At 73.7% G+C, this 56,986-nt stretch carries 47 protein-coding genes and 4 pseudogenes (2 of these 51 only partly in view); 33 read left to right on the top strand and 18 right to left on the bottom strand.

All coding sequences use genetic code 11. The features are described from left to right. Both AMK16_RS31335 and AMK16_RS31330 read left to right on the top strand, forming a co-directional pair. Window positions 1-995, top strand: partial view of a CTP synthase gene (locus tag AMK16_RS31335; RefSeq protein WP_073920712.1) — the 3' portion only. Its footprint begins 643 nt before the window's first position; only the last 995 of its 1,638 coding nucleotides appear in the window; the start codon falls outside the window, past its left edge; its stop codon occupies window positions 993-995. Window positions 996-1,078: 83 nt separating this feature from the next. Next, entirely contained in the window at window positions 1,079-1,711 is a 633-nt protein-coding gene (locus AMK16_RS31330) for an NUDIX domain-containing protein (protein WP_073920733.1), read from the top strand. A gap of 127 nt (window positions 1,712-1,838) precedes the next feature. On the opposite strand, the gene AMK16_RS35530 is transcribed toward AMK16_RS31330, so the two are convergent. Continuing rightward, window positions 1,839-2,309: a DUF1772 domain-containing protein gene (locus tag AMK16_RS35530; protein WP_073920711.1), complete on the bottom strand. Its 471-nt coding sequence runs from the start codon at window positions 2,307-2,309 to the stop codon at window positions 1,839-1,841. Between the two features lie 243 nt (window positions 2,310-2,552). Here AMK16_RS35530 and AMK16_RS31320 point away from each other — a divergent pair, with 243 nt between their 5' ends. The 11 genes from AMK16_RS31320 (at window position 2,553) to AMK16_RS31270 (ending at window position 15,884) form a co-directional block, all read left to right on the top strand. Next, entirely contained in the window at window positions 2,553-4,526 is a 1,974-nt protein-coding gene (locus AMK16_RS31320) for an NB-ARC domain-containing protein (protein WP_073920710.1), read from the top strand. Window positions 4,527-4,677: 151 nt separating this feature from the next. Beyond that, window positions 4,678-5,793: an alanine dehydrogenase gene (gene ald, locus AMK16_RS31315; protein ID WP_073920709.1), complete on the top strand. Its 1,116-nt coding sequence runs from the start codon at window positions 4,678-4,680 to the stop codon at window positions 5,791-5,793. 325 nt (window positions 5,794-6,118) lie between these two features. Next, complete coding sequence (locus AMK16_RS38220; protein WP_073920708.1) at window positions 6,119-7,279, top strand: ParA family protein; 1,161 nt, start codon at window positions 6,119-6,121, stop codon at window positions 7,277-7,279. Then, window positions 7,264-7,824: a hypothetical protein gene (locus AMK16_RS31305; protein ID WP_073920707.1), complete on the top strand. Its 561-nt coding sequence runs from the start codon at window positions 7,264-7,266 to the stop codon at window positions 7,822-7,824. Before AMK16_RS38220 ends, AMK16_RS31305 begins: the two co-directional genes overlap by 16 nt. A 1,046-nt stretch (window positions 7,825-8,870) precedes the next feature. Continuing rightward, window positions 8,871-9,974, top strand: coding sequence for a segregation/condensation protein A (locus AMK16_RS37850; RefSeq protein WP_107417295.1), 1,104 nt, complete (start codon window positions 8,871-8,873; stop codon window positions 9,972-9,974). Further along, entirely contained in the window at window positions 9,971-10,612 is a 642-nt protein-coding gene (gene scpB, locus AMK16_RS31295; RefSeq protein WP_073920705.1) for an SMC-Scp complex subunit ScpB, read from the top strand. Before AMK16_RS37850 ends, scpB begins: the two co-directional genes overlap by 4 nt. Continuing rightward, window positions 10,612-12,168: a pseudouridine synthase gene (locus AMK16_RS31290; RefSeq protein ID WP_079191856.1), complete on the top strand. Its 1,557-nt coding sequence runs from the start codon at window positions 10,612-10,614 to the stop codon at window positions 12,166-12,168. The genes scpB and AMK16_RS31290 overlap by 1 nt, the downstream gene beginning before the upstream one ends. 167 nt (window positions 12,169-12,335) lie before the next feature. Then, on the top strand, window positions 12,336-12,944 hold the full coding sequence (pnuC, locus tag AMK16_RS31285; protein ID WP_073920703.1) for a nicotinamide riboside transporter PnuC: 609 nt from the start codon (window positions 12,336-12,338) through the stop codon (window positions 12,942-12,944). Further along, the gene (locus AMK16_RS31280; protein ID WP_073920702.1) at window positions 12,941-14,020 is read left to right on the top strand and encodes an AAA family ATPase; all 1,080 of its coding nucleotides are present in this window, start codon (window positions 12,941-12,943) and stop codon (window positions 14,018-14,020) included. Before pnuC ends, AMK16_RS31280 begins: the two co-directional genes overlap by 4 nt. After that, window positions 14,017-14,760, top strand: coding sequence for an NUDIX hydrolase (locus AMK16_RS31275; protein ID WP_073920701.1), 744 nt, complete (start codon window positions 14,017-14,019; stop codon window positions 14,758-14,760). Before AMK16_RS31280 ends, AMK16_RS31275 begins: the two co-directional genes overlap by 4 nt. A gap of 140 nt (window positions 14,761-14,900) precedes the next feature. After that, window positions 14,901-15,884, top strand: coding sequence for an ADP-ribosylglycohydrolase family protein (locus tag AMK16_RS31270; RefSeq protein ID WP_073920700.1), 984 nt, complete (start codon window positions 14,901-14,903; stop codon window positions 15,882-15,884). A gap of 45 nt (window positions 15,885-15,929) precedes the next feature. Here the strand turns inward: AMK16_RS31270 and AMK16_RS31265 are convergent, their stop codons facing one another. The 3 genes from AMK16_RS31265 to AMK16_RS31255 all read right to left on the bottom strand — a co-directional run bounded on the left by AMK16_RS31265 (window position 15,930) and on the right by AMK16_RS31255 (window position 17,567). Then, window positions 15,930-16,607, bottom strand: a complete 678-nt coding sequence (locus AMK16_RS31265) for a nucleotidyltransferase domain-containing protein (protein ID WP_073920699.1) — start codon at window positions 16,605-16,607, stop codon at window positions 15,930-15,932. 41 nt (window positions 16,608-16,648) lie between these two features. Beyond that, window positions 16,649-17,143: a Rieske (2Fe-2S) protein gene (locus AMK16_RS31260; protein ID WP_073920698.1), complete on the bottom strand. Its 495-nt coding sequence runs from the start codon at window positions 17,141-17,143 to the stop codon at window positions 16,649-16,651. A gap of 82 nt (window positions 17,144-17,225) precedes the next feature. Continuing rightward, complete coding sequence (locus AMK16_RS31255) at window positions 17,226-17,567, bottom strand: DUF952 domain-containing protein (protein ID WP_073920697.1); 342 nt, start codon at window positions 17,565-17,567, stop codon at window positions 17,226-17,228. 304 nt (window positions 17,568-17,871) lie between these two features. On the opposite strand from AMK16_RS31255, the gene AMK16_RS31250 reads away from it, so the two are divergent. The 4 genes from AMK16_RS31250 (at window position 17,872) to der (ending at window position 22,292) form a co-directional block, all read left to right on the top strand. Then, window positions 17,872-18,960, top strand: coding sequence for a prephenate dehydrogenase (locus AMK16_RS31250; RefSeq protein ID WP_073920696.1), 1,089 nt, complete (start codon window positions 17,872-17,874; stop codon window positions 18,958-18,960). A 431-nt stretch (window positions 18,961-19,391) separates the two neighbouring features. Beyond that, window positions 19,392-20,108 carry a (d)CMP kinase gene (gene cmk / locus AMK16_RS31245; protein WP_073920695.1) on the top strand — a complete coding sequence of 239 codons (717 nt, stop codon included), beginning with the start codon at window positions 19,392-19,394 and terminating at the stop codon, window positions 20,106-20,108. A gap of 56 nt (window positions 20,109-20,164) precedes the next feature. Next, window positions 20,165-20,752: a lysophospholipid acyltransferase family protein gene (locus AMK16_RS31240; RefSeq protein ID WP_443333626.1), complete on the top strand. Its 588-nt coding sequence runs from the start codon at window positions 20,165-20,167 to the stop codon at window positions 20,750-20,752. Between the two features lie 76 nt (window positions 20,753-20,828). Then, the gene (der, locus tag AMK16_RS31235) at window positions 20,829-22,292 is read left to right on the top strand and encodes a ribosome biogenesis GTPase Der (RefSeq protein ID WP_073920693.1); all 1,464 of its coding nucleotides are present in this window, start codon (window positions 20,829-20,831) and stop codon (window positions 22,290-22,292) included. 21 nt (window positions 22,293-22,313) lie between these two features. Here der and AMK16_RS31230 read toward each other — a convergent pair whose 3' ends face one another. Then, window positions 22,314-22,703: a hypothetical protein gene (locus AMK16_RS31230; protein WP_073920692.1), complete on the bottom strand. Its 390-nt coding sequence runs from the start codon at window positions 22,701-22,703 to the stop codon at window positions 22,314-22,316. 155 nt (window positions 22,704-22,858) lie between these two features. Next, window positions 22,859-23,671: a hypothetical protein gene (locus AMK16_RS31225; protein ID WP_073920691.1), complete on the bottom strand. Its 813-nt coding sequence runs from the start codon at window positions 23,669-23,671 to the stop codon at window positions 22,859-22,861. Window positions 23,672-23,965: 294 nt separating this feature from the next. Between AMK16_RS31225 and AMK16_RS31220 the strand changes: the two genes are divergently transcribed. Beyond that, the gene (locus AMK16_RS31220; protein ID WP_073920690.1) at window positions 23,966-24,691 is read left to right on the top strand and encodes a LysM peptidoglycan-binding domain-containing protein; all 726 of its coding nucleotides are present in this window, start codon (window positions 23,966-23,968) and stop codon (window positions 24,689-24,691) included. Window positions 24,692-24,968: 277 nt separating this feature from the next. Further along, a pseudogene (locus AMK16_RS31215) lies at window positions 24,969-25,922 on the top strand (helix-turn-helix transcriptional regulator); the annotation flags it as partial. 330 nt (window positions 25,923-26,252) lie between these two features. Here the strand turns inward: AMK16_RS31215 and AMK16_RS31210 are convergent. Both AMK16_RS31210 and AMK16_RS31205 read right to left on the bottom strand, forming a co-directional pair. Further along, entirely contained in the window at window positions 26,253-27,332 is a 1,080-nt protein-coding gene (locus AMK16_RS31210) for a phosphatase PAP2 family protein (RefSeq protein ID WP_073920688.1), read from the bottom strand. A 283-nt stretch (window positions 27,333-27,615) separates the two neighbouring features. After that, on the bottom strand, window positions 27,616-28,731 hold the full coding sequence (locus tag AMK16_RS31205; protein WP_073920687.1) for a hypothetical protein: 1,116 nt from the start codon (window positions 28,729-28,731) through the stop codon (window positions 27,616-27,618). Between the two features lie 284 nt (window positions 28,732-29,015). On the opposite strand from AMK16_RS31205, the gene AMK16_RS31200 reads away from it, so the two are divergent. Then, on the top strand, window positions 29,016-30,758 hold the full coding sequence (locus AMK16_RS31200; protein WP_073920686.1) for an MFS transporter: 1,743 nt from the start codon (window positions 29,016-29,018) through the stop codon (window positions 30,756-30,758). Between the two features lie 404 nt (window positions 30,759-31,162). Beyond that, window positions 31,163-32,335 carry an acyl-CoA dehydrogenase family protein gene (locus AMK16_RS31195; RefSeq protein WP_073920685.1) on the top strand — a complete coding sequence of 391 codons (1,173 nt, stop codon included), beginning with the start codon at window positions 31,163-31,165 and terminating at the stop codon, window positions 32,333-32,335. A 36-nt stretch (window positions 32,336-32,371) separates the two neighbouring features. On the opposite strand, the gene AMK16_RS31190 is transcribed toward AMK16_RS31195, so the two are convergent. After that, window positions 32,372-32,821, bottom strand: a complete 450-nt coding sequence (locus AMK16_RS31190) for a cell division protein SepF (RefSeq protein WP_073920684.1) — start codon at window positions 32,819-32,821, stop codon at window positions 32,372-32,374. 282 nt (window positions 32,822-33,103) lie between these two features. Here AMK16_RS31190 and AMK16_RS31185 point away from each other — a divergent pair, with 282 nt between their 5' ends. The 4 genes and pseudogenes from AMK16_RS31185 (at window position 33,104) to AMK16_RS31170 (ending at window position 37,001) form a co-directional block, all read left to right on the top strand. Further along, window positions 33,104-34,420, top strand: a complete 1,317-nt coding sequence (locus AMK16_RS31185) for a DUF5685 family protein (protein WP_073920732.1) — start codon at window positions 33,104-33,106, stop codon at window positions 34,418-34,420. A gap of 77 nt (window positions 34,421-34,497) precedes the next feature. Then, a pseudogene (locus AMK16_RS31180) lies at window positions 34,498-35,074 on the top strand (DUF1684 domain-containing protein). Window positions 35,075-35,206: 132 nt separating this feature from the next. Beyond that, window positions 35,207-36,091 carry a S1 family peptidase gene (locus AMK16_RS31175; RefSeq protein ID WP_073920683.1) on the top strand — a complete coding sequence of 295 codons (885 nt, stop codon included), beginning with the start codon at window positions 35,207-35,209 and terminating at the stop codon, window positions 36,089-36,091. A 103-nt stretch (window positions 36,092-36,194) separates the two neighbouring features. Continuing rightward, window positions 36,195-37,001 (top strand): hypothetical protein, encoded by an 807-nt coding sequence (locus AMK16_RS31170; protein WP_073920682.1) that lies wholly within the window; start codon window positions 36,195-36,197, stop codon window positions 36,999-37,001. Window positions 37,002-37,014: 13 nt separating this feature from the next. Here the strand turns inward: AMK16_RS31170 and AMK16_RS31165 are convergent, their stop codons facing one another. Beyond that, window positions 37,015-38,211 carry a DUF3533 domain-containing protein gene (locus tag AMK16_RS31165; RefSeq protein ID WP_242439012.1) on the bottom strand — a complete coding sequence of 399 codons (1,197 nt, stop codon included), beginning with the start codon at window positions 38,209-38,211 and terminating at the stop codon, window positions 37,015-37,017. Window positions 38,212-38,379: 168 nt separating this feature from the next. Here AMK16_RS31165 and AMK16_RS31160 point away from each other — a divergent pair, with 168 nt between their 5' ends. The 3 genes from AMK16_RS31160 (at window position 38,380) to AMK16_RS31150 (ending at window position 44,172) form a co-directional block, all read left to right on the top strand. Beyond that, a complete protein-coding gene (locus AMK16_RS31160; RefSeq protein WP_073920681.1) occupies window positions 38,380-42,144 on the top strand; it encodes a DNA polymerase III subunit alpha in 3,765 nt (1,254 codons plus the stop codon). Next, a complete protein-coding gene (locus AMK16_RS31155) occupies window positions 42,141-43,154 on the top strand; it encodes a DNA polymerase Y family protein (RefSeq protein ID WP_073920680.1) in 1,014 nt (337 codons plus the stop codon). Before AMK16_RS31160 ends, AMK16_RS31155 begins: the two co-directional genes overlap by 4 nt. A gap of 157 nt (window positions 43,155-43,311) precedes the next feature. After that, the gene (locus AMK16_RS31150) at window positions 43,312-44,172 is read left to right on the top strand and encodes an esterase/lipase family protein (RefSeq protein ID WP_073920679.1); all 861 of its coding nucleotides are present in this window, start codon (window positions 43,312-43,314) and stop codon (window positions 44,170-44,172) included. 92 nt (window positions 44,173-44,264) lie between these two features. On the opposite strand, the gene AMK16_RS31145 is transcribed toward AMK16_RS31150, so the two are convergent. The 3 genes from AMK16_RS31145 to AMK16_RS31135 form a co-directional block, all read right to left on the bottom strand. After that, a complete protein-coding gene (locus AMK16_RS31145) occupies window positions 44,265-45,368 on the bottom strand; it encodes a lytic polysaccharide monooxygenase auxiliary activity family 9 protein (protein WP_073920678.1) in 1,104 nt (367 codons plus the stop codon). A gap of 355 nt (window positions 45,369-45,723) precedes the next feature. Next, on the bottom strand, window positions 45,724-46,206 hold the full coding sequence (locus tag AMK16_RS31140; RefSeq protein WP_073920677.1) for a DUF402 domain-containing protein: 483 nt from the start codon (window positions 46,204-46,206) through the stop codon (window positions 45,724-45,726). After that, on the bottom strand, window positions 46,203-47,144 hold the full coding sequence (locus AMK16_RS31135) for a GNAT family N-acetyltransferase (protein WP_073920676.1): 942 nt from the start codon (window positions 47,142-47,144) through the stop codon (window positions 46,203-46,205). The genes AMK16_RS31140 and AMK16_RS31135 overlap by 4 nt, the downstream gene beginning before the upstream one ends. Before the next feature lie 71 nt (window positions 47,145-47,215). On the opposite strand from AMK16_RS31135, the gene AMK16_RS31130 reads away from it, so the two are divergent. Beyond that, entirely contained in the window at window positions 47,216-47,602 is a 387-nt protein-coding gene (locus tag AMK16_RS31130) for a GntR family transcriptional regulator (protein WP_242439011.1), read from the top strand. Between the two features lie 558 nt (window positions 47,603-48,160). On the opposite strand, the gene AMK16_RS31125 is transcribed toward AMK16_RS31130, so the two are convergent. After that, window positions 48,161-49,258: a DUF5925 domain-containing protein gene (locus AMK16_RS31125; RefSeq protein ID WP_073920675.1), complete on the bottom strand. Its 1,098-nt coding sequence runs from the start codon at window positions 49,256-49,258 to the stop codon at window positions 48,161-48,163. A gap of 205 nt (window positions 49,259-49,463) precedes the next feature. On the opposite strand from AMK16_RS31125, the gene AMK16_RS31120 reads away from it, so the two are divergent. Together AMK16_RS31120 and AMK16_RS31115 are read left to right on the top strand one after the other, a co-directional pair. Continuing rightward, on the top strand, window positions 49,464-50,270 hold the full coding sequence (locus AMK16_RS31120; RefSeq protein ID WP_073920730.1) for an SGNH/GDSL hydrolase family protein: 807 nt from the start codon (window positions 49,464-49,466) through the stop codon (window positions 50,268-50,270). Window positions 50,271-50,715: 445 nt separating this feature from the next. Beyond that, complete coding sequence (locus AMK16_RS31115) at window positions 50,716-50,985, top strand: hypothetical protein (RefSeq protein ID WP_073920674.1); 270 nt, start codon at window positions 50,716-50,718, stop codon at window positions 50,983-50,985. Window positions 50,986-51,024: 39 nt separating this feature from the next. Here AMK16_RS31115 and AMK16_RS31110 read toward each other — a convergent pair whose 3' ends face one another. Further along, window positions 51,025-52,236 carry a CaiB/BaiF CoA transferase family protein gene (locus AMK16_RS31110; protein ID WP_073920673.1) on the bottom strand — a complete coding sequence of 404 codons (1,212 nt, stop codon included), beginning with the start codon at window positions 52,234-52,236 and terminating at the stop codon, window positions 51,025-51,027. A 170-nt stretch (window positions 52,237-52,406) separates the two neighbouring features. Next, a pseudogene (locus AMK16_RS31105) lies at window positions 52,407-53,527 on the bottom strand (type ISP restriction/modification enzyme). 148 nt (window positions 53,528-53,675) lie between these two features. On the opposite strand from AMK16_RS31105, the gene AMK16_RS36810 reads away from it, so the two are divergent. Next, entirely contained in the window at window positions 53,676-53,837 is a 162-nt protein-coding gene (locus AMK16_RS36810) for a hypothetical protein (protein WP_199885650.1), read from the top strand. Between the two features lie 214 nt (window positions 53,838-54,051). On the opposite strand, the gene AMK16_RS31100 is transcribed toward AMK16_RS36810, so the two are convergent. Then, the gene (locus tag AMK16_RS31100) at window positions 54,052-54,801 is read right to left on the bottom strand and encodes a GntR family transcriptional regulator (RefSeq protein ID WP_073920672.1); all 750 of its coding nucleotides are present in this window, start codon (window positions 54,799-54,801) and stop codon (window positions 54,052-54,054) included. Window positions 54,802-54,929: 128 nt separating this feature from the next. Further along, window positions 54,930-56,264, bottom strand: a complete 1,335-nt coding sequence (gene hmgA / locus AMK16_RS31095) for a homogentisate 1,2-dioxygenase (protein ID WP_073920671.1) — start codon at window positions 56,262-56,264, stop codon at window positions 54,930-54,932. 170 nt (window positions 56,265-56,434) lie between these two features. Here hmgA and AMK16_RS31090 point away from each other — a divergent pair. Continuing rightward, window positions 56,435-56,986 (top strand): annotated as a pseudogene (locus AMK16_RS31090) (right-handed parallel beta-helix repeat-containing protein) (its annotated part continues 1,488 nt past the right edge of the window); the annotation flags it as partial.

Below are 56,986 nucleotides of genomic sequence, written 5' to 3'. Positions count from 1 at the left end.
GCGAGGTCCCCACCTCCATCAAGCGCAAGATCTCGCTGATGTGCGACGTCGACGAGGCGGCCGTGGTCGCCGCGATCGACGCCAAGTCGATCTACGACATCCCCAAGGTGCTGCACACCGAGGGCCTGGACGCGTACGTCGTGCGCAAGCTCGACCTGCCCTTCCGGGACGTCAACTGGACCGTCTGGGAGGACCTGCTGGACCGGGTCCACAACCCCGACCACGAGGTCAAGGTCGCGCTGGTCGGCAAGTACATCGACCTGCCCGACGCCTACCTGTCGGTGACCGAGGCGCTGCGCGCCGGCGGTTTCGCGAACCGGGCCCGTGTGCAGATCAAGTGGGTCGCCTCCGACGACTGCAAGACCCCGGCCGGCGCGGCGGCGCAGCTCGGTGACGTGGACGCGATCTGCGTGCCCGGCGGCTTCGGCGACCGCGGCGTCAACGGCAAGGTCGGCGCGATCACCTACGCCCGCGAGAACAGGATCCCGCTGCTGGGCCTGTGCCTGGGCCTGCAGTGCGTGGTCATCGAGGCCGCCCGCAACCTGGCCGGCATCGAGGACGCCAACTCCACCGAGTTCGACGCCTCTACCCCGCACCCGGTCATCTCCACCATGGAGGAGCAGCTGGCCTTCGTCGAGGGCGCGGGCGACCTGGGCGGCACCATGCGCCTGGGCATGTACCCGGCGAAGCTCGCCGAGGGCTCCATCGTGCGCGAGGTCTACGGCGACCAGGCGTACGTGGACGAGCGCCACCGCCACCGCTACGAGGTCAACAACGCCTACCGCGGTGAGCTGGAGCAGAAGGCCGGCCTGGTCTTCTCCGGCACCTCGCCCGACAACAAGCTCGTCGAGTACGTCGAGTACCCGCGCGAGGTCCACCCCTACCTGGTGGCCACCCAGGCCCACCCGGAACTGCGCTCGCGCCCGACGCGCCCGCACCCGCTGTTCGCCGGGCTGGTCAAGGCCGCCGTGGAGCGGCAGCAGTCCGCGAAGTGAGGGTCTGACGCATAACGTAGGCAGCCGGGGCACGGATCGTGCCCCGGCTGCCTACGTTCTCGGGAAGGTACAAGGCCATGGCCATGGACAACGGCATCGTCGACACACCGGAGTCGTGGGAGGTCATCGCCTCCCGGACCCCGTTCCAGGGCGCGAAGACCGCGGTCCGCTCGGATCAGGTGCGCATGCCGGACCGGGCGGTGGTGCGCCGCGACTACCAGGCGCACCCCGGATCGGTGTGCGTGCTGGCGCTGGACGAGGAGCAGCGGGTGCTGGTGCTGCGGCAGTTCCGGCACCCGGTCCGGCACCGGCTGTGGGAGCTGCCTGCGGGGCTGCTGGACGTGGCGGGGGAGAACCCGCTGCACGCGGCCCAGCGCGAGCTGTACGAGGAGGCGCACGTCAAGGCCGAGGACTGGCGGGTCCTCGTCGACTTCTTCTCGTCGCCCGGGGGCTCCGACGAGGCGGTCCGGGTCTTCCTGGCGCGGGATCTCGCGGAGGCGGAGGGAGATCGCTACGAGGTCTCCGAGGAGGAGGCCGACATGGAGATCGCCAGGGTGCCGCTGGCGGAGCTGGTGGCGGGGGTGCTGGCGGGGCGGCTCGGCAACCCCGGCCTGGTCTCGGGCGTCCTGGCCCTGTCCGCGGCCCTTGCCTCGGGCGGGGTCGAAACCCTCCGCCCGGCCCTGTCCCCCTGGCCGGCCCGCCCGTACGAGGCGTGATCCCGTACGCGGTTTGATCCCGTCTGGGGCCTGATCCCGTACGAGGCCTGATCCCGTACGAGGCCGGAGCCCGGACGGGGTAGGCCCCTCCGCCGCACGCACAGCGCCGGCCGCGAGATCAGGTCGCTTACAGCGGATTCTCCGTCAGTGAGCGCGGAGGGGTCTCTCGCAGGGCCAGGAAGGCCAGGAGGGCGAACGCCACCACAGCGGTGACGGTACGGGCGTCGTTGAACAGTTCCCAGCGGCGCAGGATGCCCGCGTGATCGGCCGGCGGTGCCGTGGCAGCCCACTGCTTGATGCGGCCGTTGATCGGGACGTTCCCGAACCGGGTGATCAGGAAGGACGCGGCGGTCAGGATCCCCGCCGCGGCGGAGACGACTCGGGTCCGACCGCGTGTGAGGACGGCCAGGGCGAGGAGCTGAGGGCTGAGATCGCCATGGTTCCCTGCATGGTGATCCCGTTCATCTTCATCAGCTCCGCATGGAAGTCGCGCCTTATGTCGAGCGGCACGGCGTTGAAGGCCGGGACGAGATTCGCGCCGGAGGGCGCGCCTCGGATGCCGGTGGCGCCCGGAAGGCAGGTGCGGCCCCGCCCGCATCCGGGGCGCCGATCCGGGCAGCTGCGGGGAAGGGCCGACGGTGCGGCTTCGGGCAGGAGCCGCCGGGCCCGGTTCGAGCCGGGCGGCGGGGAGGGGCCGGCCGGGAGGCCGGAGGCGGACGGATCGCGGGGTCGTGTGAATGTCGGCTGATCCGATTGGGGGATTTGTCCGCCGCGCTCCACCCGGATCGTCGCTCTGCGTGAACTACGCTCGCCATCCGAAGGCAGCGAGAGGAGCGGATCCGTGACGGATTTCGTCGGGCGGCGGCGTGAGCTCAAGGAGCTGCGCGAGGACATCGCACGGACCGGGCTCGACACCCTCTCGGGCCGCAAGGCCAAAGCCCCCCGTGCGCGCGTCCTGCTGGTCGCGGGGCGGCCCGGCTCCGGCCGGACCGCCCTCGCCGAGGCGCTCGTGCGCGAGGTCGCCGACCAGTACCCCGACGGCGTGCTCCGCACCCGGCTCACCTCCCCCGGCGGGCAGGGCGTGGCCACCGAACGGGCCGTCAGGGGCCTGCTGGAGGGGCTCGGCCGCACCACCCCGCCCGGCGCCGGCGAGGACGAGCTCAGCTCCGCCCTGCGCGACGCGCTCCACGACCGGCGGATGATCATCCTGGTGGACGACGCCGTGGATCCGCACCAGGTCGACGCCCTGCTGCCGGACACCCCCGAATGCCTCGTCGTGGTCACCGCCGAGGGGCCCCTCACCGGCATCCCCGACGTACGGCCCTGCACCATCGGGGGACTGGACACGCCCTCCGCCGTGGAGATGCTCGTCCAGCGCATCGGCGACATCCGCGTCACCACCGACCCCCGCGCCGCGGAAGCCCTCGCCGAGGAGTGCGGCGGCCAGCCCGCCGCGCTCGCACTGATCGGCGGCTGGCTCGCCGCCCACCCCAAGGCCTCCGTCGTCGACGTGGCCAAGCAGCTCCACGACATGCCCGCCGTCACCGGCGGCCCCCTGGCCCGCGGCTTCCGCCTCGTCTACGAGTCCCTTCCGCAGCCCGCCCAGCGGACCCTGCGGCTGCTGCCGCTGGCCCCGGCCGGCTTCGTCGACTCGCACACCGCGTCCGCCCTCGCCGGCTGCTCGGTCGCCGCGGCCCAGTCCACGCTCGACGACTTCGCCGGCCTGGGCCTGCTGCGCCACGCCCACAACGGCCTGTTCCTGCTGCCCGGAAGCCTCGCGCCCCTCCTCCAGGCCCTGCTGGAGACCAAGGAGCGTCCCGCCGAGGTCCAGCTGGCCCGGGCCCGCATGCTGGAGCGCACCGTACGCCTGCTGCACTCCTGCCGGGCCATGGCCGAGCCGGAGGAGGACCCTCGCGCCGGCGGGCCGGAGAAGCTGGACGGCCTGCCGCGCGCCCTGCGCTTCCCCGACCGGCGGGCGGCCGCCACCTGGCTGGACACCCGGCTGCCCGCGCTGTCCGCGGCCGCTTCCCTGGCCGTGGCCGACGGCGAGCTGGACACCCTGGCCCGCCGGCTGGTCTCCGCCCTCGTACGGGCCCTCGCGGAGCACCGCGGGACCGCGGAGGCCGCCCCCGAGCTCTACGGTCTGCACCGGCTGGTCCTCGACGTGGCCGAGCGCCGCGAGCTGCACCGGGAGCAGGCCGCCGCGCTGCTGAACCTGGCCGACCTGGACGCCGAGACGGGCCGCACCCACGAGGCCCTGGAGCGCTACCGGGCCGCGCTGGTGGCGGGAAAGGCGGCCAACGACCCGTACGCGACGGGCCGCGCGATGGAATCCGTAGGCGGTGCCTACCAGGAACTGGCGGACTGGCACCGGGCCTCCGACTGGTTCGGCCGGGCCCTGGCCCAGGCCCTGGCGCGGGGAGAGCGCGCGGACGAGGCCCGGCTGTACGGGCGGCTCGGCAATGTCCACACCTACGCGGGCCGCTACGGGGACGCGCTGCGCAGCTGGCGGGCGGCCGCCGCGGGCTACCGGCGACTGGCCGATGTCCAGGGCCACGCAAAGGCGTTGAGCGAGATGGCGCGGGTCCAGGAATACGCGGGCCGGCCCGAGGAGTCGCTGCACACCTGCCGGGAGGCGGTGGAGCTGGCGCGCAGGGCCGGGGACCAGCGGCTCCAGGCCGCGCTCCAGGTGCGGCTGGCCGACACGCTGGACAGGCTGGGCGACCCCGCGGCCGCCAGGCTGCACCGCTCCGCAGCCGACAGATTGCTGGGAGACGACCCCGCAGCCTGCGAAATCCGCAGTACTTCCGACTGAGATTATTCGTTTGCAAGGCTAGACAGCACCTCATCCTTCATTAGACTGGCTTCACCACGTCATCCTGTGGTGCATCCCGTTGCGCGTTCTTGTGGGCGGGTATGTATGTCATTGCCCCGAAAATCCCCTGAGCCAAGGACCGTGATCGACGATGAAGGTCGGCATCCCCCGCGAGGTCAAGAACAACGAGTTCCGGGTCGCCATCACGCCCGCCGGCGTGCATGAGCTGGTCCGCAACGGCCACCAGGTCGTCGTCGAGCGGAACGCCGGTGTCGGCTCCTCGATCACGGACGCGGAGTACGTCGCGGCCGGCGCCGAGATCCTCGACACCGCCGACGAGGTCTGGGCGAGCGCGGACCTGCTGCTGAAGGTCAAGGAGCCGATCGCGGAGGAGTACCACCGCCTGCGCAAGGACCAGACCCTCTTCACGTACCTGCACCTCGCGGCCTCCCGCGAGTGCACGGACGCCCTGCTGCAGTCCGGCACCACCGCCATCGCCTACGAGACGGTCGAGCTCGCGGGCCGCGCGCTGCCGCTGCTCGCCCCGATGTCCGAGGTCGCGGGCCGACTGGCCCCGCAGGTCGGCGCCTACCACCTGATGCGCTCGGCCGGCGGACGCGGCGTGCTCCCGGGCGGCGTCCCCGGCACCCACGCCGGCGAGTGCGTGGTCATCGGCGGCGGCGTCTCCGGCTGGAACGCCGCGCAGATCGCCATCGGCATGGGCTTCCACGTGACTCTGCTCGACAAGGACATCAACAAGCTCCGCGAGGCCGACAAGGTCTTCGGTACGAAGATCAAGACGATCGTCTCGAACGCCTTCGAGCTGGAGAAGGCGGTCATCGAGGCCGACCTCGTCATCGGCGCGGTGCTGATCCCGGGTGCGAAGGCCCCGAAGCTGGTCACCAACGAGCTCGTCGCCAAGATGAAGCCCGGAAGTGTCCTTGTCGACATCGCGATCGACCAGGGCGGCTGCTTCGAGGACTCCCGTCCGACCACCCACGCCGAGCCGACCTTCCAGGTCCACGACTCGGTCTTCTACTGCGTCGCCAACATGCCGGGCGCCGTCCCGAACACCTCCACCTACGCGCTGACGAACGCCACGCTGCCCTACATCGTGCAGCTCGCGAACCTCGGCTGGGCCGAGGCGCTGCGCCGCGACCACGCGCTCGCGCTGGGCCTCAACACCCATGACGGCCAGGTCGTTTACGGTCCGGTCGCCGAGGCCCACGGTCTGCAGACCCTTGAGCTGAGCACCCTGCTCGGCTGAGGCGTCAACGACTGACGTCAATCTCACGTATCCGGCCGGACCTTGCCCCGAGGTCCGGCCGGACGTGTTTGCGGGGTGCCGTGCGGAGCGCCTCAACTCGCCTCGAACGTAACCCTTTAGCCCTTTCGCACACCCGCGGAACTTCGCAGCGACAGCTCGTGCGCCCTTGACAGAGTGGTGTTCGGTTGCCGACACATCGTGCCGGGTCCGGCGGATTGTGTTGCCGCTGAGTGGTGACACGCCATAGAGTCGCCAACCGTCGGCATGGTGCCACGCTGACCTATCGATAAGTGTCCTGGTCACATCCGAGGAGGTAAGACGACTTGTGAATGAGTCGACATTTGCTCCTGGGGGTGGTCGAGCAGGGACGCCGGAGCGGGGCCACAACCCCGCCGGGCTCGAGGCTGTCGGCTCCGTCGCAGTCCGCACCTTCGCAAACCACCAGCACCAGACGACGCCCCGAAAGAGCATGGACGGCCTAGACGTGAACTCCAGGGCCGGCGACCTGAGCGGCGAAAAGCCCACTGGTTTCGCCGACTACGACAACGTGCCCGAAGGGCACTTCTACGACCCCGACGCGGAGTACGAACCGGACCCCGAGTACGCGGCCACCCTCGCCCCCGACGCTGCCCGCCAGCGCCGTGAGCGGATCGGCCCGACCGGACGCCCGCTCCCGTACTTCCCCATCCCGGGTCCGCTGACCGACCACGGTCCCGCGAAGATCATCGCGATGTGCAACCAGAAGGGCGGCGTCGGCAAGACCACGTCGACCATCAACCTGGGTGCCGCGCTCGCCGAGTACGGGCGCCGGGTGCTGCTCGTCGACTTCGACCCGCAGGGCGCGCTGTCCGTGGGTCTCGGCGTGAACCCGATGGAACTCGACCTCACGGTCTACAACCTGCTCATGGAGCGGGGCATGTCGGCCGACGAGGTGCTGCTCAAGACGGCGGTCCCCAACATGGACCTGCTGCCGAGCAACATCGACCTGTCCGCCGCCGAGGTGCAGCTGGTCAGCGAGGTCGCGCGCGAGTCCACCCTCCAGCGGGCCCTCAAGCCCCTGATGGCCGACTACGACTACATCGTGATCGACTGCCAGCCCTCGCTCGGTCTGCTGACCGTGAACGCCCTGACGGCGGCGCACAAGGTCATCGTCCCGCTGGAGTGCGAGTTCTTCGCGCTGCGCGGTGTCGCGCTGCTGACCGAGACCATCGAGAAGGTCCAGGAGCGGCTCAACCCGGAGCTGGAGCTCGACGGCATCCTCGCCACGATGTACGACTCCCGTACGGTGCACAGCCGTGAGGTGCTGGCGCGCGTCGTCGAGGCGTTCGACGACCACGTCTACCACACGGTCATCGGCCGCACGGTGCGCTTCCCGGAGACCACGGTCGCCGGTGAGCCGATCACGACGTACGCCTCCAACTCCGTCGGCGCCGCCGCCTACCGCCAGCTGGCCAGGGAGGTGCTCGCCCGGTGTCCCGCCGAGTGAGTCTGCCCGGAGCCGACGAACTGTTCCGTACGACCGGCGGGACGGCCCTGCAGTCCTCCTCGCCGAGGCGCGGCGCCGATGAGGGCCCCGCCCCCGAGCGCGCGGCCGGCCCGGCCGCGGGCGTGGCGGGGGAGGGCCGCGGCCGGGAGGCCGGGCCCGGCGCCGGGGAGCCCGTGGTGGGTGCTCCCCGACGGCCGCAGGAAGGTTCTGTCAACGGCGCCGGGGGCGTCGGCGGCGCGGCGGGAGCGGGCGGTCCCGGCGGCCCCGTGGGCCCCGGCGGTCCGAGCGGCGGGCGCGGCAAGGGTCAGGGCCGGGGTGCCAACCGGCGGCCCAGCGGGCGCGAGCGGCACGACGAGAAGATCACGGTCTACGTCTCCGCCGAGGAGCTCATGGACCTGGAACACGCGCGGCTGGTGCTGCGCGGGGAGCACGGCCTGGCGGTCGACCGCGGCCGCATCGTCCGTGAGGCGGTGGCCGTCGTCCTCGCCGATCTCGAATCCCGCGGGGACGCGAGCATCCTCGTACGAAGACTCCGCGGCCGCTGACCGGCCGGCCGGACCGGCTGCGCCGTCGCCCGGCCGATCCCGCGGTGGCGGGAGGCGTGCCGTGCGCAGCCCGGCGCTTCCGAAGCGGACACCGACGCGACACCGGCGCCGACGCCGACACCGGAGCACGTGCGCCGACCGACCGGCCCGGCCGCGCCGGTCCGTCGCCGTTGCCGGTCCCGGATCCCGCGAGGCGCACCCTTCTGCCCCGGCTCCGGTCGGCGGGCCGATCCCGCCCCCGGTGGCCACGGCACTCGCGCAACCGGAGCCGGAACCCGACCCGGCCCGGACCCGGGGGATCGCCGAGCGGTTCCAGCACGAGACTTCCGCTGACTGACTGACTGACTGACTGACTCACTGACTCACTGACTGACCGGCCCGGCCCGGCCCCACCGGAGAACCGGTGGGATCCGCCCGACAGCCCCCTGTCCGGCGGGTGGGCGCGGTCCGGCCTTCCGTGGGCGGCTGCCGACCGAGTCTGGCGCCTTCGCTCGCGGGGGCTGCCGGTCCTGTCCGGGGAGCGTGGTCGTGGTTAGGCTGCACGTGGCCGGGGTCGTCCCCGCCGCCGTATGCCGCTCCGCCCCTTCCGCACCTGGACCGCGATGCCCTTCCCCGCCGAACCCGGCCGACCGACCCGCCGACTCCTGGGCCGCGGTCCCGGTGGGCCGGTATCCGGCCCCAGAGTCCCTGAGGCGCCTTCTGCGCCGCCCGGGACGGCGGGAGGCGGATCGGAGTCCCGCGCTCCCTGCGAGGCCGCCCCAGGGGCCCCTGAGGCGGCCGACGCGCCGCCAACGACGCCCCGAGGGGGCGGCGACGCCGTCAGGACCGCGGAGATCGCCGGCCCGGCTCCGGGCGACGCGGGCGAGGACTCCGCCGGCGCCCCGGGTCCGGCAAGCTCTGCCGAAGCCGCTGTGACCGTCGTGGGTGCACCCGCCGATGGCGTTGTCGGCCCGTCCGGCCCGGCGGTCTCCGCCCGGGCCGCCGCCGGGACCGCCGGGGAAGCGCCCGTCGACGCCCCCGATCGGGCAAGTTCTGCCGAAGCCGCTGTGACCGCCGTAGGAGTACCTGCCGATGGTGTTGTCGGCGCATCCGGCCCGGCGGTCTCCGCCCGGGCCGCCGCCGGGACCGCCGAGAAGGCGCCCGCCGGGGCTGCCGGCCCGGTTGCCCCGGGGGCCGGGGTGCCCGGGGCCCAGGACGCCGTCGGCCCGGTTGCCGCCGTGACCAGTGGCGCCGGGGTGGGCTCCGAAGTTGCGGACATCGCGGACAGTGCTCCGGGCGAGCGCCCTGCGGGCAGCGTGGGGGGCGGCTCCGGGGGTGCCCGTGGTGCGGGGGCCACCGGCGGAGGCGGGGCAGGTGACGGACGGTTCACGTTGCGGCTCGCCAACTTCGAGGGGCCCTTCGACCTGCTGCTCCAGCTGATCTCACGGCACAAGCTCGACGTCACCGAGGTCGCCCTCTCCAAGGTCACCGACGAGTTCATGGCCCACATCCGGGCCATGGGCCCCGACTGGGACCTCGACCAGACCACCGAGTTCCTCGTCGTCGCCGCCACCCTCCTCGACCTGAAGGCGGCCCGGTTGCTGCCCGCCGCCGAGGTGGAGGACGAGGCCGACCTCGCCCTGCTGGAGGCCCGCGACCTCCTCTTCGCGCGGCTGCTCCAGTACCGGGCGTACAAGCAGATCGCCGAGATCTTCGAGGCCCGCGCCGAGGCGGAGGCCAGGCGCTACCCGCGCACCGTCGGCCTGGAGCCGCACCACGCCGACCTGCTGCCCGAGGTCGTCATCTCCATCGGCGCGGCGGGCCTGGCGCGCCTCGCCGTCAAGGCCATGCAGCCCAGGGCCAGACCCCAGGTCTACGTGGACCACATCCACGCCCCTCTCGTCAGCGTGCGCGAACAGGCCGGGCTGGTCGTCCGCATGCTGAAGGCCCGCGGAGAGGCCACCTTCCAGGAGCTCACCGAGGACGCCGGGGACACCCTCACCGTCGTGGCGCGCTTCCTGGCGCTGCTGGAGCTCTACCGGGAGAGGGCCGTGGTCCTGGACCAGGAGGAGGCCCTGCGCACCCTGACCGTGCGCTGGAGCGGCGGGGACGGTGACGGCATGCCGACGGTGACCGACGAGTTCGACCGGATCGTGGAGGCGAAGGATTGAGCAGCGAGACGAAAGAGAGCGCGGTGGCCGCGCTGGAGCTGAAGCCGGCCCTGGAGGCCGTCCTCATGGTGGTGGACGAACCCGCGACCGAGGCGCACCTCGCCAAGGTGCTGGAGCGCACCCCGCGCGAGGTGGCCGACGCCCTGCGCGAGCTCGCCGACGAGTACAGGCTCCAGGGGCGCGGCTTCGAGCTCCGCCCCGTGGCCGGCGGGTGGCGATTCTATTCGCGGGCGGCCTTCGCCCCGGCCGTCGAGGGCTTCGTCCTGGACGGCCAGCAGGCCCGCCTCACCCAGGCGGCTCTGGAGACCCTGGCGGTGGTGGCGTACCGCCAGCCGGTGAGCCGCTCCCGGGTTTCGGCGGTCCGCGGAGTCAACTGTGACGGGGTCATGCGGACCCTCCTCCAGAGGGGTCTGGTGGAGGAGGCGGGGACGGAACCCGAAACAGGTGCGATCCTGTACAGGACGACGAACCACTTTTTGGAGCGGATGGGCCTGCGCGGCCTGGACGAGCTCCCGGAGCTCGCGCCCTTCCTCCCCGAGGCGGAGGCGATCGAAGCCGAGACGCAGGAAGGTGTTCCGTCGTTCGATCCGGACGCACCGGACACAGATGCAGACGACGACAAGACGACGGAACTTTGATGCGAAGCAGCGGCAACGGCAACGGTGGCGGCAACAGGAACAGCGGAGGCAGCAGCGGCGGGCGCGGTAACCCCCGCGGCGGCTCCTCCAGCGGCGGTGGTGGCTACCGCGGTGGCGGCTCCGGCGGTGGCAGCGGCTCCGGCGGCTCCCGCGGTGGCAGCTCCGGTGGTTATCAGGGTGGCGGCTCCGGCGGCTCCCGCGGCGGCAGCTCCGGTGGTTACCAGGGCGGCGGCTCCGGCGGCTCCCGCGGCGGCAGCTCGGGCGGTTACCAGGGCGGCGGCTCCGGCGGCTCCCGCGGCGGCAGCTCGGGCGGTTACCAGGGCGGCGGCTCCCGCGGTGGCAGCTCGGGCGGTTACCAGGGTGGCGGCTCCCGCAGTGGCAGCTCCGGCGGCTACCAGGGTGGCGGCTCGCGTGGTGGCAGCTCGGGCGGCTACCAGGGCGGCGGCTCCGACGCACGGGACCGTGACCGCGACCAGCCGGCTCCCCGTATCCGCAACCCCCGCCCCGAGGAGCGCCGCTACGACGTCGGCCCCGAAGGCGAGCGCAACGGCCGCGGCGGAGCGAAGGCCGGCGGTGGCGGTGCCCGCGGCGCGGCCGACGGCCCCCGCGGCGGCTCCGGTGCCCGCGGCGCCGATGCGCGCGGTGGTGCCAAGGGCGGCCCCAAGACCTCCAGGACCCCGGGCATCGGCGGGGCCGGCGGCCCGCGCCGCGGCCCGGGCAGCCGCAGCGGCCAGTCCCGCCCGCGTGAGCTCGACGCACGGATCGAGGAGCGCGTGCGCGACCGGTACGCCGACAAGCCCGTGATCAAGACCCCGAAGACCTTCCCGGGTGCCGAGGAGGAGGGTGAGCGGCTCCAGAAGGTCCTCGCCCGTGCGGGCATGGGTTCGCGCCGCGCCTGCGAGGAGCTCATCGAGCAGGCCCGCGTCGAGGTCAACGGCGAGATCGTGCTGGAGCAGGGCAAGCGCGTCCTGCCGAAGGACGAGATCAAGGTGGACGGCCTGACCGTCGCCACCCAGTCGTACTTGTTCTTCGCGCTGAACAAGCCCGCCGGCGTCGTCTCCACGATGGAGGACCCGGACGGCCGCCAGTGCCTCGGCGACTACGTCACCAACCGTGAGACGCGTCTCTTCCACGTCGGCCGGCTCGACACCGAGACCGAGGGCATCATCCTGCTCACCAACCACGGTGAGCTGGCCCACCGCCTCACGCACCCCAAGTACGGCGTGAAGAAGACCTACGTCGCCGCGATCACCGGCCCGCTGCCGCGCGAGATCGGCAAGCGCCTCAAGGACGGCATCGAGCTGGAGGACGGCTACGCCCGCGCCGACCACTTCCGCGTCGTCGACCAGGTCGGCAAGAACTACCTGGTCGAGGTGACCCTCCACGAGGGCCGCAAGCACATCGTCCGCCGCATGATGGCCGAGGCCGGCTTCCCGGTCGAGAAGCTGGTGCGGACCTCCTTCGGTCCGATCGAGCTCGGTGACCAGAAGTCGGGCTGGCTGCGCCGTCTGACCAACACCGAGGTCGGCATGCTGATGCGCGAGGTCGGTCTGTAGGACCGCCCGCTCCCACCGGCTCACCCGAGAAGCCCGCAGCGCCCACCGGCGCCGCGGGCTTCTCCCTTGCCCGGCTCCCTTGCCTCGGCTCCCTTGCCCCGGCTCCCTTGCCTCGACCCCTTCCGCTGTTTATAGTCATAGTGACTATTAAAGGGAGGGGCTCGGACATGAACTGGACCTTGAGCTGGACCGAAGCGCTCGGGTTCGCCACCGGCGCCGTGTGCGTCTGGCTGGTCGCACGGCAGCACGTCGCCAACTGGCCGATCGGGATCGCCAACAACGTCTTCTTCATCGCGCTCTTCGCCCAGGCCGGCCTTTACGCCGATGCCGGGCTGCAGATCGTCTTCATCGCCCTCGCCGCGTACGGCTGGTGGTCCTGGACCCACGGGGGTGGACCAGGAACCGCCCGGGCCCTGCCGGTGCGCCGCACCACGCGCGCCGAATGGGTCTGGCTGGCCGTGGCGGGGGCGGTGGGGGTGGCCGCCCTGACCCTGCTCCTCGACCGCGCCACCGACTCCACCGTCCCCTTCTGGGACGCGGTCACCACCTGCCTCTCCCTCGCGGCCACCTACGGCCAGTGCCGCAAGCTCGTCGAGTCCTGGTGGCTGTGGATCGCCGCCGACCTGATCTACATCCCCCTCTACGCCTACAAGAGCCTGTACCTGACCTCCCTCCTCTACCTCGGCTTCCTCGCCCTGTGCGTGGCCGGCCTCGTCGGCTGGCGGCGGACGCTGCCGGCGCGGGGCGCCCGTACGGCCCTGGGGGCCGCCGCGTGAGGCGCTTCGGCCACGGGCTGGTGCTCGGCAAGTTCTATCCGCCGCACGCCGGCCACCACCACCTGGTGCGCACCGCCCAGGAGCGGTGCGAGCGGCTGACCGTGCTGGTCTGCGCGGCCTCCGTCGAATCCGTTCCGCTCGCCGACCGGGTCGCCTGGATGCGGGAGGCCCACCCGGGCGCCGAGGTCGTCGGCGCCGTGGACGACATCCCCGTCGACCTGAACGACCCGGCGGTCTGGGAGGCCCACATGGCGGTCTTCCGGGAGGCGGTCGCCGGACCGGTGGACGCCGTCTTCACCTCGGAGGCGTACGGAGCCGAACTCGCCCGGCGGTTCGGCGCCGAGGAGGTCTGCGTGGACCCCGGCCGGAGCCGCTTCCCGGTGTCGGGCACGGCCGTGCGGGCCGATCCCGTCGCCTGCTGGGACTTCCTCGGACCCGCCGTACGCGCCGCCCTGACCCGCCGGGTCGTCGTCCTCGGCGCCGAGTCCACGGGCACCACCACGCTGTCGCGGGCGCTGGCCGCGCACTACCGCCAGCGCGGCGGGGTCTGGGCGGGGACGCGATGGGTCGCCGAGTACGGGCGCCGGTACAGCGAGGAGAAACTGGCGGCGGCCCGGGCCGCGGACCCTGCGGCCACCTGGGCGGACATCTCCTTCGCCTCCCACGAGTTCCCGGTCATCGCACGGCGCCAGGACGCGGAGGAGGAGCGGGCGGCCCGGCGGGGCTCGCCGGTGCTCGTCTGCGACACCGACTCCTTCGCCACCGGCATCTGGCACGAGCGGTACACGGGCGGCCGCAGCGAGGAGGTCGAGAAGACCGCCGCACTCACGCCCCGCCACCTGTACCTGCTGACGGACGACGCGGACGTGCCCTTCGAGGACGACGGCCTGCGGGACGGGCCGCACCTGCGGCCGTGGATGACCGGGCGGTTCCGGGAGGAACTGGAGCGCACCGGACGGCGTTTCCTCGTCGTACGGGGCAGCCGTGAGGAACGGCTCGCGGCAGCCGTGGCCGCGGTCGACGCACTGCTCGCCGAGGGCTGGGACTTCGCCGACCCCCTGCCGGAGACCCGATGAGCGCCGCGCTCCCCGCGGGCTACGACCCGTACGCCTTCGAGCCGTTCGCGGTGACCGTCGACCTCGCGGTGTTCACCGTGCGGGGCGGGCAGCTCCACGTGCTGCTGATCCGGCGCGGGCAGGAGCCCTTCGCCGGCGCCTGGGCACTGCCAGGCGGCTTCGTCCTGCCCCGGGAGTCCGCGGAGGCGGCCGCCCGCCGCGAACTGGCCGAAGAGACGGGCCTGCCGGCGGGCGTGGTGGCGGCCCTGCACCTGGAACAGCTGCGCACCTACAGCGAGCCCGGCCGCGATCCGCGGATGCGGGTGGTGTCGGTGGCCTTCACGGCGCTGGTGCCGGACATGCCGGAGCCGGCCGAACACGGCGGCGGCGACGCGGCCCACGCCCGCTGGATGCCGGTGGGATCGGCCCGGGACCTGGCTTTCGACCACACGGCGATCCTGGCGGACGCACGGGAGCGGATCGGCTCGAAACTCGAATACACCTGCCTGGCCACGGCCTTCTGCCCGCCCGAGTTCACGCTCGGCGAGCTCCAGGCCGTGTACGAGACCGTCTGGGACACCGGCCTGGACCGCCCCAACTTCCGCCGCAAGGTCCTGGCTTCGCCCGGCTTCGTCGAGGCCGTCCCCGGAGCCGCCCGGCTGACCGGAGGGCGCGGCAAACCGGCCGCGCTGTACCGGCCCGGCCCGGCGACCGCCCTGCACCCGCCCCTGCTCCGCCCCTCGGAAGGACGCGCCCGATGACCACACCACAGACGCCGCCGACGCCGACGCCGACGCCGACGCAGACGCCGACGCAGCCGGTGGCGCGTTCGCTGCCGCGGCCGGCGGCGCCGGCGGCGCCCGCGACACCCTCCCGGACGAAGCGGGCCGCGACGGGTGCCATGACCGGCCTTGCGCTGGGCGACGCTCTCGGCTTCCCCACGGAGTTCAGCGACGTCCCCTCGATCCTGGCCAAGACCGGCCCGTGGCGCGAGATGCGGCTGCCCCGCCCGGCGATCGTCACCGACGACACCCAGATGACCCTCGCCCTGGCGCGGGGCATACGGACGGCACTGGAGCGCGGCCGGATCGGCCCGCTGCGCCTGGCCCGCCCGGTCCGCGAGGAGTACGTCGACTGGTACCACTCCCCGGAGAACAACCGCGCCCCCGGCCGGACCTGCATGGTCGCCTGCGGGCTGCTGGACCACCCGGAGCGCGACTGGCGGGATGCCAGCCAGACGGGCTCCAAGGGCTGCGGCGCGAACATGCGGGTGGTCCCCGTCGGGCTGGTCCCCGGCTGGACCGAGGAGGAGCGGGCCGGCGCCGCGCAGCTGCAGTCGGCCCTCACCCACGGCCACCCCACGGCACTGGCCGCCTCCGACCTCACCGCGCGGGCGGTGCACCTGCTGGCGCAGGGCACCGAGGTGACGGGCCTGGTCGGGCGGCTGCGCTCCTACGCGCTGGAGAACCGCACCCGCTACCACGAGCGCTGGCTCGGCGACCTCTGGACGCGGACGGCGTCCGACGCCTCCGCGGAGTCGTTCATCGCGCGGGGCTGGGACGACTGCCTCCACGCCCTGGACCGGCTGACGGCCGCCCTGCGCAACCCCTCCCCGGAGACCGACCCCTGCCTGACCACGGGCGACGGCTGGATCGCGGAGGAAGCCCTCGCCACCGCCCTGCAGTGCTTCCTGCTCTTCCCGGAGGAACCCCTCCTGGCGCTGCGCCGCGCCGCCTGCACGGCGGGCGACTCCGACTCCCTCGCCTGCCTGGCGGGCGCCTTCGCCGGAGCCCACCTCGGCGCGGACGCCTGGCCCCGCGACTGGGCGGAGCGGATCGAGTACCGCGACGAACTCCTGGCCTTCGGAAGCCTCTGGGACGCCTGACCCGTGCGGGACGCCCCTCCCCGCACGGCCGGCCCGGCCGCAGGACTAGGCCGAGGCGCGGCGGGCGCGGTGGAGGAAGTCCTCCACGCGGGCGCGGTCCGGTTCTCCGGGAAGGGTGGTCGTGGCCAGCGCGGCCTCGGACTCCTGCGTCAGGCGGGTCATCCACGCGTCCACCTCGTCCCAGGTGAGCTCCCCGCGCCGGACCGCGAGGAGGCGGTCGCGGTGCGGGCCCGCGTCGATGGTGAGGCGGCCCGTGCGCAGCAGGTCGCGGCAGGACAGGAGCAGGCGCAGCAGGTGCATGGCGTGCTTCCAGCGCGGAGCGCCGTGGACGCGGACGTCGGCGAGGAGTTTGCCGTGCTGGGATGCCGCATACCGGCTGAAACTGGTGTGGGCCCGGCGGGAGAGGAACGCCCCGCGCAGCGAGAGCAGTTCCTCACCGACCGGGTCCACGTATTCCGCCAGGGGCGAGTGCAGGCACTCCAGGATGTTCGGGTTGGCGCGCAGAGCCAGCTCGCAGAAGCGCTCCAGCTCCCAGGAGAACTCCTCCTCCCGCGGCCCCTCGACGTGCGTGGGGGGCTTGTCGAAGCGCCAGAACAGCGGCGTCGGGGCGAGGTAGACACCGCGTCGGTCGGTGTCGCTCGCCTCCGTCGCCAGCCCGAACGCCCGGGAGCCCATCACGCACCGGTAGACCGTGTGGTCGCGCACCAGTGTCAGTTCGTCCATCCGGTGACTCTAGTAGTGCTTGGTTCGTGCTTGGTCCGCCGCTATGCGAGCGAGATACTGCCGTCCGCCGCCACCTTGATCTTCTTCTCGGGCAGCGGGCGGGTGGCGGGGCCCTTGGTGACCGCGCCGTCCGTGTCCTTGAACTTGCTGCCGTGGCAGGGGCAGTCGATGCTGCCGTCCGCCACCTTGTTCACCAGGCACCCCGAGTGGGTGCAGACCGCCGAGAAGCAGCGGAAGGACCCGGCCGTGGGCTGGGTGACCACCAGCTTCTCGTCCTTCAGGACCGTGCCGCCGCCGACCGGCACGTCCGCGGCCTTGGCGATGGCCTTGCCGCCCGCGGCGGGTTGCGAAGCGGCGGGCGCGGAGGCGGCCGGCGCGGCGGGGGTGGCCGCGGAGGGGGTGACCGCGCTGCCCGACTCGCTCTTCGGTTTCGTCTCGCCGTCACCGCCGCCGCACGCGGTGAGGGCGCCGCCTGCCAGGGCGGCGGCGCCGGCCGTCAGTACCGTGCGCCGGGCGGTGCGCGTGGGGTCGCTCATGTGTCTCTCCTCGCATTGTGGCCGGATGGGCGAGCAGCATCCTGGCCTGCGGCGCGCCTCAGGTGAAGCGTGCCGCGCCGTTTCAGTGGCCCGGCTCCCATGGGACCAGTGAGGCAGGGCTGCCGGGAGTGCGTGCCACCTGCCACACGCGGCTCACGGCCTCCCGGTTCACAGGACCGTGGACGTGCGGGTAGCGGCTGCCGGGCCCGCCCTCGCGGCGGACCTCGGCGGTCAGGGAGCCCTCGTCGAGCTCCACCGCGAGCAGCGTCCCCCGTACCCCGCGGTAGTGCGCGTCGGCGATCGCGAGCGTGGTGGGGACGTCCGCGCAACAGTGCACGAACCCCTGCGACTCCAGGGACGACGGGGCGTAGGGGAGCCCGGGAGCGGCGGTCCAGTCGGCGAGCGCGACGATGTGGAAGATCATGCCGATCGTTCTACAGCAGCCCGCCGGGGCGCTGCGCCAGGTGGCGCCCCTGTCTGTTCCGGGTGACACCGTCCCGTTCCGGGTGACATCGTCCGGGGCGTCGCAGGAGGCCGCCGAGCAGGAGGGCGAGAGCGACACGGGGCGCGGACCGGAGCGGGCAGATGCTGCCCCGGGCCGGCGGCGGGCTCACCCCCGGCGGACGGATCCGGAGCGGCCGGCCGCCGGGCCCTCGCGCCGCGGTGGTCCCCGGACTGGCTACCCTGGCCCGACAGCCGTCACCGCGCCGCAGACCCCTGGAGTGCCCGTGAGAACCGCCGTCGTCATCGGAACCGGACTGATCGGCACCTCCGCGGCGCTGGCCCTGACCGCCCGCGGGATCACCGTCCACCTCACCGACCACGACCCGGCCCAGGCCCGCACGGCCGCCGCCCTCGGCGCCGGCACGGACGACGCCCCCGACGGCCAGGTCGACCTCGCGGTCGTCGCCGTACCGCCGGCCCACGTGGCCGCCTCGCTGGCCGACGCGATCGGACGCGGCCTGGCGCGGGCCTACGTCGACGTGGCCAGCGTCAAGGGCGGACCCCGCCGGGAGCTCGCCGAGCTAGGCGTGGACGTCACGGCGTACATCGGCACCCACCCCATGGCGGGCAAGGAACGGTCGGGCCCCCTGGCGGCCACCGCGGACCTCTTCGAGGGCCGCCCCTGGGTGCTGACCCCCACCCGGGACACCGAGCACGAGGTCCTGAACCTGGCCCTGGAGCTGGTGTCCCTGTGCCGCGCCGTCCCCGTCGTCATGGACGCGGACGCCCACGACCGGGCCGTGGCGCTCGTCTCCCACACCCCCCAGCTGGTGTCGAGCATGGTCGCGGCCCGGCTGGAGGAGGCCGACGAGACCGCCGTCCGGCTGTGCGGGCAGGGCATCCGCGACGTCACCCGCATCGCGGCCTCCGACCCGGGGATGTGGGTGGAGATCCTGTCGGCCAATCCCGGCCCGGTCGCCGACGTGCTCGCCGGCATCGCCGCCGACCTGGAGGAAACCGTCGAGGCCCTGCGCGGCCTGCAGTCCGCCGACGCCGAGAAGCGGCGCGGGGGAGCGGCGGGCATCGAGGACGTCCTGCGCCGCGGCAACGCCGGCCGGGTCCGCGTGCCCGGCAAGCACGGCGCGGCGCCCACGCTCTACGAGACGGTCGCCGTCCTCATCAGCGACCAGCCGGGCGAGCTGGCCCGGATCTTCGCCGACGCCGGGCGGGCCGGGGTCAACATCGAGGACGTACGGATCGAACACGCGACGGGTCAGCAGGCCGGCCTGGTCCAGCTGATGGTGGAGCCGAGGGCCGTGGCGGGCCTGACAGCCGAGCTGCGCGAGCGGGGCTGGGCACTGCGCCAGCAGTAACCGGCGCCGCCCCCCGTCCGCGCGCCGCCGGTCGGCCCGGTCCCACCGCTCGGCCCCGGTCGGCTCCCCTCGGCCGCGCGCCGGCCTGCCCGGGCCGCCCTTCGGCCGCGCGCCGTCCCTCGGCCTGGGGCCGTCCCTCGGCCCGGGTCCGCCTCCCGGCCCGGGTCCGCCTCCGGGCTCGGTCCGCCTATCGGCCGCGCGCCGCCTTTCGGCCCGGGGCCGCCTATGGCCGGGCTCCGCCGGTCGGCCCGGTCCCGCCGATTGGCGCCGGGACCCGGCCCCGCGCCCCGCCCGCCCGCCCGCCCGCCGGGGCCCCCGCTGCGGCCCCCTCGGGACGAGCGGGGCCGGAGTCCCCCGGGGGCCGGTAACCTTGGAGAGGGGCGCTTTGGCGCGCCCGGACACGTACGCGCAACCAGGAAGGTGCCCGCACCGTGGAAACCGCAGCTCCGGCAGCCGTGATCGTCGCCATCGACGGTCCCTCCGGCACGGGCAAGTCCAGCACCTCCAAGGCGGTGGCCGCCAAGCTCGGGCTGCGCTACCTGGACACCGGCGCCCAGTACCGGGCCATCACCTGGTGGATGATCACCAACGGCGTCGACACGGACGACCCGCAGGCCGTCGCCGTTGCCGCGGGCAAGCCCGCCATCGTCTCGGGCACCGACCCGGCCGCCCCCACCATCACGGTGGACGGCATGGACGCCGCCGGCCCCATCCGCACCCAGGAGGTCACCTCCAAGGTCAGCGCCGTCAGCGCCGTCCCCGAGGTGCGCGCCCTCATCACCGAGCTCCAGCGCTCCATCGCCGCCCGCGCGGCCGCCGAGGCCGAGGGCATCGTCGTCGAGGGCCGGGACATCGGCACCACCGTCCTGCCCGGCGCCGACCTCAAGGTCTTCCTGACCGCCTCCGCCGAGGCGCGCGCCGCCCGGCGCAGCGGCGAGCTCCGCGGCAAGGAGGCCGCGGGCCTCGCGGCCACCAAGGAAGCACTGATCAAGCGCGACGCCGCCGACTCCGGCCGCAAGACCTCCCCGCTGGCCAAGGCCGGCGACGCGGTCGAGGTGGACACCACCGACCTCACCCTGGACCAGGTCATCGAATGCGTGGTCACGCTGGTCGAAGAGCGCCGCGACGACCGGGCGGGCCGCAAGTGAGCCAAGCGCCCTCTCTGCGGGGTGCGGCGATCGGCAGGCGCATCGGCGTCGGTCTCATGTACGGGCTATGGAAGCCCCGCGTGCTCGGCGCCTGGAAGGTGCCGGCCTGCGGCCCCGTCATCCTCGCCGTGAACCACTCGCACAACATAGACGGCCCCATGGTGATGGGCACCGCGCCCCGCCCCCTGCACTTCCTGATCAAGAAGGAAGCGTATGTCGGCCCGCTCGGCCCCTTCCTCGAAGGGATCGGGCAGGTCAAGGTCGACCGCGGCGGCGCCGACCGGACCGCGATAGGCCGCGCCCTCGGCGTGCTCGACAATGGAGGTGCCCTCGGCATCTTTCCCGAGGGCACCAGGGGCGAAGGCGACTTCGCCTCCCTGCGCGCGGGCCTCGCGTACTTCGCGGTCCGCAGCGGCGCACCCATCGTGCCGGTGGCCGTCCTGGGCAGCGGCGACACCCCGGGCCGGCTCGTCAAGCGCCTGCCGGCCCTCGGGAGCCGGGTCGACGTCGTCTACGGGTCGGCGTTCGACGCGGGGGACGGCAGTGGCCGCCGTACCCGCAGCGCCCTGGACGAGGCCACCGCACGCATCCAGGACCGGCTCACCGCCCACCTGGCCGACGCCAAGCGCCTCACCGGGCGCTGAGCGAGACTTGACCTAGTAGTGGAACCGCGCGCCGCGCGGGACCACCGACCACCACGGACGACGAGGAACGGACTTCATGAACGACCAGCACGACCACGGAGCACTTGGCGATGCCGAGTACGCGGAGTTCATGGAGCTCGCCGCGGAAGAGGGCTTCGACATCGAGGACGTCGAAGGCGCGATCGAGGCGGCCGCCTCCGGCCCCCTCCCCGTCCTCGCCGTCGTCGGCCGGCCCAATGTCGGCAAGTCGACCCTGGTGAACCGCATCATCGGCCGCCGTGAGGCGGTCGTCGAGGACAAGCCGGGCGTCACCCGCGACCGGGTCACCTACGAGGCCGAATGGGCCGGCCGGCGCTTCAAGGTCGTCGACACCGGCGGCTGGGAGCAGGACGTCCTCGGCATCGACGCCTCCGTCGCCGCCCAGGCCGAATACGCCATCGAGGCCGCCGACGCCGTCGTCTTCGTCGTGGACGCCAAGGTCGGCGCCACCGACACCGACGAGGCCGTCGTCCGGCTGCTGCGCAAGGCCGGCAAGCCCGTCGTGCTGTGCGCCAACAAGGTCGACGGCCAGAGCGGCGAGTCCGACGCGGCCTCCCTGTGGTCGCTCGGCCTCGGCCTGCCGCACCCCGTCTCCTCGCTCCACGGCCGCGGCACCGGCGACATGCTGGACGCGGTCCTCGAAGCCCTCCCGGAGGCCCCCGAGCAGACCTTCGGCGCCGCCGCCCCCGGCGGCCCGCGCCGCATCGCGCTGATCGGCCGTCCGAACGTCGGCAAGTCCTCGCTGCTCAACAAGGTCGCGAAGGAGGACCGTGTCGTCGTCAACGAGCTGGCCGGCACCACCCGCGACCCGGTCGACGAGCTGATCCAGCTCGGCGGGATCACCTGGAAGTTCATCGACACCGCCGGCATCCGCAAGAAGGTCCACCTCCAGCAGGGCGCCGACTACTACGCCTCCTTGCGCACGGCCGCCGCCGTGGAGAAGGCGGAGGTGGCGGTCATCCTGATCGACACCACCGAGAACATCAGCGTCCAGGACCAGCGCATCATCACCATGGCCGTCGAGGCCGGCCGCGCGATCGTGATCGCCTACAACAAGTGGGACGAGCTCGACGAGGAGCGCCGCTACTACCTCGAGCGCGAGATCGAGACCGAGATGCAGCAGGTCGCCTGGGCGCCCCGGGTGAACGTCTCGGCGCTCACCGGCCGCCACATGGAGAAGCTGGTCCCGGCGATCGAGGCCGCCCTCGCCGGCTGGGAGACGCGTGTCCCCACCGGCCGGCTGAACGCCTTCCTCGGCGAGGTCGTCGCCGCCCACCCGCACCCGATCCGCGGCGGAAAGCAGCCCCGCATCCTGTTCGGCACCCAGGCGGGCAGCAAGCCGCCGCGGTTCGTCCTCTTCGCCTCGGGCTTCCTGGAGCACGGCTACCGGCGCTTCATCGAGCGCCGACTGCGCGAGGAGTTCGGCTTCGAGGGCACCCCGATCCACATCTCGGTGCGGGTGCGCGAGAAGCGCGGCGCCCAGTACAAGAAGAAGAAGTAGCGGGACGCGGCGGCGGGGTGGTCAGTAACCCCGGCGCGGAGCGGGCGGCAGGGCCGCCGGGATGTGCGTCATCCCGGTCTGGCGCTGCCGCCCGTCGGCGTTCGCGGGGCTGCCGGCGTACGAGTACGCCGGCTGGGGCTGCGGGACGTAGGTGGGCTGCCAGCCCGGGGACGGCTGCCATGCGCAGGAGTCCCAGCCGCTGCCGTACGAGCTGCTCGTGCCGCCGTGCCCGCCGTGCCCGTCGTGCCCGTCGTACGAGAAGGCCGTGAAGCCGAGGTCCTCCTCGCCCGAGCGATCGCCCGGCAGCGTCCGGAAGGAGCGCAGGTACTCCGAGTACAGGGCGTCGTAGATCGGGGTGTGCGAGACGGTGCTCGCACGGGACGGGGCGCGGGAGGAGTCGTATGAATGCACGTACCAGCCAACGAAACCAGCGCCCTGCGGATGCGGGGTGAGGGGGCGCAAAACGCAGATCGCCGGGGGTGTGCGGGACGGACCGCACACCCCCGGCGCATGCCGCCGGGCCCCCTTCGCGGGGGCCCGGCGGCCGTTCCGGTGCTCTTCGTGGATCAGGCGCCCGGCGTACCGGCCAGTGGCATCGAGGCGGCCACGAGCTTGCCCGCGGCGGCGGCCTTGTCCAGGGCGTCGCGCAGCAGGTCCTCGCGGGGCTGCTGGCCGATGGACCCGACCGGAGCGGCGTAGATGAGCACGCGCTGGGTCTTGTTGACGGCGGCCCGCCAGCCGTCGGTGACCGACAGCGCCTGGTGCGCCTGCCACCAGGCGACGGGGCGGCCGCCCTCGATGCCCGGCTGGAGCACGGCGTGGAGCTGGCCGCCCGCGAGCAGGACCGACCAGCCGTTGAGGGCGGAGGGAAGCTGGGCGGTGTCCATGACCGGGATGAAGCCCTGCTCGATCAGGAGCGGGAGGAAGTCGTCGCCGGGACCTTCGCTGCCGGGCCGGGCGATCGGCGCGGTGGGCTCGACCACCAGGGCGGGGTGGAGCTCGCCGCCGATCAGGACCAGGCCGCTGGTGATGCCGAGGACGGCCTGGCCGCCGGGGACGTTCTGCGGGGCCTCGCCCGCGGCCGGGGCGGCCGGGGCCGGGCTGTCGCCGGTGATGCTGGCGACGGCGCCCTGGAGCTGCTCCTCCGAGACCGAGACGACCTGCGAGGGGATGCAGGTGGCGTGGGCGAAGGCGAGGACGGCCGTCTCCTCGCCGACGAACAGCACCGTGCTGGTGCGGTCGCTCTCGGGGTCTCCGGGGGTGCGGCAGGAGGTGCAGTCGTAACTGCGCGGCGCGTCCTCGCCGACGAGCAGCCTGTCGGCTTCTTCGTCACCGATCTCGGCACGTACCTCATCACTGACGTCGAGCATGCGCGGCACGGGGTGGCTCCTCGGCATAGGTGCGGGGGCCGGGCGGTTCCCGGCTCGCCGGACTCAACGGGGCAGCGGCGGCCGGAGTCACGCCATTTGAGGGAACGGAATCGAACCGGGCCCCCGGAGGAGTGAACGGTCCGACCGGAGCGTCCTTTTCCTGTCAACTGTGTGCTGATTGCGAGCAGTTGGTGGTCGGAGATGACCGTTTGGGTGGGGCGGCGGGACCGCCGACCGGGTGGGGCGAAGGAGGCCGCCGCGTGGCGGGGCGGGAGGTCGGCGGGGGCTGCGTAGCGTGACCCGATGCCCGAACTCCGGATCCGTTGGGCCGCGCGGGCGGCCGCCGCCGTGCTGGTCCTGGCCCTGCCGGCCGATGCGGCCGCGGCTGCCCCCGCGTCGGCCCCCGTGCCTCCCGCGCCCGCGCCCGGTTCCGGTCCGCCGGGGGTGATCGGAACGGGGCCGGGGGACTGCGGGCCGAGCGGGGAGTGGCCCTGGGACTGCGTTGCCGACTGCGAGAGCCGCGGGGACTGGGCGGTCAACACCGGCAACGGCTCCTACGGCGGGCTGCAGTTCCGCCAGCCGACGTGGGAGGAGTACGGCGGACTGGTCTTCGCGCGGCGCGCGGACCTGGCGACCCGGGTGCAGCAGATCCGGGTCGCGGAGGACCTGTTGGGCGGGCAGGGGTGGGGGGCGTGGCCGACGTGCTCGAAGCGTTACGGGCTGGCGGGGCGGATGCACGTGGTGAGGGAGGGGGAGACACTCGTGTCGATCGCGCGCAAGCGGCGGGTACGGGGCGGGTGGCGGGCGCTGTACGAGGCGAACCGGGAGGTGGTGGGGGCGGATCCGGGGGGCCTGGTGGTGGGGACGCTGCTGGCCCTGCCGGAGGCTCCGCCGGTGTCGGTGGTCGTTCCGCCGGTGTCGCCCGTCGCGCCGGTGTCGCCCGCGCCGTCGCCCGTGCTGTCGCCCGTGCCGTCGGCCGTTGCCCCGCCGGCCGCTCCCGTCGGGTTGGCCTCCGCGTCCGTGTCCTGAGGGGGAGGCGGAGCACGTCGTCCGGCTGCGGCGCCGCTGCCGGGGGCTCCGCCCCCGGACCCCCGCGCCTCAAACGCCGGCGGGCTGGGTGGTTGGAGGGCGGGGTGGGGGTGCCGGGGTGGGTGCGGCCCCGCGTCTCGGAGGTCGGTGGGGCTGGGTGGTCGGGGTGGTGGGGTGGGGGTGCCGGGTGGGTGCGGCCCCGCGCCCGGGAGGTCGGCGGGGCCGGGTGGTCGGGGGTGGCGGGGCGGGAGTGGGGTGGGGCGGGCAGACTTCGGGGATGCTTGAGACTTCCGCACGGTTGCTGCGCCTGTTGTCGCTGTTGCAGGCCCACCGCGAATGGACCGGCGCCGATCTCGCCGGCCGGCTCGGGGTGACGCCGCGGACCGTGCGGCGGGATGTGGACCGGTTGCGCGTGCTCGGGTATCCGGTGAACGCCAGCCCCGGGACCGGCGGCGGGTACCAATTGGGGGCGGGCGCCGAGCTGCCGCCGCTGCTGCTCGACGACGACGAGGCCGTGGCCGTCGCCGTGGGACTGCGGACGGCCGCCGGGAACGGCGTCGAGGGGATCGGGGAGGCTTCCGTACGGGCCCTCGCCAAGCTGGAACAGGTGCTGCCCTCGCGGCTGCGGCGCAGGGTGTCCGCCCTCAACGAGTTCACCGTGCCGATGCTGCGCGGGCCGCAGCGCTCGACCGTGGACGCCTCGGTGCTGACCGAACTCGCCGCCGTGTGCCGGGACCGCGAGCGGCTGCGCTTCGGCTACCGGGACCACGACGGCAACGTCACCCGGCGCGTCGTCGAACCGCACCGGCTGGTGTGCACGGAAGCCCGCTGGTACCTCGTCGCCTGGGACCTGGACCGGGAGGACTGGCGCACCTTCCGGGCCGACCGGATCGAGCCCCGGCCGCCCCACGGACCGCGGTTCACCCCGCGCCCGCCGCCGGACGAGGACCTCGCCGCCTACGTCTCGCACGGGGTCTCGCAGCGCGTGTACGCCGCCCGCGCGGTGGTGCGGCTGGCGGTGTCCGCCGAGGAGGCCGCGCAGACCGTCGGGCCCAGCGACGGAGCCCTGGAACCGGTCGACGGGCAGAGCTGCCTGCTGCGGACCGGGGCGGTGAGCCTGGACGTCCTGGTGATTCACCTCATGCTGCTCGGCTGCGAGTTCGAGGTGGTCGAGCCGCCGGAGCTGACGGACCGGATCAGGGCCGCGAGGGATCTGTTGGCCCGGGCCGTGGAGCCCCGTTCGTGAAGGAAATGTAGCGAACCTGAGGGGGATTCAGCCGCCCCCGGGCGGGGGCGCCCCGGCAATCTCCGGCGGGAATTCCCGGTGCGTTCCGGATGGTTTCGGGGGAAATTTCAGACGGTTGGTCCGGCGGGCGTGTCGCGGCCGGGAAAACAATTGCCGGCTGTCGATATTCCGTGACACAAGCGTGACCCGGGACGGACGAACGTCCTGGCGTGGCGCTGACGCACACCGCGCATGACCGAGGCGGGCCGGGTCGCTGACCCGGCCCGCCTCGGTCATGCGCGGTGTGGTGGTGCGTACCGTCCCGCGTCGGGCGGTTCAGCCGCCGGTGGCCGGGCGGGCCGCGGCGGGACCCCGGGCGGCGGCCCGTTCGGTGTGCGCCGGGCGTCGGCTGCCGGCCGGGGTGACCGGGGTCCGCTCGGAGCGGATCACGTGCGGCCGAGCCGGGGCGAGGGCCGCCGGACGGGGCGCCGGGGTGTGCGCGTGGGAGGCGGCGGAGTGGGCCGGCTCCGGAGCCCGCGCGGGCTCGGCAACCTGCTCGCCGGCGGCCCGGACGGCGCGCTGGAGCTGCCACTTGCCGCCCGCGGAGAGCAGCGGGGTGAGCGCCGAGGCGACCGGCGCGGGCATCCGGCCGGTCTCCGCACGGCGGCGCAGCAGCTCGCGCAGCTCGAAGACGTAGGCCTCGGCCCGGGCGATGAGCGGCTCGAACCAGGGCAGGGCCAGCAGGATCAGGAGCCCCGCGGACCAGCCGAGCAGTACGTCGCTGACCCAGTGCGTGCCGAGGTAGACGGTGGTGGCGCCGACGCTCAGCGAGACGACGGCGGACACCACGGACAGCACCCGCCGGGTGACCACGGTGGAAGCCAGGTAGGCCAGGATCCCCCAGGTCACGACGGCGTTGGCGGTGTGGCCGGAAGGGAATATATCGCCGCCCGCGAAGAGTTCGGCCGAACCGATCTCCGTCGCGTAGTGCGGGCCGAGCCTGCCGAGGCCGAGCTTGACGGCCCCGACGGTGACGTTCAGCAGGAGCAGCGCCACGCCCAGCGTGATCAGCGGACGCAGCGTGTGCTGGCGCCAGGAGCGCCAGCCGAGCCAGGCGGCGACCATGACGGCGGTGGGTCCGCGCTGGCCCAGGACGACGAGGTAGTCGAGGAAGGCGTGCAGCTGCGGCCACTGCTCGTAAGGGCGGAAGAACATGATCTGCCAGTCCAGGCGGACGAGCCAGGACGTGGTCAGCACGGCCACCACGATCGCCAGGTAGAAGGCGAAGGTCGATCCGAGGAGCACGACGCGGTGCCGGCTCATCTGCGGGGTCTGCAGATGAGCCGGTCGCTCTGGTTCCCGGTCCAGCCGGGCGAACACCCGCTCCAGACGGGTCAGGATTTGGTCGGTACGCACTCAATCGACGTTACCGCGCGCCGCTGGGCGCCCCGGTCGAATCGCGGGCTTTGTGATGACCATGTGATGTGGAGTTGGTCTCACGCGCAGTGAATTCCCGGCATTCCGGCATTGGTTGGAGAGAGCTTGATCCAGTGCCCTGGCAATTCTTTCGCATACTTACCGGGGATTTATCGCCGCGGCTCGTTCCCTTTGCCGAATGATGGATCGGAATGATCCGTTCCGTTGCGTGCGCCGCCCGCGGCATGTCCGAGGGGAGTCCACGCGGCCGCCCCGCCGCGGTCTACGGGGGCCCCGACCCGTTCAGCCACAACGCCCCGTAGAGCGCCGATGCCAGCGCCGCCGCGCCCAGCACCAGGGCCGCCCGCCGCCACCGCCACCGGGCCAGGGCGACGGCCACCGGCAGCACCAGCGGGAAGGCCGGCAGCAGCAGCCGGGGCTTGGAGCCGAAGTAGCCGGACGCGCAGAGCGCCAGTGCCACGACGATCCCGCCGTACACGAGCAGCGGCGCCGGCTGCCGCTGCCGTACGCACTGCCCGTACAGCCACAGGACCAGTGCGACCCCCGCGATCAGACCGAGTCCGGCCGCGAAGACCGGCGACGCGAGCCTCCCCCCGATGAACCGGGCGAAGGCCAGGCCGCCGTCGAAGCCGTTGCCCCAGCCCCCCTGTACGTCCAGGTATCCCAGCAGCCCGCCCCCGGTGCGCGCCCCGACCCACAGCACGTACGCCCCCGCCCCCACCGGAGCCAGCAGGGCGCCCACGACCGGCCGCCACGACCGCTCCCCGCCGCGCCAGGCCTGCACCGCCGCCACCCAGACCGCCGCCACCACCGCCGCGCCGACCGGGCGGGTCAGCCCGGCCGCCGCCGCGAGCAGCCCCGCCGTCAGCCACCGGCCGCGCAGGGCCCCGTACAGCGCCCAGGCGGCCGACGCGGTGAACAGCGACTCGCTGTAGGCCATCGACTGCACGATCCCGACGGGCAGCGCCGCCCAGACGGCCACGGCGAGCACACCGGCCCGGCGGCCGTGGAGCAGATCCGCCACCGCGAAGATCCCCCAGGCCGCGGCCAGGCCCGCCATCGCCGAGACCACCAGGCCCGCGGAGCCGTACGCGAGCCCGGTCGCCGCCGCCACCAGCCGCTCCAGCCAGGGGAGCAGCGGGAAGAAGGCCAGGTTCGAGTGGATGTCGCCGTTCGGCAGCGCGATCTCGTAGCCGTAGCCCTCCGCGGCGATGCGGGCGTACCAGAGCGAGTCCCACCGGGCGGACAGCAAGGTGTGCGGGCTGCTCCCCGCCGCCGCGCCCCACGCCGCGAGCACGGCCAGCCCGAGCAGGCGGACCGCCGCGAAGGCGGCGAGAGCGGGCGCGGCCCGGCGGAATCCAAGATCTTTCACGGGCATGATTATCGGTGGCGCCGGCCGCGGGCCGCGGCCCGGAACCACGCGACGTGAGCGCGTGTGTACGCGGGGGAGGGGCGGGGGCGCGGGGAGTGGCGCACACCACAGGGAGGCCGCCGACGGGATGAGAGCTTGGCCACGTGTCGGACAGGCGAACTCGCGTACGCTGACCGTCCACCCGCGTGTCGATGCCGGACCCCGTTGGACGCCGCACAGCGCACCACCCCCCCGTGGCTCCGCAAGACGCTGGTCCGCCGAGCGCGAGGGATCACCTGGGAGGTACATGCATGTCGGGGACGAACGCGGCCGGGGCCAGGACCCCTTCCCCCTGGCAGCGGCTCCGCGCGGCCTCGGGCGGGGCCAACCGGTGGGTCGTCCTCGCCGTGCTGTGCGTCAGCCTGGTCCTCGTCGCGCTCGACGCGACGATCCTGCACGTCGCCGTCCCCTCCGTCACCGAAGACCTGCGGCCCGGCTCGGTCGAGCTCCTGTGGATCGTCGACGCCTACCCGCTGGTCTGCGCCGCGCTGCTGATCCTCTTCGGCACCCTCGGCGACCGCGTCGGCCGCCGCCGCATCCTCCTCATCGGCTACGGCCTCTTCGGGGCGGCTTCCGCCGTGGCCGCCCTCGCCGACAACGCCCAGCTCCTCATCGCGGCCCGCGCCCTGCTCGGGGTCGGCGGCGCGATGATCATGCCGGCCACGCTCTCGATGCTGCGCCAGGTCTTCCCCGACCGGCGCGAACGGGCCCTGGCCATCGGCATCTGGACGGCCGTCGCCGCGATCGGCGCCGCCGGCGGACCGGTACTCGGCGGCTTCCTCGTCCAGCACTTCTGGTGGGGCTCCGTCTTCCTCATCAACATCCCGCTGATGGCACTGATCCTGCCGCTGGGCCGCTGGCTGCTGCCCGAGTCGAAGGGGTCCTGCGACGGGCCGTGGGACGTGCTCGGGGCGCTGCTGGCCGCCGCCGGCGTGCTGGGGTCGGTGCTCGGCGTCAAGCGGTTCGGCGCGGAGCGGGAGCTGCTCGACGCGCAGGCCCTGGTGCCGCTGGCGCTCGGCGCGGCCCTGCTGGTCCTCTTCGTGCGCAGGCAGAGGCGGCGCCCCCACCCGCTGATCGACATGAGGATGTTCTCCCGGGCCGCCTTCTCCACTTCCGTCGGCTGCATCGTGCTGGCCATGCTGGCCCTCGTCGGGCTGGAGCTCATCGCCGTCCAGTACCTCCAGCTGGTGCTCCACCTGAGCCCGCTGCAGACCGGCCTGCGGCTGCTGCCGCTCACCTTCGCGGCCATGGCCGCCGGTGCCACCGGCTCCTACACCCTGGCCCGGACCGGCCCCCGCAGGATGGTCTCGCTGGGCTTCCTGCTCACCGCCTTCGCCGTGCTCCTGCTGACCTTCATGGGCCAGCACGACCGGCCCGTCCTGCTGACCGTCGGCTTCGTCCTGCTCGGCTTCGGGCTCCAGACCACGCTCTTCGCCGCCTACGAGTCCATGCTGAGCGAGGCCCCGGTGGCCACCGCGGGCGGCGCGGCCTCGATCGGCGAGACCTCGTACCAGCTGGGCGCGGGCATGGGCATCGCGCTCCTGGGCAGCGTGATGAACGCCGCGTACGCGCCGGGGCTCATGGGGGTGCCGGGGGTTTCGGCGGCGGATTCGGCGGGCGCCGCGAACTCTCTGGGCGAGGCCTACCAGATCGCCGCCCACCTCGGCGGGCCGGCGGGGCAGTCCCTCTACGCCGCGGCCCGGCACTCCTTCGTGCACGGGCTGCACGTGACGCTGGTGGTGAGCGCGGGACTGCTCCTGGCGGGGGCGTTGATGGCGCTGAAGTTGCCGCGGGTGATGGAGTGCGGGGCGGAGGGGGAGCCTGCCGGTGCCGGTGCCGGTGCCGGTGCCGGTGCCGGTGCCGGTGCGGGTGCGGGTGCGGGTTCTGTGGCGCCGGTTCCGGTGCCCGGGCAGGGTGGGCGGCGGGGCGCGGGTCCGGCGCGGGCTGTCGGGGCCGGTGAGCCGTGCCAGGCTCCTGCGGAGCGCGTGCGCTGACCGTCCGGGCCGCGTCCGGGTCGCGCGCGGCGCCGCTGCCGGGGGCTCCGCCCCCGGACCCCCGCGCCTCAAACGCCGGCGGGGCTGGCAGCGGTCCCGGTGCTTTGACGGGTGGGGAAGGGGGCGGCTCGTGGATCCCCGCGCCTCAAATGCCGGCGGGGCTGGCAGCGGTTCGCGGGGCTGGGCGGCCGTTTCGGTGATTCGGTGGTGGGGGCGGGGGCGGGCTGGGGCCTGCGGAGGGTGGGGGTGGACGTGGGGGGAGCCGGGCGTCTAGCGTCGGCTGCGCAGCGTAAAACTAGCGCTGGTAGGAGGTGGCCTGCGGGGCGGGCCGGGTCGGCATGCGAGGCCGGCGCGGGCGGCCGCAGTTCGTCTCCGGGTTCCGACTCAGGCCGCCGGGAGGCCCCGTGTCACCGTTCCTGCCCCTCGATCCGCTCGGGCTCGACGAACTGCTCACCCCCGAGGACCTCGCCGTACGCGACACCGTGCGCGACTGGGCCGCCGACCGGGTGCTGCCGCACATCGCCGGCTGGTACGAGAGCGGGGAGCTCCCCGGCATCCGGGAGCTGGCCCGCGAGCTCGGTGCGCTCGGGGCGCTCGGCATGTCGCTGGAGGGTTACGGCTGCGCCGGCGCCAGTGCCGTGCAGTACGGCCTGGCCTGCCTGGAGCTGGAGGCCGCCGACTCCGGGATCCGCTCGCTGGTCTCCGTCCAGGGCTCGCTCGCCATGTACGCGATCTGGAAGTACGGCTCCGAGGAGCAGAAGCAGCGCTGGCTGCCCGGCATGGCCGCCGGCGAGCTGATCGGCTGTTTCGGGCTGACCGAGCCCGACATCGGCTCCGACCCCGGTGCCATGCGCACCTACGCGAAGCGCGACGGCGCCGACTGGGTGCTCAGCGGCCGCAAGATGTGGATCACCAACGGATCGGTCGCCTCGGTCGCCGTCGTGTGGGCGCAGACCGAAGAGGGGATCCGGGGCTTCGCGGTGCCCACCGACACCGCCGGCTTCAGCGCACCGGAGATCAAGCACAAGTGGTCACTGCGCGCGTCCGTCACGAGCGAGCTGGTGCTGGACGACGTACGGCTGCCCGCAGACGCGGTCCTCCCGGGCGTCACCGGGCTGAAGGGGCCGCTGGGCTGCCTCAGCCACGCGCGGTACGGGATCATCTGGGGGTCCATGGGCGCGGCGCGCGCCAGCTTCGAGTCCGCGCTGGACTACGCGAAGACACGGGAGCAGTTCGGGAAACCGATCGGCGGCTTCCAGCTCACCCAGGCCAAGCTCGCGGACATGGCCCTCGAACTCCACAAGGGCATCCTGCTCGCCCACCACCTGGGCCGCCGGATGGATGCGGGCACCCTGCGGCCGGAGCAGATCAGCTTCGGCAAGCTCAACAACGTCCGCGAGGCCATCGAAATCTGTCGCACCGCGCGGACCATCCTGGGTGCCAACGGGATCTCCCTCGAATACCCCGTCATGCGGCACGCCACCAACCTCGAATCGGTTCTCACCTACGAGGGCACCGTCGAGATGCACCAATTGGTGCTGGGCAAGGCACTCACCGGGCTCGACGCCTTCCGGTGAGGGTCCCCCGGCCACCGCTGGGAGGTGCCCCCAGGCTCAGCTCTGGTTGAAGAAGTCGCGCGAGCGGCCGCCGGGCTCGCCGCTGACGATCTGGGTGTCGGCCGGGGTCAGCAGGAAGACCCTGGTCGCCACCCGCTCGATGGAACCGCGCAGGCCGAAGGTCAGCCCGGCCGCGAAGTCGACCACCCGCTTCGCGTCACCCGGGTCCATCGACGACAGGTTGACGATCACCGGAACGCCCTCGCGGAACAGCTCGCCGATGCCCCGCGCGTCACGGAAACCGTCGGGAGTGACCGTCGCGATGCGGCGCCCCTGCTCGACGGCGGACTCGGAGGCCACCCGCACGCGCGGGTCGGTGACCCACTGGTCCCCGGGGCCGGCCACCGAGCCCTGGGCCGCCTCCGCGTAGTCGTCGTCGTAGTAACGCTCGTCGTCGCTGTCTTCCACGAGACCCAGCCAGGCACTTGCTTTGCGCACCGAACCCATGGACGCCTCCTTTCACCGCGGTCAGTTGTCTTGTCTCCGCTTCCCCTATGGTCGTCCATGATGCTGACAACGCGCCAAGTGGATAGTCGCCGCGCAGGCTTTTCGTGACGGTACTGGTGCAGAACATCCGTTGCACCGTCAAGGATCGTGACAGGTACCGCTGCTGACTGAGTGAAAATACGACCGGCGCTGCCGTACGGGTGACCGATGGGGACGTACGGGTGAAGGACGCGGGTCGATACCATGCCGGGCAGGCACGCGTACGACACACGGGGGAAGCAGTTGTTCGGCATCGTCAGACCTTGCACGCACCGGCTGGGGGAGCGCTTCAAGGCGGAGTGGATGGCCCATCTGTGCGGACTGTGCCTGGCACTTCGGGGAGATCACGGCCAGTTCGCCAGGATCGTCACCAACTATGACGGTTTGCTCGTCTCCGTCCTGACGGAGGCTCAGTCCGGCCCCGCGTCCGGAAGCCGGCGCACCGCCGGACCCTGCCCCCTGCGCGGCATGCGCACGGCCCCGGTGGCCAACGGCGAGGGCGCGCGCCTGGCGGCCGCCGTCTCGCTCGTCCTGGCCTCCGCGAAGGTACGGGACCACGTCGCCGACCGGGACGGCCTGTTGGCCCGCGCCCCCATCGCCGCCGCCGCCCGCAAGGTGGCCCGGGGCTGGGACCGGGCCGGCGCCCGCACCGGGGCCTCCCTCGGCTTCGACACGGCGGTCCTGCTCGACGCAGTGGACCGGCAGGCCGGCATCGAGACCCTGGCCGGACCGGGCACGTCCGTACTGGTGGTCACCGAGCCGACCGAGACCGCGACCGCCGCCGCCTTCGCCCATACCGCGCAGCTGGCCGGACGGCCGGGCAACGCCGCCGCGCTGGCCGAGGCGGGCCGGTACTTCGGACGGCTCGCGCACCTGCTGGACGCCGTCGAGGACCAGGGCGCGGACGCCGCGGCCGGTGCCTGGAACCCGCTCACCGCCACCGGGACCCCGCTGACCGAGGCCCGGCGGCTGTGCGACGACGCGCTGCGGGGCATCAGGCTCGCGCTGCGCGAGGTCGAGTTCGCGGACGCGGGACTCGCCCACCGGCTGCTGGTGCACGAGCTGCGCACCTCGGTCGACCGCGCCTTCGGGACCGGCAGCTGCGGACACGGCCACGGCGCCACGGCCCCGGCCGGGCAGGGGAGCTTCGGGCCGCCGCCGCAGTACGGCCGGGGCGGGCCTGCCCTCCCCCCGGATTCCGCCCGTACGGGCCCCCGGGCCGGCGGTCCGTACGGTGGCGGGAACCCGTACGCGCCGGGCGCTCCCCACGCCCCCGGCGGGCCGGGCACGCCGCCCCCGCCCGGGGGACCCGGCGGGGGCGGCGGTGGTGGCCGGCCTCCCCACAAACCGCGCCGCGGACTGCTCGCCGGCTGCGCCGTGGCCCTCGGGCTGTTCTGCACCTGCCAGATGTGCTGCGCCGAGCACGAGGGGCCCTGGTCGCGGAAGAAGAAGCAGCCCTGGTGCGACAGCTGCGAATGCGGCAACTGCAACTGCGACGGCTGTGACGGCTGCGACTGCTGCGGTGAAGGGTGCTGCTGCTGTCCCTGCGACGGCTGCTGAGGCCCTTTCGGATTCCGCAGGTCCGGACGGGGTACTCCGCGGTTCCCGTCCGGGCCGGTGTGGAAGGGTTCATCGGCATGAGCGATGACACGGATGATCCGCACGCCGACTGGCGGGAATGGCACGAGCGCCGGGTGGCCTCGGTGTCCGCTCCGTGCGGCCCGCTCGCACTGACGGGCACCCCCTGGCTCGCCGACTACCCGGAAGGTCGAATTCCGGCCGTTCCGGGGCGCCGGCGCACGACCGCCCGCGGCGAAGGGTTCGCCGTCGAGCCGCAGCGAGTCCTCGGGAGCCGCGGTGAGCGCCACCCCGTCGGCGCAGGCGCGCGGGCTCGGCCTCGGAGGCGAGCTGATCTTCCCCTTCGACGGCGCGGAGCACACCTTCCAGGTCGCCGTCGGCGAAGCGGACGGCAGCCTCTGGGCCGTCTTCGGCGACGCCACCGGCGGGAGCTCCAGCTACCGCTTCCGTTTCCTGCGGCCCGGCACCCCGGCGCGGGACGGCTCGATCACGGTGGACCTCGACCGGGCCCTGCTGCCGCCCTGCGCCTTCGCGAGCCATTTCATCTGTCCTTTCCCGCCGCCCGGGAACACGCTGCCCTTCGGCGTGGCCGCGGGTGAACGGCGGCTGAAAGGCGCCCTTGCGACCGGTATCTGACGACCGCACACTCCCGACAGTGCTTGTCAGGAACACGGCACAAAGCATGCGCTCACCGTGTTCCCGACTGCGCCTCACGGGCTCCGGCACCCCCACGACCGCCGGGCCCCCGACCCTCTCGGAGGACGAGAAGTGAGGATCAAGAGCATCACCCGTACCAGGCTGCTCGCGGTGGCCACCGGCCTGGCCGCCGTCGCAGCGCTCGCCGCCCCCACCGTGGCGAACGCGGACCCGCAGGACGGCGGCTTCAGCGCCGCCCGGCTCGCCTCGGCCGGGGCGTCCGTCCTGCGCGCCGATGTCGCCGGCACCGCCTGGCACACCGACCCCGCCACCGGGACCCTCGTGGTCACCGCCGACTCCACCGTCACCGCCGCCGACCTCGCGAGAATCAAGCGCGAAGCCGGAGCCGACGCCGGGGCCCTGCGCATCGAGCGCACCCCGGGCAAGCTGACCAAACTGCTCTCCGGCGGCGACGCCATCTACGCATCGAGCTGGCGCTGCTCGCTCGGCTTCAACGTGCGCAGCGGCAGCACCTATTACGTCCTGACCGCCGGGCACTGTACCGACGGCGCCGGCACGTGGTGGAGCAACTCCTCGCACACCACCGTGATCGGTTCCACCGTCGGATCCAGCTTCCCGACCAACGACTACGGCCTGATCAAGTACGCCAGCAACTCGCCGGTCCCGTCCGGGACCGTCGGCAGCCAGGACATCACCAGCGCCGTCAACGCCACCACCGGCATGTCCGTGACCCGGCGCGGCTCCACCACCGGCATCCACAGCGGCTCGGTGACCGGCCTCAACGCCACCGTCAACTACGGCGGCGGCGACGTCGTCTACGGCATGATCAAGACCAATGTCTGCGCCGAACCGGGCGACAGCGGCGGTCCGCTCTACTCCGGCAGCCGCGCGGTCGGCCTCACCTCCGGCGGCAGCGGCAACTGCTCCTCCGGCGGCACCACCTACTTCCAGCCCGTGGTCGAGGCCCTCAACGCCTACGGCGTCAGCGTGTACTGACCCCACGGACGGGTAGGAGTCCCGTCCGGCCTGCGGCACAAACGTGAGCCCCCGCCCCGGACCACCGGGGCGGGGGCTCGTCTTCGGGGGGAGACGGACGCGCATGAGCACTGCACCGACCGGAGGGGGAAGCACCCCTTTTTCGGACGCACAGCGCCGCATCCGGCGCAACCGCTGGCTGTTCACGGCGCCCCTGGTGCTGCTGTGCGTACTGGCCTGCGTCCTCGTCTGGGAGACCGTGCGCGCGAACACCTCGGAGACCGCTCGCGCCGACTGGCCCTGGCGGCTCCAGCTGATGAGCGCCGAACCGCTGGCCAGCCTGCTGGCCGTCGCGGCCGGCGCCGTCCTGGCGCGGGCGCAGTACGCGCGAGCGGTGCGGCCCGTGCTCGGGTGGCGCTCCGAGTACGAGCCGGGGTTGCTCCCGGGCGCCGCGAAGGCGTGGAGGGTGGGCATCCTCAACGGCGGCCAGCACAACGCCGTCCTGGAGGAGGTGGACTACCACCTGGTCCTGGCCGCGGATCCGGTCCGCGACCCGGGAACGGACGTGGAGTGGACGGGCCTGACGGCCCTCGGCGAGCAGTTGTCGCACGCCGGGCTGCGGGCCGCCGTCGACTTCAGGCTCCTGTACTTCGGAGCCGGCTACCCGCTGGTGGCGTCAGGGACGCACGAGACGGTCATGGTCGGGGTGTTCTCGAAGCGGTTCATCGAGGAGGTGAGCGCCCTCCACGTGCGCATACGGGTCACGGACAGCGTCGGGGACACGCACGAGCGCGTCATCGAGTGCCTCAAGGGCGCCCGGGAAGCGGTGGTGGCGCCCGTCGAGGAGGCGCCGACGGCCCCCGTCGGCGGAGCCGGTCCAGGGCTTCCGGCAGCGCGTACGGAGCGGCGGAGCGGCCCGCCCCGGGCCTGAGTACGGTCGTGCTTCACCGGGCGCCGGTCCCGGGATCGCCGGGGACACCCGGACCGCGCGTGCCACCGGCGCCGCCGCCCGTATCGCTACTGCCGCCGGTGTTCCCCTTGGTGGCGGCGAAGCGGGAGACGGAAGGCGAGTCGTCGGTGAGCCCGCTGCCCACCGCGGCCCCCGGCCGGCCCCTGCGGAAGACCGCACAGGCCAGGGTGACGGCGGAGCCGAGTACCGCCCAGGCGGCCAGCACCAGCATCGGGCCACCCGCGCCGTTGCCCTTGAAGTACGCGATGGAGCGCGCTGCGTACGTCCCCGCGCCCGGGGGCAGGGCGGGCCCGATGGCCTTCCAGAACGGCGGCAGCAGCGGGTACGGGTAGGCGCCGCCCGCGCTCGGATTGCCGAGCACCACCACCAGCAGGATCGCGAGACCGATGCCCACCACGCCCGCCAGCCCCTGGAGGGCCAGGGTGATCGCGCCGACCGCGAAGACGACCAGGGTGCCCAGGCCCCACAGGGCCATGAGGGAGCCGGGCAGCGCGTCCAGGACGGGGCCGGCGATGACCGTGCCGAGCAGTCCGGCCACGATCGCGTACACGAGCAGCGCACCGAGCCGGATGACGGCGCGGGCGGAGTTGGCGGGCCGGGCGCCGGCGCTGATGGCCAGGATCGCGGCACACAGGTACCCGCCCACGCACCAGCCGATGACCAGGTAGAAGGAGCTCAGCCCGCGCCCGTCGCCGGCGGCGGCCGGGGCCACGTCGGTGACCGTGACGGTGCGCCCCCGGCTCGCCTCCACCCGGCCGACGACCTCTTCGAGCGCCTGCGCGAGCGAGGCCCCGGCGCCGCCCGCGACCAGCAGGCGGTCGGTCTTGGCGCCCGGGTCGATGATCAGCGCGCCGTCCACGTCCCGGTTCACGATCAAGCCGGTCGCGGCGGCCTCGTCCTTGGCCGTACGGGGATCGAGCGGCTTGCCGGGCAGCGCGGTGAGCTGCTTCACGGACTGCTCGGCGACCGGCGCAAGCGGAGCGGCCACGGCGATCGGGATCTCATCGGGCTTCGGGTGGTGGAAGGCGCCGATGTACGAGGTGATGAAGGCGAGCTGGAGGGCCAGCACTCCCAGGACCAGCAGGGCCGCCCGGGTCGTCACGGCGTCTTTGACCTCGGCGAGGAAGCCGGCGGGGGGACCTGGGTCGGGGCGCTGCGTGGGCTGGGTCATGTCTCACACGCTCGGCGTACCGGGGTCGGGACGCAGCAGGAGAGGGCCGAAAGGATGACGGAAGCGGAGGCCCTTCCGGAGTCGAACACGTGTTTCGCACGCGTATTCGAATTGCTCTATGGTGGAGAGCGGGGGAGGTGTTCATTCGAGCGAAGCAGGAGGCCGCGGGTGCCTGGTTTTACGCATCTGCACACCGTTTCGGGGTTCTCCATGCGCTACGGAGGCTCACACCCGGAACGACTGGCGCAGCGTGCCGCCGAGCGGGGCATGGATGCCCTCGCCCTGACCGACCGCGACGGCCTGGCGGGCTCGGTGCGGTTCGCGAAGGCGTGCGCGAAGGCCGGGATCAGGCCGCTGTTCGGGGTGGACCTGGCCGTGTCCCCCGCCGGCTCGCCGGCGGCGGGCCCGGCAGGGTCGGGGCGGTCCGGCGCGGGCTCGGGAACCGCCTCCGGCCCGGGCTCGCCGGGGGCGGGCTCCGGCGGGGTGGGCCCGGGCGGTGCGGGCCGGCACGGCTCCGGTCCGGGCGGGGCCTCGTACCGGCGGCGGAGCCCCGTCAAGGGCGGGGCCTTCGTGGACGAGTCCGCTCCGCGCGCCGTCTTCCTGGCCCGCGACGGGGCCACCGGATGGGCCGAGCTGTGCCGCATGGTCACCGCCGCCCACGCGGGCGCCGCCGAGGCCGCCGGCGACTTGAGCGGCCCCACCGGACCGGCCGCCGGCGGGTTCGCCGTACCCGCGCCGTCCGGCGCCGGAGCCAGGCAGCCCGTGCTGCCCTGGAGCGCCCACCGCGGCGAAGGCGTCTTCGTCCTGCTCGGGCCCGGCTCCGAGGTGGGGCGGGCGCTGGCCGCGGGCCGCCCCGACCGGGCCGCCCGCCTCCTCGCGCCCTGGCGGGAGGTCTACGGCGACCACCTGCGCCTGGAAGCCGTCCACCACGGCCGCGGCGGCACCGGACCCGGCTCGCTCCGGCTGGCCGCCCGTACCGTCGGTTTCGCCGCCGAGCAGGGCGTCCGGGCCGTCCTGACCAATGCCGTCCGTTACGCCGACCCCGGCCAGGGCCCGGTCGCCGACATCCTCGACGCGGCCCGCCGGCTGGTCCCCATCGACCCCCGGGCCCCCCTCGACAGCGGTGAACGCTGGCTGAAGGACCCCGGCGCCATGGCCGAGGCCGCCGACCGGATCGCCCGGGCGGCCGGGCTGCGCCCCGCCGACGCGCGCCAGCTGCTCGCCGAGACCCGGCGCACCGCCGAAGCCTGCGCCGTCGACCCCGAGGACGACCTCGGCATGGGGTCCGTGCACTTCCCCGAGGCCCGCCTCGTCGGCGCGGCCCACCGCAGCGCCCAGCGGGTCCTCGCCTCCCGCGCCTCGGCGGGCATGGTGCTGCACGGCTACGCGGACGACCGCGCGTACTGGGAGCGCATGCACCAGGAGCTCGACATCATCGCCTACCACGGCTACGCCTCGTACTTCCTGACGGTCGCCCAAGTCGTGGACGACGTCAAGGAGATGGGCATCCGGGTGGCGGCCCGCGGCTCCGGCGCCGGCTCCCTCGTCAACCACCTGCTCGGCATCGCGCACGCCGATCCCGTCGCGAACGGCCTGCTGATGGAGCGCTTCCTGTCCAAGCGGCGGCGGGTCCTGCCCGACATCGACATCGACGTGGAATCCGCCCGCCGGCTGGAGGTCTACCGGCGGATCCTCGACCGCTTCGGCGCCGAGCGCGTCGCCACCGTCTCCATGCCCGAGACCTACCGGGTCCGCCACGCCATACGCGACGTGGGCGCCGCCCTGTCCATGGACCCGGCCGCCATCGACCGGCTCGCCAAGTCCTTCCCCCACATCCGGGCCCGTGACGCCCGCGCCGCGCTGGAGGAACTGCCCGAACTGCGCGGCGTACGCGACGAGGTGCGCGGGGAGTCGCACGGGAGGCTGTGGGAGCTCGTCGAATCGCTGGACGCGCTGCCGCGCGGCATCGCCATGCATCCGTGCGGGATGCTGCTCTCCGACGCCTCCCTGCTCGCCCGCACACCGGTGGTGCCCACCAGCGGCGAGGGCTTCCCCATGTCCCAGTTCGACAAGGACGACGTGGAGGAGCTCGGGCTGCTCAAGCTCGACGTCCTGGGCGTGCGGATGCAGTCCGCGATGGCGCACGCGGTCGCGGAGATCCGCCGCGGCACGGGGCGGGAGATCGACCTGGACGACCCGGCGCACGTACCGCCCGGCGACCCGGCCACCTACGAGCTGATCCGCTCGGCGCAGACGCTGGGCTGCTTCCAGATCGAGTCGCCGGGCCAGCGGGACCTGGTGGGGCGGCTCCAGCCGTCCACCTTCGACGACCTGGTGGTGGACATCTCGCTGTTCCGGCCGGGGCCGGTGGCCGCCGACATGGTGCGGCCGTTCATCGAGGCCCGGCACGGGCGGGCTCCGGTGCGCTTCCCGCACCCGGACCTCGCCGGGGCGCTGCGCGAGACGTACGGCGTGGTGGTCTTCCACGAGCAGATCATCGAGATCGTGCACGTGATGACCGGCTGCGGGCGCGACGAGGCGGACCGGGTGCGCCGAGGGCTGTCCGACCCGCAGTCACAGGAGCGGATCAAGGCCTGGTTCGCGGCGAAGGCGGCCGAGCGCGGCTACCCGGTGGAGGTGATCGGCCGGACCTGGGAGATCGTGGCGGCCTTCGGCTCGTACGGTTTCTGCAAGGCGCACGCCGTGGCCTTCGCGGTGCCGACCTACCAGTCGGCATGGCTCAAGACCCATCACCCGGCGGCCTTCTACGCCGGACTGCTGACCCACGATCCGGGGATGTACCCGAAGCGGCTGCTGCTGGCGGACGCACGGCGGCGGGGCGTGCCGGTGCTGCCGCTGGACGTGAACCGGTCGGCGGTCGCCCACCGCATCGAACTGGTGTCCGACGAGGGGGTGTGGGGACTGCGCCTCGGGCTGTCCGACGTCCACGGGATCAACGAGGCCGAGGCGGCCAGGATCGCGGCCGGCCGGCCCTACGCGTCCCTGCGTGACTTCTGGGACCGGGCGCGCCCGGGCCGCCCGGTCGCCGAACGGCTGGCCCAGGTGGGGGCGTTGGACGCCTTCGGCGCCAACCGGCGCGACCTGCTCCTGCATGTGAGCGAACTGCACGGCGCCCAGCGGGCGGCGGGCGTACGCGGATCCCAGCTCCCCCTGGAGGGCGGCCGGTCGACGGCCTCCGTCGGACTGCCCGACCTGAGCGACGCGGAACGGCTCAGCGCCGAGCTGGGCGTCCTCGGCATGGACGCCTCGCGGCACCTGATGGCCGATCACCACGCCTTCCTGGAGGAGCTGGGCGCGATCCCGGCGCGGCGGCTGCGCGATGCCGAACACGGGCAGACGGTCCTGGTCGCGGGGGCCAAGGCGGCCACTCAGACCCCGCCCATCCGGTCCGGACGCCGGGTGATCTTCACGACGCTGGACGACGGGACGGGCCTGGTCGACCTGGCCTTCTTCGACGACAGCCACGAGCGCTGCGCGCACACCGTCTTCCACTCCTTCCTGCTGCTGGTGCGGGGCGTCGTGCAGCGGCGGGGCCCGCAGAGCATGAGCGTGGTCGGGGCGGCGGCGTGGAACCTGGCGGAGCTGGTGGAACTGCGGTCGGCGGGCGGCCTGGACGCGGTCGCGGCCCGGCTCGCCGCCGGCGGCGGCGCCTCGGCGGACGACGCTTCCGCGGGCGGTACCTCCGGGGGCGGTACCTCCGGGGGTGGCGCCTCCGCGGACGGGGAGACGAAGGGCGAGGCGGACGGCGGGGCGGACGGCGGGGCGGGGAGGGGCGGCGGCCCGGTACCCACCCGCCGGATCCGCCTGTCCACGGGATTCGAGATGAACGCCTGGGCCGACCTCCAGCCGCCGGGCCCCAGCGCCGCGACCGGGCGCAAGCTGTGGCACTCCAGCCCGGGGAGCGCGGGATGAGCGGGGCTCAGGGCGCGGTCGTGGCCTGCCTGCGGATGCACCCGGCGGACGGGGGGCCGCTCGGGGCGCCGGAGTACGCCGGGGTGCTCACGCTGCTCGACGGGATCACCCCGGCCGTACAGGCCCTGCCGCCCGACGCGGCACTCGCCGATGTCCGGGCCGCGCTGCGGTACTTCGGCTGCGACGCCGGCCGGCTGGCGTCGCTGGTCCGGGTCCGGGCCCTCGCCCTGTACGGCGTGGACTGCACCGTCGGCGTGGCCGGCAACCCCATGCTGGCCCGGGCGGCAGCCCGCGAAGCCGGTCCCGGGGGGACCCTGGTGGTCCCCGACGAGCCCGTCGCCGTGCGGGAGTTCCTGGCCCGCAAACCCGTCACCGCCCTCGACGGGGTCGGGCCCAAGGCCGCCCGCACCCTGTGCTCCTACGGCCTCGACTCCGTCGGGCGGGTCGCCGCCGCCCCGCCCGCCGCCCTGCGGCGGATCCTCGGCGCCCGCTTCGGCCGCGAGGTGCAGGAGCGCGCCCTGGGGATCGACCGGACCCCCGTCCGGCCGGGCGCGGCCGCCCGGGCCGTCGCCGCCGAGCGGGCCTTCGATCTGGACGAGCTGGATCCCGTACGGCACCGGCGGGCACTGCTCTCGCTGACGGAGGAGCTCGGCGCGAAGCTTCGTACACAAGGAGGGGGCCGGGGGCAGGTCTGCCGCACCCTCTCGCTCGGCGTCCGCTGCGCCGACCGCACCACCCTCACGCGGACCCGCACCCTCGCCGAACCCACCGCGCACTCCGTCACCCTGACCGACACGGCCTACGCCCTCTACGAGGGTCTCGGCCTGCAACGGGCCCGGGTGCGCGCACTGTCCCTGCGGGCCGAGGACCTGACCCCGGCCGAACAGGCCTCGCGGCAGCTCAGTTTCGACCCGCAGGACGAGAAGGCCCGCCGGCTGGAAGCCGTCACGGACCGGGTCCGCGCCCGTTTCGGGCCGCACGCCATCGCCCGGGGCACGCTCGCGGCCTGACGGGTCCCGTACGGCACGCAAGTTTTTACCGACGCGTAACTTCCCTGTCTTGCTACTCGCCCGTAATTTGGCGACAGCAGCGCCCCCTTGTGATCCGGATCACGGGATGAACCCCCACGCCCCATCCCCTTGAGTCGAACCGCAAGGAGATCACACGATGCTGCCCTGGAGACGCCTGCTCCGCCCGCTGGCCGTCCTCACCCTCGCCGCCGCCGCACTCGTCGCCCCCACCGGCGCCGCGCAGGCCGCAGCCGCACCCAGCAGTGGCTGGAACAACTGGTCCTGCAAGCCCTCCACCGCCCACCCGCGCCCCGTCGTGCTCGTGCACGGCACCTTCGGCAACTCCGTCGACAACTGGCTCGGCCTCGCGCCGTACCTCGTGCACCGCGGATACTGCGTCTACTCGCTCGACTACGGTCAACTGCCCGGCGTACCCCTCTTCAACGGGCTCGGCCCCATCGACAAGTCCGCCGGCCAGCTCGATGCCTTCGTGGACAGGGTCCTCGCCGCCACCGGCTCCGCCAAGACCGACCTCATCGGGCACTCACAGGGCGGCATGATGCCGCGCTACTACCTGAAGTTCCTCGGCGGCGCCCCCAAGGTCAACGCGCTGGTGGGGCTCGCCCCCGACAACCACGGCACCACCCTGCTCGGACTCACCCAACTGCTCCCGTACTTCCCCGGGGCCGAGGACCTCATCAGCGGCGCGACCCCGGGCCTCGCCGACCAGATCGCCGGATCCGCCTTCCAGAACAAGCTGAACGAGGGCGGGGACACCGTGCCCGGCGTCACGTACACGGTGATCGCGACCCGGTACGACGAAGTGGTCACGCCCTACCGGAGCAGCTTCCTGGACGGGCCGGGCGTACGCAACGTCGTCCTGCAGGACCTGTGCGGCCTGGACCTCTCGGAACACGTCGCCATCGGCCTCACCGACCGGATCGCCTGGCACGAGGCGGTGAACGCCCTCGATCCGGCGCACGCCACACGGACCACGTGCGCCTCGGTCTTCGAGTGACGCGCACGTGGTCCGAGGGACCCGAGCGGATGAGGAGCTGAACCGGGGGCCCGGCTAGTGCTGTGACCGGCAGGGTTCACCGGGTCACAGCACTAGCGCCCGTGACGGCCTGCCGTCGCACGGCGGCGGGCCACCCCGAACAGCACGGCCGCGCCCACGGCCAGGATGCCCGCCCCGGCGACCGCGATCGCCGGGGCGGCGCCGTTGCCGCCCGTCTCGGCGAGGTTGCCGTTCTGCGCGGACCGCGAGGGGAGCGGGGCGCCGGCCGCCTCGCCGTTGGTCTTCGGATCGTTGTCGCCGTGGCCGTCGTGCTCCACGCTGGACTTGTCGGCGCCGGCGGCGATCTGCTGGTCCGTCGGGGCCGAGGGTGCATCGGAGGGCTTGGCGCCGGAGCCTTCCGTGCCGACGCCTTCCGTGCCGGCGCCCTGCGTGCCGTTCTCCGCGCCCGGGCCGGTACTCGGGGTGGCGCCGGGCCTGGTGGTCGGCTTGGAGCCCGGACCGCCGGGGGAGCCACCGGTGCCGCCGGCGCCGCCCGTGTTCCCGCCGCCGCTGTCCTTGCCGAAGACCACGTCCGAGCAGGTGTAGAAGGCCTCCGGGCTGTCCGAGCGCTGCCAGATGCTGTAGATCAGGTGGCGGCCGGTCTTCTTCGGCACGGTGCCGGAGAAGACGTAGTCGCCGTTCTGCATCCCGGGGTCGGTGACCTTCGCGAACGGCGCGGGCTCGAGGTCCGACCACCTCAGCGGCTTCGCCGGGTCGTAGCCGTCCTTCGTCACGTACAGCTCGAAGGAACCCTTGTGGGGAGCGGTCCCCTTGTACCGGAAGGTGTGCGCGCCCGCCGTCATCGGGCTCGCCGGCCAGTCCGCCCGTGCCAGGTCCAGCCCGCGGTACTTGTCGTTGCCCGCCGAGCACAGCCGGCCGTTGGGGATGAGTGCGCGGTGGTTGCCGGCCGCGTTGGCGATGTTGACGGCGTTCCAGTCGTAGAGGGCCTGTGTCCCGCTCGCCGCGACCGCCGCCTTGCACGCGGCGGACTTCGGGGACTCCGGCCCTTCCGCGTAGCACGCCGCCACCCGGCTGACCGGGTCCGTCATCGAGCCGTGGGCGACCGCGGGAGCGGCGGCGTACGCGGCCACCGCGACCGGGGCCAGGCCGGCGGAGGCGATACGGGTCAGCGTGACGGTGCGGCGGCGTGCGGGCATGGGTGATCTCCTTCGGACGCAAGACAGGGGCGCGCCAGCGGACCGTCCCGTGCCGCGCCGCCCCCCGGCGGCGCCACACCCGGCCCTCGCCGACCCGGCCAAGCTATCCGCCGCGACCCCGGCTTCCCCCGGGTTCGGACCCCCGCAGAGGATCCTTAGGCTCCGCTTAAGCCGCCGGTAAGCAGGACCTCAGGAACCGCCCCCCGGCTCCGTGTTTCGGGCTGTCCGCGTCATCACGGGGGGACGAGCCCTCGTGGCGCTACAGAGAACAAGACGATCAGCCAGTCCGACCGTGCGCAGACTGCACGGTCTCCCGGCGGGCGGCCCGACGGGAGCCCGGGCCGGCGGGCCGTCTTCAGGCGAGGAGGGCGGAGAGGCCCGCCGGGGTCCTGGCCTGGTCGTCCAGGGCGTCGAGGGCCCGCACGGCCTGGCCGGCCGCCTCCGGGTCGCTGGTGGCGAGGCCGCTGTGCGCGAACTCGTCCTCGTCCAGGCGCAGTACGCGCGACCCGTCCGCCGAGACCCACAGGTCGAGGTCCAGGTCCTCGACGAGGATCTCTCCGCCGCGCAGCACGGCCGGGCGGGTGACGTCGCAGTACCAGCCCTTGAGGACACCGTTGCCGGTCCGGACCTCCTTGACGGCGTACCAGCGGGTGCGCCAGAAGTGCTCGGTGAACACGTCTCCCGGCTCGAAGCGCACGAAGCCGAAGTCCCGTACGCCCTCGGCCGCCCACGGGGCGCGCACGGAGATGCGGTCGCCGTCGTCGGCGACCTGCACCGCCGGGTAGCGGATCTTCACGCGGCCGGCCTTGGTCAGGACGACGGTCACTTGCCGGGTCACACTGCCTCCAGGGTCTTTGTGTAGCGCACTTCGGTCGCGCAGATCTCGTAGCCGAACCATCTGTTCACGGCGAGCATCGGCCCGTTCCCGGCGTCGTTCCCGGTGAACGCCTGCGTGTATCCGGCCGCCCGGGCCCGGTGCAGGGAGGCCGTCTTGGCGAGCTTGGCGAGGCCGCGGCCGCGGAAGGCGCGCCGGGTGCCGGTCATCGCCGAGGCGTAGCGGGTGGCGCCGTCGGTACGGGCGGCCGTGAAGACGGCCACCGCACCGTCGACCAGGACGACGGCGGTCAGCTCCTTGTCGAGGGCGGGGTCGTGCCAGGTGCGCGCGAGCCAGTCGCCGTAGTCGTCGAAGGCGGAGGCCAGATCGCCGGGCTCGTCGCAGGTCGTCTCGGCGTCGGCCTCGAACAGCGGACGCGGATCGGCCGCGAACGCGGAGCCCGGGAGCAGCTCGACCCCGGGCGGGAGGGCCCGCGGGAGCGGGGGCAACGACGCCCCGGCCAGGTCCAGCCGCAGGAAGTGCGCCGAACGACCGGGGCGGTAGCCGCGGCGCTCGGCGAAGGCGCGGTGGGCGGGCTCGTCCAGGACCCAGGCGTACGCGTCCGTCGCACCCCGTGCGGCGAGGTGCCGCTCGGCCGTGCGCAGCAGCAGGCCGCCGGCGCCGAGGCCGCGGTGCGCGGGGTCGACGTAGGCGTTGACGTACGACCCGCCCGGCTCCGGGCTGTCGTGGGCGATGCCGACCTGGGCCGTGCCGATGGCGAGGCCCTCGCGGGTCTCGGCGAGGAGGAGGCGGTAGTGCGCGGCGGGGTGGGCCGAGGTGACCTCGAAGGCGACCGCCTCGGCGGTGGTGATCATGAAGGGCAGCGCCGCGCGGCGTACCCGTACGACGGACTCCGCGTCCGAGGCGTCTGCCGGGCGGAGGTCGCGGATCGATACGGTCATGCGGCCGACGCTACGGGCGTACCCACGTGCGGCGCCTCCCAATTACCGGGGGATGGGGGACAATCGGCCCCGTGACCTCGACGAACCTGAAGATCACCATCAATGCGGCGGCGGGCTCGGCCGCTCCGTACGAGCAACTGCGCGCGCAGATCGCGGACCGGGCCCGGTCGGGGAGGCTGCCGGCGGGTTTCAAACTGCCGACGGTGCGCGGGCTGGCGGAGGAACTGGGGCTCGCGGCGAACACCGTGGCGAAGGCGTACCGGGCGCTGGAGGCGGACGGGGTGATCGAGACGCGGGGCCGGAACGGGACGTTCGTCGCGGCGGCGGCGGAGGGCGCGTCGCGGGAGGCGGCGGCTGCGGCGCAGGCGTTTGCGGAGCGGGTCCACCGGCTGGGCCTGACGGAGGCGGAAGCCCTGGCCGCCACGGCCGAAGCCCTCCGGGCCCGGTACGCGCACTGACCCGCCCTCCCGCTCGCCGCGACCCGGCCCCGACCCCCCCCGCACCCCGGCGGGGCCGGCGGCTTCGGCCCGGGTTCCGCCTCAGGCGCCGGCGGGGCTGGAGAGCCGGGGCTCCGCCCCGGACCCCGCGCCTCAAACGCCGGCGGGGCTGGGGGTGTCTTCGCTGCTGCGTGGCGGAGCGGCGGGGTCCGTGTCCGGTCCTGGTGTCTCACGTGAGGGTGGCCGGCGGCTTCGGCCCGGGTTCCGCCTCAGGCGCCGGCGGGGCTGGAGAGCCGGGGCTCCGCCCCGGACCCCGCGCCTCAAACGCCGGCGGGGCTGGGGGTGCGGGGCTGGGGGTTGGGTGACTTGGCCTGCTGCGTGGCGGAGCGGCGGGGCGGCGGGGCGGGCCCTGGGTGCGTCCGCGGGGCTCGGGGTGGCTCTGCTTCGGGTGTCGGCGCGGCTCGGGCCGGGGCGCCCGGAGGGCGAACTCGGGGGCGCCGGAGATCGAGGCGCGGGTCCGGGCAGCGCCCGGGGAGGCCCGGCGCAGCCGTCGAGCCCGCCCCGGCACCAGACGGCCCGTCAGAGGTAAAGGCCCGCATCCGCCGAGTGCGGCTGCAGCGGCAGGACCGCCGCCGGCCCCGTGCCCCGCCGCAGGGCGAAGAGTTCGGCCAGGCTGGCCCCCTCGCGGGAGACGCCCTCGTCCGTGCCCAGCCAGTCCACCGCCTCCCCGTGCGTCAGCCGCCCGACCTCGATGCGGGCCAGGCAGCGCCCCGGCCTGACCACCGCCGGGTGGAGCCGTTCCAGGTCCTCGTTCGTCGTGACCCCCACCAGCACGTTGCGACCCTGCCCCAGCAGCCCGTCCGTCAGGTTGAGGAGCCGTGACAGCGCCTGGCCCGCCGTGTGACGCGCCTCGCCGCGGATCAGCTCATCGCAGTCCTCCAGCAGCAGCAGCCGCCAGCGCCCCTTCGCCGTGCCCTCCTCCTCACCGATCGCGATGTCCATCAAGTAGCCCACGTCGTTGAACAGCCGCTCCGGGTCCAGGACGCAGTCCACCTGGCACCAGTCCCGCCAGGACCGGGCCAGGGTGCGCAGGGCGGAGGTCTTGCCCGTGCCCGGCGGACCGTGCAGCAGGAGCAGCCGCCCCGCGATGTCCTCCGGGGTCACCTTCATCAGCCGGTCCATCGCCGCGGCCACCGGCGCGGTGTAGTTGGCCCGCACCTCGGGCCAGGTGCCCGCCGCGATCTGGCGCGTCGTCCGGTACGGCCCGCGGCGCGGCGAGACGTACCAGAAACCCATCGTGACGTTCTCCGGCTGCGGTTCGGGCTCGTCCTGCGCGCCCTCCGTGGCCTCGCCCAGCACCCCGGCGGCGAGTTCGTCGCTGATCGCCGTCACGGTGACGTCCGCGCCCCGGCTCCAGCGGGAGACCAGCACCGTCCACCCCTCGCCCTCGGCGAGGGTGGCGCTGCGGTCGCTGTCGCGCGCAGAGCGCAACACGGCGGCTCCGGGCGGCAGCAGGCTCATCCCAGGCTTGACCCGGTCGATCGACACGCTGTGCGAGAACGGCTGCTCGCCGGACGCGAACCGGCCGAGGAACAGCGCGTCGACGACATCCGACGGCGAATCGCTGTCGTCGACGTTGAGCCGGATCGGCAGCGCGTCATGCGGGTTGGCTGGCATGGCGCCCATGATCCGGCACGCGGTACGCCCGTGCACCCGTGTTTCGCCGGATCGAGTGGCCCGGTTCCCCTTTCAAACACGTCGCCGGTGAAGATTCCGGCGGTAACCCTTTCCGAAAATCCTTGGCATGGACACTTCCAGCCAGCCCCGGCTCCGTGTACCACGGACTCAGCAGTAACCCCCACAAGGAGCCGCACACATGAGCATGAGATTGTCGCGCGTCGCCGCCCTCGCCTCCTCCCTGTTACTCGCCGCGGGCGCCGCCCTGTTCGGCGCGGGGCAGGCAGCAGCCGCCGCCCAGGCCGACTTCGGCTACGTCGCCCTCGGCGACTCCTACTCCTCCGGCGTCGGCGCCGGCAACTACGACAGCGGGAGCGGCGCCTGCAAGCGCACCACCCGCGCCTACCCGGCCCTGTGGGCCGCCGCCCACTCACCGCAGACCTTCTCCTTCGCCGCCTGCTCGGGCGCCCGTACGGGTGACGTGCTGGCCAACCAGCTCGGCCCGCTCAACTCCGGCACCGACCTGGTCAGCATCACCATCGGCGGCAACGACGCCGGATTCTCCGACGTCATGACGACCTGTGTGCTCCAGTCCGAGTCCACCTGCGTCAACCGCGTCAACCAGGCCAAGGCGTACGTGGACTCCACCCTCCCCGGCCAGCTCGACCAGGTCTACAACGCCATCGACAGCAGGTCCCCGAACGCCCACGTCGTCGTCATCGGCTATCCCCGCTTCTACAAGCTGAACGGCACCTGCGTCACCGGACTGACCGAGGGCGAGCGCTCCGCCATCAACGGCGCCGCCGACTACCTCAACGCCGCCATCGCCAAGCGCGCCGCCGACCACGGCTTCACCTTCGCCTCGGTCGCCGGAGCCTTCACCGGCCACGAGATCTGCTCCGGCAGCGCGTGGCTGCACAGCGTCAACTGGACCAACATCGGCGAGTCGTACCACCCGACCGCCGCCGGGCACTCCGGCGGTTACCTGCCCGTCTTCACCAACGCGGCCTGACCCTCAGGGACTGACGGACGGGCCCGCGGTCGGCGGGTCCGTCCGGTGCACCCGCACTTCGCACTTCGCACTTCGCACCTCACGCTTCGTGCTTCGTACTCCGCGCCAGAGGAGGGGACTTCGCTGGCCGGAGTCCCCTCCCCGCACGTCACCCCGCGCCGGCCGCGGACCGCGCCACCTTCTTTTCCGCCAACCCGTCCGTAACCCGGCCGTCACTGCGCGTCGATGCGAAGGGCGCCGGCCGGTCCCTCCCGCGCCGGGAGCCGCTCCCAAGCCCCGCACCTGCCCCCGCCTGTGCGGAGAGTGACTGTCGACTCCGCTGAGTAATCGTCAACTCCCCCTCGGCATAGGGGTAATTCACACCACCGGGATACCCGAGCGCGACGTGGGGGCGATAGGGTTAACCTGCCCGGGCCGGGTGCCCTCGTACGGGTGGGGAGAGAACATGGAACAGATAGCAATGCGCAGCAGGCCGCCACGCGTGCCTGCCATCAACTGCGGCAGCAGCGCGTCCAGCTCGCGCCTCGACCGCCACCTCGCCGTGCTGGGCGGTCCCGCCGTCCCGCACTGCGAGACCGCCGAGGCGACCTTGCTGATGCGCGAGCTCACCTCCCGCGACCACACGCACCGCCTGCGGAGCCGGAGCGCGCGCGTCTCGCTCTTCGCGCCGCTGCGCCGTCTGCGTCGCACGCTCTTCGGCAGCCGCCGTTCGTAACCACCCGTACCGCAGCCCCGCGGCTGCGTCTTCCCGGCCCTAAGCGACCACGCCGTCCCGGCGCAGTTCCGAGATCTGTGCGCCCGACATCCCCAGGGCGCGCAGCAGGGAATCGGTGTGCTCGCCCAGCGCGGGCACCGCACCCATGTGCGGTGCCGCGCCGCCCGGCAGTCCGATCGGCGGCAGCAGTGCCCGCAGCGGACCGGCCGGTGAGTCCACTTCCCGCCAGCGGTCCCGGGCCGCGAGCTGCGGATGGCCGGCCAGCCGGGCGACCGAATTCAGCCGCGCGCAGGCGATGCCCGCAGCCTCCAGCCGTTCGATCGCCTCGGCCGCGCCCAGCCGGCCCAGCGCCTGCGCCACCAGTGCGTCGGTCTTCTCCCGGTTCGCGGTGCGTGCCGCATTGGTCGCGTACGCCGGATCCTCGGCCACATCGGGCCGTTCCAGTACGTGCCGAGCCAGGCGGCGCCATTCCCGGTCGTTCTGCACCGACAGCAGCACCCGGTCGCCGTCGGCCGTCGCGTACGCGTCGTAGGGCGCGATGACGGCATGCGCCAGGCCCGTGCGCACGGGCTGCTCCCCGCCGTGCATGGTGTGGTGCAGCGGGTGCCCCATCCACTCGGCGAGGGCGTCCAGCATGGACACCTCCACCCGGCCGCCGTGGCCGGTGACCCCGCGGCGCAACAGGGCCGCGAGGACCCCCGAGAAGGCGTACATGGCCGCCGCGATGTCCGCCGCCGGGATCCCCGCCTTGACGGGCTGCTCCGGGGTGCCGGTCACCGAGACCAGACCCGCCTCGCACTGCACGAGCATGTCGTAGGCGCGCTTGTGGGCGTACGGCCCCTCGGCGCCGTAGCCGGAGACGTCCACGGCGACCAGCCGCGGGTAGCGCGCGCACAGCGCCGCCGAGTCCAGCCCGAGCCGGGCCGCGGCGCCCTGCGCGAGGTTCTGGACGAAGACGTCGGCGCCGGCCAGCAGGCCGTGGAGGACCTCCAGGCCGCGCGGGTCCTTCAGGTCCAGCGCGATCGACTCCTTGCCGCGGTTGGCCCACACGAAGTGCGAGGCGAGGCCCTGCGCGGCGGTGTCGTAGGCGCGTGCGAAGTCACCGCCGTCCGGGCGCTCGACCTTGACGACCCGGGCGCCGAGGTCGGCGAGCTGGCGGGTGGCGAAGGGTGCCGAGACGGCCTGCTCGACGGCGACGACGGTGATGCCGTCGAGGGGGAGCGGCTCGGGCTGATGCGTGTCGGTGCTCATGCAGGTGTGCCTACCGGTTCCCGCCCCCTTTGTCACCAGCGCAAGTCCGGCCCCGGGGGGTCTCCTGCGGATCAGGCCGGTCCGGCCGCGCGGCGGGCGCGGGGCGGGCGCGCGGGGCCGGACCGGCGCGGGCATCGCTGCCCGGCCGGCGGGGCACGGCCCGTACGGGGTCACAGCAGGGCGAACTGGCCGCCCGGGCCCTCCTCCTGGTGGTCCAGGACCGAGGCCGGGCGCCTGGCCCAGCGCGGGGGCGGCAGCACCCCGGCGGCGCGCAGCACGCCCCCGTCCAGCGCCGGGCCCGGGTCGAACGCGGCCCGTTCGGGGACCAGGTCGGCCAGCAGGGCCAGGGTCGTGACCAGGGCCAGCAGTTCCGACGTCCAGCTCTGCGGCCACTCGGCCGGGCCCAGTCCTCCAGCCCCCCGGCGTCCGGGCCGCGGTGCGCGGTGCGTGCGGCGAACCAGGCCTCCAGCACCCGCACGCCCTGCACCTCGTACTCCCAGGCAGTGGCCGGCACGGGGGACACGACTGCGCCGCCCAGGCCCAGCGTCTCGCCGGCGGCGTCGTACACGAGCCCGCCCGGCCATCCCGTGAGCGACGAGCGAACGTACGGGCGGCGCCCGCCCGGCAGCCGGGGCGGCTCGCCGCCGCGGGCCCCGCGCAGCTGGATGGTGAGCAGCCGCTGCCCCAGGTCCAGCCCGGCCCGCCAGCGAGCGGGATCGGCGGCGAGCGGGACCTCGTACCCCCGTGGCCCCGGACGGCCGGCGGCCAGGATCCAGCACAGCAGGTCCTCGGGGGTGGCCCAGCCGCCGTACTGCTCGCCGAGCAGGGAGAGCAGGCCCGGCGCCACGTTCGGCTCGGCGCCGCCGGGGCGCCGGTGCAGCGGGCGGATCCGGCCGAGCCGGCCCGCCGGGAGGTGCGCGGTGACCAGCAGGTCCGGGGTCTCCACGGCGAAGACCTGGTGCTCGTCCAGGACCCGCCAGAGCTCCGGGCGGGCGATGTCGATGAGCCGCTGGTCGGGCAGCAGCCACTGCTCGTCGAAGGGGTCGCGCAGCACCCGTACGGGATCGGGGCAGGGCCCGGGCGCGTCGGCGAAGCGGGTCGTCGCCGAGCGCCGGCCCGGCAGGGCGGCGGCCCCGGCCGCGGGCGTACGGCTGCGGCTCGGGCGGAACAACCGGTCCCGCTCGGTCCCTTTGGCGCCGGTCAGAGCCGCCCAGCGGGCGCGCAGGGTCGCCGCGTCGGGCGCGGCCACCCAGTCCCGGCCCAGCCGCAGGCCGCCCACGGACCAGGGCATCAGGTCGTCCAGCAGCGGATCCTGCAACGGTTCGTCAGCGCTCACGCCGCCGATGGTAGCGACGGCGTCCGGCGGCCGGGCCTCCTCCAAGCCGAAGCGCTACGCTCCTTGTGTACGCATATGTGCGGTATCCACCGAGGAGACGGCCATGAGTCAGTACGACGAATACTCGACTCCGTCGCAGGCCGAGGGAGAGCGGCTCGACGAGGACATGGACGAGGCGCAGCGCAAGGCGGTCCACCCCGAGACCATGCGGACGACGCCGTCGCAGGCCGAGGGGGAGCGGGCCAACGACGACGAGGAGAAGTGACCCGGAAGTGACCCGGAAGGCACCCGGGGGGGCGGGGCGGGGCGGGCGGGGTGCGGGAGGCGTGGGTGCCGGGAACGGGGCGCCTTCAGTCAGTAAGCGCCCGGTCGGTCCGTGAGCGTCCCGTCGGCCCGTGGCGCCCGGCCCGGCCGTGGGAGCCGGCCGGCGCTCCAGGGGCGCCAACCCCCGGATTCCCGGGCCGGGCCGCTCCCGTGCCTCAGTGGGCGTCGACCGTGACCGTGAAGGAGAAGCGGTCCCCGCGGTAGCGGATCCGCGCCACGTCCACCACCCGGCCGTCCTCGTCGTAGGTCACGCCCGTGTAGTGCAGGATCGGGCTGAGCAGCGGCACCTGGAGCAGTTCCGCCGTCTCCGGGTCGGCCAGCCGGGCCTCCACGGTGTCCGTGATCCGGCTGATGCGCACCCCCACCACGTCCCGCAGCACCTTCGTCATCGGCCACCGCTCCAGGTCGGCCAGTGCCACCGCCTCCGCGAACTCCGGCAGGACCGCGTTCTCCGCCCAGTTGGTCGGCTCCCCGCTCTCGCGGTCCAGGCGCAGCCGCCGGTAGGTGACGACCTCGGCCGTACCGGGGAAGTGCTCCAGCAGCTCCCCGGACACGGCCGTGCGCCCGTGACCCAGGATCGTCGTGAGGTCCCCGGACTGCTGCGCCACGATCGCGTCGACCGACCCCAGCAGCCGCACCGGCGCCCCGCGCCGCGCGCCCGGCTCGATGAACGTGCCGCGCCGCCGGTGGCGGCTGATCAGGCCCTCGCCCTCCAGCTCCTTCAGTGCCTGCCGCATGGTGAGCACGCTCACCCCGTAGTGCTCGGCGAGCTGTTCCTCCGTGGGCAGGCGCAGCGAGGCGTCCGGGGTGCGTCCCAGTATCGAGGCGCGCAGCGACTGCGACACCTGGTACCAGAGGGGCAGCTTGCGGTTCAGCACCAGGGAGTCGGGGGCGAAGGCGGTCACGGGGGTTTCTCCGTAGGGCTGGACAGGATCGGCTGCGGCGCGGGGGTGGCCGGATGCGGGACGCCGGGGAGGCCGCGCCGCGGGGCCGCTGCGCGGGGGACGGCGCCTTGCAGGGTACGCAGTGCAGGTCAGGCGCGGAAGTGGCGCTCCAGACCCTGCCACACGTCGTCGTAACCGCGCTGGAGGTGCTCCGCGCCGGCCGCCTGCGCGGTGGCGGTGATCGGCCAGCGGGTCTCGAACATGAAGGCCAGGCCGTCGTCGATCTTCTGCGGCTTCAGCTCGGCGGCGCTCGCCCGGTCGAAGGTCTCCCGGTCCGGGCCGTGCGCGGACATCATGTTGTGGAGCGAGCCGCCGCCGGGCACGAAGCCCTCGGCCTTGGCGTCGTAGGCGCCCTCGATCAGACCCATGTACTCGCTCATCACGTTGCGGTGGAAGTAGGGCGGGCGGAAGGTGTCCTCGCCGACCAGCCAGCGCGGGGCGAAGACGACGAAGTCCACCCCCGCCAGGCCCGGGGTGTCGGAGGGCGAGGTCAGCACCGTGAAGATCGACGGGTCCGGGTGGTCGAAGCTGATCGAGCCCAGCACGTTGAAGCGGTGCAGGTCGTAGACGTAGGGGACGTGGCTGCCGTGCCAGGCGACGACGTCCAGCGGGGAGTGGTCGTAGGTCGCCGACCAGAGGTTGCCGCAGAACTTGTTGACCACCTGCGTCGGGCGCTCGCTGTCCTCGTACGCCGCCACGGGAGCCTGGAAGTCCCGGGCCGCGGCCAGGCCGTTGGCCCCGATCGGGCCCAGGTTCGGCAGCTCGAAGGGCTGGCCGTAGTTCTCGCAGACGTAGCCGCGGGCGTCGGCGTCGAGCAGCTCGACGCGGAAGCGGACGCCCCGGGGGATGAGGGCCACGTCCCCCGGCCGCGCGGCGAGCAGGCCGAATTCGGTGCGCAGCAGCAGCCCGCCGCGCTCGGGGACGATCAGCAGCTCGCCGTCGGAGTCGCTGAACACCCGGTCGGTCATGGACGTGTCGGCGGCGTAGAGATGGATGGCCATGCCGGCGCGCTGGGTGGCGTCACCGTTGCCGCCGAGGGTCCACAGGCCGGCCAGGAAGTCGGTGCCGGGGGCCGGGTCCGGCAGGGGGTTCCAGCGGAGCCGGTTGGGGTCCGGCGCGCCCTCGGTGAACGGCGCCGAGCGCAGGCCGCCGTTGTCGATCCGGGTGAAGGGCGGGTGTGCGGCGGAGGGGCGGATCCGGTAGAGCCAGGAGCGGCGGTTGTGGGTGCGCGGCTCCGTGAAGGCCGACCCGCTGAGCTGCTCGGCGTAGAGGCCGAGCGGCGCCCGCTGGGGCGAGTTGCGGCCCAGGGGGAGCGCGCCGGGGACGGCCTCCGAGCTGTGCTCGTTGCCGAAGCCGGTGAGGTACTCCAGGCCCTCCGCCGTCTTCCTGGCCTGCTCGCTGCCGCCGCCGGCCTGCTCGCTCATGTGCTGCTCCCGCTCCGTCGAAGGAATCCTATGCGTGACAGTAGGATTCCGCGGCCCGTGCGTCAACGGTGCCTCGGCCGGGTGGGGGCCGTGGCGCGGCGGACCGGCCGCGGAAACGATTCGCGCAGAGGGGGATCCGAAAAGATGAACATTGCTCTACTCTCACGCGCATGTCGTGGACCCGCAGGCTTCCCCCTGCCGTGCCGGCGGCGTTCCTCGCCGCCCTCCTCGCTCTCCTGTCCCTCTTCGCCGCCGCGCCCGCCGCCCGCGCGCACGAAGAGCGCCCCGTCACCCTCCCCGACGGCACCGGCTCGGTGCCCGTGTACCGCGGCGCCGAACCCGACCTGGTGGTCTGCAAGACCGGCCGGCCCGACTTCGAACGCCGCATATCGGCCTTCCCGCAGGAGCTGCGGCAGCGCAACCTCGCCCTGTACGAGCGGTGCGAGAAGAGCGGCTACCGCCACCTCCAGGAAGCCGTCGACGCCGTCGACCGGCCCGGCATGAACATCGCGATCCTCCCCGGCCTCTACGAGGAGGAGCCCTCACTGCCGAAGCCGACGGGGGAGTGCGCCGAGCTGAAGGCGCCCAACTCCGCGCTCGGCTACCAGATCCTGTCCTACGAGCAGCAGGTGCGGTGCCGGCACAACCAGAACCTCGTCGCCATCCTCGGCAAGACGGACCTGCAGATCGAAGGCACCGGCGCCTCCCGGCAGGACGTCATC

The sequence above is a fragment of the Streptomyces sp. CB00455 genome (assembly GCF_001905445.1).
Taxonomy (GTDB): Bacteria; Actinomycetota; Actinomycetes; order Streptomycetales; family Streptomycetaceae; genus Streptomyces.
This window is presented reverse-complemented; position numbering and strand designations above follow the sequence as displayed.

What these genes read in the sequence shown, in the direction of transcription:
- AMK16_RS31220 (WP_073920690.1), top strand. Translation starts at nt 23,966, where the DNA reads ATGCCCGAACTCCGGATCCGTTGGGCCGCGCGGGCGGCCGCCGCCGTG.
- AMK16_RS35530 (WP_073920711.1), bottom strand. Translation starts at nt 2,309, where the DNA reads ATGCGGGCGGGGCCGCACCTGCCTTCCGGGCGCCACCGGCATCCGAGG.
- AMK16_RS31150 (WP_073920679.1), top strand. Translation starts at nt 43,312, where the DNA reads ATGCTGCCCTGGAGACGCCTGCTCCGCCCGCTGGCCGTCCTCACCCTC.
- AMK16_RS31120 (WP_073920730.1), top strand. Translation starts at nt 49,464, where the DNA reads ATGAGATTGTCGCGCGTCGCCGCCCTCGCCTCCTCCCTGTTACTCGCC.
- AMK16_RS31190 (WP_073920684.1), bottom strand. Translation starts at nt 32,821, where the DNA reads ATGGGTTCGGTGCGCAAAGCAAGTGCCTGGCTGGGTCTCGTGGAAGAC.
- AMK16_RS31270 (WP_073920700.1), top strand. Translation starts at nt 14,901, where the DNA reads ATGACCGGCCTTGCGCTGGGCGACGCTCTCGGCTTCCCCACGGAGTTC.
- AMK16_RS36810 (WP_199885650.1), top strand. Translation starts at nt 53,676, where the DNA reads ATGAGTCAGTACGACGAATACTCGACTCCGTCGCAGGCCGAGGGAGAG.
- AMK16_RS31205 (WP_073920687.1), bottom strand. Translation starts at nt 28,731, where the DNA reads ATGCCCGTGAAAGATCTTGGATTCCGCCGGGCCGCGCCCGCTCTCGCC.
- AMK16_RS31135 (WP_073920676.1), bottom strand. Translation starts at nt 47,144, where the DNA reads ATGACCGTATCGATCCGCGACCTCCGCCCGGCAGACGCCTCGGACGCG.
- AMK16_RS31200 (WP_073920686.1), top strand. Translation starts at nt 29,016, where the DNA reads ATGTCGGGGACGAACGCGGCCGGGGCCAGGACCCCTTCCCCCTGGCAG.
- AMK16_RS31110 (WP_073920673.1), bottom strand. Translation starts at nt 52,236, where the DNA reads ATGAGCACCGACACGCATCAGCCCGAGCCGCTCCCCCTCGACGGCATC.
- AMK16_RS31165 (WP_242439012.1), bottom strand. Translation starts at nt 38,211, where the DNA reads ATGACCCAGCCCACGCAGCGCCCCGACCCAGGTCCCCCCGCCGGCTTC.
- AMK16_RS31170 (WP_073920682.1), top strand. Translation starts at nt 36,195, where the DNA reads ATGAGCACTGCACCGACCGGAGGGGGAAGCACCCCTTTTTCGGACGCA.
- AMK16_RS31125 (WP_073920675.1), bottom strand. Translation starts at nt 49,258, where the DNA reads ATGCCAGCCAACCCGCATGACGCGCTGCCGATCCGGCTCAACGTCGAC.
- AMK16_RS31255 (WP_073920697.1), bottom strand. Translation starts at nt 17,567, where the DNA reads ATGATCTTCCACATCGTCGCGCTCGCCGACTGGACCGCCGCTCCCGGG.
- AMK16_RS31330 (WP_073920733.1), top strand. Translation starts at nt 1,079, where the DNA reads ATGGACAACGGCATCGTCGACACACCGGAGTCGTGGGAGGTCATCGCC.
- AMK16_RS31145 (WP_073920678.1), bottom strand. Translation starts at nt 45,368, where the DNA reads ATGCCCGCACGCCGCCGCACCGTCACGCTGACCCGTATCGCCTCCGCC.
- AMK16_RS31115 (WP_073920674.1), top strand. Translation starts at nt 50,716, where the DNA reads ATGGAACAGATAGCAATGCGCAGCAGGCCGCCACGCGTGCCTGCCATC.
- AMK16_RS31260 (WP_073920698.1), bottom strand. Translation starts at nt 17,143, where the DNA reads ATGAGCGACCCCACGCGCACCGCCCGGCGCACGGTACTGACGGCCGGC.
- AMK16_RS31240 (WP_443333626.1), top strand. Translation starts at nt 20,165, where the DNA reads ATGTACGGGCTATGGAAGCCCCGCGTGCTCGGCGCCTGGAAGGTGCCG.
- pnuC (WP_073920703.1), top strand. Translation starts at nt 12,336, where the DNA reads ATGAACTGGACCTTGAGCTGGACCGAAGCGCTCGGGTTCGCCACCGGC.
- der (WP_073920693.1), top strand. Translation starts at nt 20,829, where the DNA reads ATGAACGACCAGCACGACCACGGAGCACTTGGCGATGCCGAGTACGCG.
- hmgA (WP_073920671.1), bottom strand. Translation starts at nt 56,264, where the DNA reads ATGAGCGAGCAGGCCGGCGGCGGCAGCGAGCAGGCCAGGAAGACGGCG.
- AMK16_RS31275 (WP_073920701.1), top strand. Translation starts at nt 14,017, where the DNA reads ATGAGCGCCGCGCTCCCCGCGGGCTACGACCCGTACGCCTTCGAGCCG.
- AMK16_RS31265 (WP_073920699.1), bottom strand. Translation starts at nt 16,607, where the DNA reads ATGGACGAACTGACACTGGTGCGCGACCACACGGTCTACCGGTGCGTG.
- AMK16_RS31290 (WP_079191856.1), top strand. Translation starts at nt 10,612, where the DNA reads ATGCGAAGCAGCGGCAACGGCAACGGTGGCGGCAACAGGAACAGCGGA.
- AMK16_RS31155 (WP_073920680.1), top strand. Translation starts at nt 42,141, where the DNA reads ATGAGCGGGGCTCAGGGCGCGGTCGTGGCCTGCCTGCGGATGCACCCG.
- ald (WP_073920709.1), top strand. Translation starts at nt 4,678, where the DNA reads ATGAAGGTCGGCATCCCCCGCGAGGTCAAGAACAACGAGTTCCGGGTC.